This window comes from Acinetobacter sp. 226-1 (assembly GCF_030329325.1).
Taxonomy (GTDB): Bacteria; Pseudomonadota; Gammaproteobacteria; order Pseudomonadales; family Moraxellaceae; genus Acinetobacter; species Acinetobacter sichuanensis.
This window is the reverse complement of the sequence record NZ_JACANU010000015.1, coordinates 1-53,116: the sequence shown is the minus strand read 5'-3', so window position 1 is coordinate 53,116 and position 53,116 is coordinate 1. Positions and strand designations below refer to the sequence as shown.

Annotated in this window: 60 protein-coding genes, 2 tRNA genes and 1 pseudogene; 46 read left to right on the top strand and 17 right to left on the bottom strand. The window is 35.9% G+C overall.

The genetic code is table 11. The annotated features are described in order from the left end of the window. The 30 genes and pseudogenes from HX124_RS15980 to HX124_RS15835 all read left to right on the top strand — a co-directional run. Window positions 1-218: pseudogene (locus HX124_RS15980) on the top strand (hypothetical protein); the annotation flags it as partial. A 744-nt stretch (window positions 219-962) separates the two neighbouring features. Next, window positions 963-1,469, top strand: a complete 507-nt coding sequence (locus tag HX124_RS15975) for a hypothetical protein (RefSeq protein ID WP_286383993.1) — start codon at window positions 963-965, stop codon at window positions 1,467-1,469. A gap of 382 nt (window positions 1,470-1,851) precedes the next feature. After that, complete coding sequence (locus HX124_RS15970) at window positions 1,852-2,289, top strand: PDDEXK family nuclease (protein ID WP_286383994.1); 438 nt, start codon at window positions 1,852-1,854, stop codon at window positions 2,287-2,289. After that, entirely contained in the window at window positions 2,249-2,887 is a 639-nt protein-coding gene (locus HX124_RS15965) for a putative metallopeptidase (RefSeq protein ID WP_286383995.1), read from the top strand. The genes HX124_RS15970 and HX124_RS15965 overlap by 41 nt, the downstream gene beginning before the upstream one ends. Window positions 2,888-2,945: 58 nt before the next feature. Then, window positions 2,946-3,422, top strand: a complete 477-nt coding sequence (locus HX124_RS15960; RefSeq protein WP_107009939.1) for a DUF2280 domain-containing protein — start codon at window positions 2,946-2,948, stop codon at window positions 3,420-3,422. Further along, a complete protein-coding gene (gene terL / locus HX124_RS15955; RefSeq protein WP_107009938.1) occupies window positions 3,400-4,926 on the top strand; it encodes a phage terminase large subunit in 1,527 nt (508 codons plus the stop codon). Before HX124_RS15960 ends, terL begins: the two co-directional genes overlap by 23 nt. Window positions 4,927-4,934: 8 nt before the next feature. After that, window positions 4,935-6,275, top strand: coding sequence for a DUF1073 domain-containing protein (locus HX124_RS15950; protein ID WP_286383997.1), 1,341 nt, complete (start codon window positions 4,935-4,937; stop codon window positions 6,273-6,275). Further along, on the top strand, window positions 6,217-7,029 hold the full coding sequence (locus tag HX124_RS15945; protein ID WP_286383998.1) for a phage minor head protein: 813 nt from the start codon (window positions 6,217-6,219) through the stop codon (window positions 7,027-7,029). Before HX124_RS15950 ends, HX124_RS15945 begins: the two co-directional genes overlap by 59 nt. Before the next feature lie 57 nt (window positions 7,030-7,086). After that, on the top strand, window positions 7,087-7,395 hold the full coding sequence (locus tag HX124_RS15940; RefSeq protein ID WP_286383999.1) for a hypothetical protein: 309 nt from the start codon (window positions 7,087-7,089) through the stop codon (window positions 7,393-7,395). Window positions 7,396-7,584: 189 nt separating this feature from the next. Further along, window positions 7,585-8,787: a DUF2213 domain-containing protein gene (locus tag HX124_RS15935; protein WP_286384000.1), complete on the top strand. Its 1,203-nt coding sequence runs from the start codon at window positions 7,585-7,587 to the stop codon at window positions 8,785-8,787. Window positions 8,788-8,801: 14 nt separating this feature from the next. Next, window positions 8,802-9,272: a structural cement protein Gp24 gene (locus tag HX124_RS15930; RefSeq protein ID WP_286384001.1), complete on the top strand. Its 471-nt coding sequence runs from the start codon at window positions 8,802-8,804 to the stop codon at window positions 9,270-9,272. 3 nt (window positions 9,273-9,275) lie between these two features. Further along, window positions 9,276-10,256: a major capsid family protein gene (locus tag HX124_RS15925; RefSeq protein WP_286384002.1), complete on the top strand. Its 981-nt coding sequence runs from the start codon at window positions 9,276-9,278 to the stop codon at window positions 10,254-10,256. A gap of 13 nt (window positions 10,257-10,269) precedes the next feature. Then, window positions 10,270-10,590: a hypothetical protein gene (locus HX124_RS15920; protein ID WP_286384004.1), complete on the top strand. Its 321-nt coding sequence runs from the start codon at window positions 10,270-10,272 to the stop codon at window positions 10,588-10,590. 10 nt (window positions 10,591-10,600) lie between these two features. Beyond that, the gene (locus tag HX124_RS15915) at window positions 10,601-10,984 is read left to right on the top strand and encodes a DUF4054 domain-containing protein (RefSeq protein WP_286384006.1); all 384 of its coding nucleotides are present in this window, start codon (window positions 10,601-10,603) and stop codon (window positions 10,982-10,984) included. A gap of 9 nt (window positions 10,985-10,993) precedes the next feature. Continuing rightward, entirely contained in the window at window positions 10,994-11,188 is a 195-nt protein-coding gene (locus HX124_RS15910; RefSeq protein WP_286384007.1) for a hypothetical protein, read from the top strand. 7 nt (window positions 11,189-11,195) lie between these two features. Then, window positions 11,196-11,675, top strand: a complete 480-nt coding sequence (locus tag HX124_RS15905; protein WP_107009928.1) for a hypothetical protein — start codon at window positions 11,196-11,198, stop codon at window positions 11,673-11,675. Next, window positions 11,668-12,108: a hypothetical protein gene (locus HX124_RS15900; protein WP_107009927.1), complete on the top strand. Its 441-nt coding sequence runs from the start codon at window positions 11,668-11,670 to the stop codon at window positions 12,106-12,108. Before HX124_RS15905 ends, HX124_RS15900 begins: the two co-directional genes overlap by 8 nt. A 64-nt stretch (window positions 12,109-12,172) precedes the next feature. Beyond that, window positions 12,173-12,940 carry a hypothetical protein gene (locus HX124_RS15895; protein WP_286384009.1) on the top strand — a complete coding sequence of 256 codons (768 nt, stop codon included), beginning with the start codon at window positions 12,173-12,175 and terminating at the stop codon, window positions 12,938-12,940. A 6-nt stretch (window positions 12,941-12,946) separates the two neighbouring features. Continuing rightward, window positions 12,947-13,261 (top strand): hypothetical protein, encoded by a 315-nt coding sequence (locus tag HX124_RS15890; RefSeq protein WP_173910745.1) that lies wholly within the window; start codon window positions 12,947-12,949, stop codon window positions 13,259-13,261. 26 nt (window positions 13,262-13,287) lie between these two features. Continuing rightward, a complete protein-coding gene (locus HX124_RS15885) occupies window positions 13,288-13,512 on the top strand; it encodes a hypothetical protein (protein ID WP_286384043.1) in 225 nt (74 codons plus the stop codon). Between the two features lie 106 nt (window positions 13,513-13,618). Continuing rightward, window positions 13,619-13,777, top strand: coding sequence for a hypothetical protein (locus HX124_RS15880; protein WP_286384012.1), 159 nt, complete (start codon window positions 13,619-13,621; stop codon window positions 13,775-13,777). Window positions 13,778-13,886: 109 nt separating this feature from the next. After that, entirely contained in the window at window positions 13,887-14,387 is a 501-nt protein-coding gene (locus HX124_RS15875) for a zinc ribbon domain-containing protein (RefSeq protein ID WP_286384013.1), read from the top strand. A gap of 149 nt (window positions 14,388-14,536) precedes the next feature. Then, a complete protein-coding gene (locus HX124_RS15870; RefSeq protein ID WP_286384014.1) occupies window positions 14,537-18,598 on the top strand; it encodes a phage tail protein in 4,062 nt (1,353 codons plus the stop codon). Window positions 18,599-18,608: 10 nt separating this feature from the next. Continuing rightward, window positions 18,609-19,259, top strand: coding sequence for a DUF2460 domain-containing protein (locus HX124_RS15865; protein WP_286384015.1), 651 nt, complete (start codon window positions 18,609-18,611; stop codon window positions 19,257-19,259). Next, window positions 19,256-20,113 (top strand): phage/gene transfer agent baseplate hub protein, encoded by an 858-nt coding sequence (locus tag HX124_RS15860; protein ID WP_286384017.1) that lies wholly within the window; start codon window positions 19,256-19,258, stop codon window positions 20,111-20,113. The genes HX124_RS15865 and HX124_RS15860 overlap by 4 nt, the downstream gene beginning before the upstream one ends. After that, window positions 20,110-20,532, top strand: a complete 423-nt coding sequence (locus HX124_RS15855; RefSeq protein ID WP_286384019.1) for an NlpC/P60 family protein — start codon at window positions 20,110-20,112, stop codon at window positions 20,530-20,532. The genes HX124_RS15860 and HX124_RS15855 overlap by 4 nt, the downstream gene beginning before the upstream one ends. Window position 20,533: 1 nt before the next feature. Further along, window positions 20,534-23,023, top strand: a complete 2,490-nt coding sequence (locus HX124_RS15850) for a phage tail protein (RefSeq protein WP_286384021.1) — start codon at window positions 20,534-20,536, stop codon at window positions 23,021-23,023. 42 nt (window positions 23,024-23,065) lie between these two features. Next, window positions 23,066-24,751, top strand: coding sequence for a hypothetical protein (locus HX124_RS15845; RefSeq protein ID WP_286384023.1), 1,686 nt, complete (start codon window positions 23,066-23,068; stop codon window positions 24,749-24,751). After that, complete coding sequence (locus HX124_RS15840) at window positions 24,751-24,912, top strand: hypothetical protein (protein WP_286384024.1); 162 nt, start codon at window positions 24,751-24,753, stop codon at window positions 24,910-24,912. The genes HX124_RS15845 and HX124_RS15840 overlap by 1 nt, the downstream gene beginning before the upstream one ends. A gap of 2 nt (window positions 24,913-24,914) precedes the next feature. Then, window positions 24,915-26,051 carry a hypothetical protein gene (locus tag HX124_RS15835; protein WP_286384025.1) on the top strand — a complete coding sequence of 379 codons (1,137 nt, stop codon included), beginning with the start codon at window positions 24,915-24,917 and terminating at the stop codon, window positions 26,049-26,051. A 22-nt stretch (window positions 26,052-26,073) separates the two neighbouring features. Here the strand turns inward: HX124_RS15835 and HX124_RS15830 are convergent, their stop codons facing one another. Continuing rightward, a complete protein-coding gene (locus tag HX124_RS15830) occupies window positions 26,074-26,940 on the bottom strand; it encodes an acyltransferase family protein (RefSeq protein WP_286384044.1) in 867 nt (288 codons plus the stop codon). Window positions 26,941-27,557: 617 nt separating this feature from the next. Between HX124_RS15830 and HX124_RS15825 the strand changes: the two genes are divergently transcribed. Continuing rightward, on the top strand, window positions 27,558-27,866 hold the full coding sequence (locus HX124_RS15825; protein ID WP_286384027.1) for a hypothetical protein: 309 nt from the start codon (window positions 27,558-27,560) through the stop codon (window positions 27,864-27,866). Further along, window positions 27,850-28,602 carry an NlpC/P60 family protein gene (locus HX124_RS15820; protein ID WP_286384028.1) on the top strand — a complete coding sequence of 251 codons (753 nt, stop codon included), beginning with the start codon at window positions 27,850-27,852 and terminating at the stop codon, window positions 28,600-28,602. Before HX124_RS15825 ends, HX124_RS15820 begins: the two co-directional genes overlap by 17 nt. 32 nt (window positions 28,603-28,634) lie before the next feature. On the opposite strand, the gene HX124_RS15815 is transcribed toward HX124_RS15820, so the two are convergent. Then, entirely contained in the window at window positions 28,635-28,940 is a 306-nt protein-coding gene (locus HX124_RS15815; protein ID WP_286384029.1) for a hypothetical protein, read from the bottom strand. A gap of 35 nt (window positions 28,941-28,975) precedes the next feature. Beyond that, the gene (locus HX124_RS15810; protein WP_286384030.1) at window positions 28,976-29,218 is read right to left on the bottom strand and encodes a hypothetical protein; all 243 of its coding nucleotides are present in this window, start codon (window positions 29,216-29,218) and stop codon (window positions 28,976-28,978) included. Between the two features lie 264 nt (window positions 29,219-29,482). Here HX124_RS15810 and HX124_RS15805 point away from each other — a divergent pair, with 264 nt between their 5' ends. Continuing rightward, window positions 29,483-29,974 carry a hypothetical protein gene (locus tag HX124_RS15805; protein ID WP_286384031.1) on the top strand — a complete coding sequence of 164 codons (492 nt, stop codon included), beginning with the start codon at window positions 29,483-29,485 and terminating at the stop codon, window positions 29,972-29,974. 58 nt (window positions 29,975-30,032) lie between these two features. On the opposite strand, the gene HX124_RS15800 is transcribed toward HX124_RS15805, so the two are convergent. Together HX124_RS15800 and HX124_RS15795 are read right to left on the bottom strand one after the other, a co-directional pair. Further along, window positions 30,033-30,599: a lipocalin family protein gene (locus HX124_RS15800; RefSeq protein ID WP_286384032.1), complete on the bottom strand. Its 567-nt coding sequence runs from the start codon at window positions 30,597-30,599 to the stop codon at window positions 30,033-30,035. A gap of 293 nt (window positions 30,600-30,892) precedes the next feature. Beyond that, a complete protein-coding gene (locus HX124_RS15795) occupies window positions 30,893-31,126 on the bottom strand; it encodes a DUF2171 domain-containing protein (protein ID WP_107009111.1) in 234 nt (77 codons plus the stop codon). Between the two features lie 357 nt (window positions 31,127-31,483). Between HX124_RS15795 and HX124_RS15790 the strand changes: the two genes are divergently transcribed. After that, window positions 31,484-31,927: a hypothetical protein gene (locus tag HX124_RS15790; RefSeq protein WP_286384033.1), complete on the top strand. Its 444-nt coding sequence runs from the start codon at window positions 31,484-31,486 to the stop codon at window positions 31,925-31,927. A gap of 181 nt (window positions 31,928-32,108) precedes the next feature. Here HX124_RS15790 and HX124_RS15785 read toward each other — a convergent pair whose 3' ends face one another. Further along, entirely contained in the window at window positions 32,109-32,393 is a 285-nt protein-coding gene (locus HX124_RS15785; RefSeq protein WP_107009109.1) for a hypothetical protein, read from the bottom strand. Window positions 32,394-32,727: 334 nt separating this feature from the next. Here HX124_RS15785 and HX124_RS15780 point away from each other — a divergent pair, with 334 nt between their 5' ends. The 3 genes from HX124_RS15780 (at window position 32,728) to HX124_RS15770 (ending at window position 34,122) form a co-directional block, all read left to right on the top strand. Next, entirely contained in the window at window positions 32,728-32,937 is a 210-nt protein-coding gene (locus HX124_RS15780) for a hypothetical protein (RefSeq protein WP_107009108.1), read from the top strand. Between the two features lie 255 nt (window positions 32,938-33,192). Continuing rightward, on the top strand, window positions 33,193-33,537 hold the full coding sequence (locus tag HX124_RS15775) for an SMR family transporter (protein WP_107009107.1): 345 nt from the start codon (window positions 33,193-33,195) through the stop codon (window positions 33,535-33,537). A gap of 9 nt (window positions 33,538-33,546) precedes the next feature. Beyond that, entirely contained in the window at window positions 33,547-34,122 is a 576-nt protein-coding gene (locus tag HX124_RS15770) for a TetR/AcrR family transcriptional regulator (protein ID WP_107009106.1), read from the top strand. Here HX124_RS15770 and HX124_RS15765 read toward each other — a convergent pair. After that, window positions 34,119-34,751, bottom strand: a complete 633-nt coding sequence (locus HX124_RS15765) for a riboflavin synthase subunit alpha (protein WP_107009105.1) — start codon at window positions 34,749-34,751, stop codon at window positions 34,119-34,121. The genes HX124_RS15770 and HX124_RS15765 overlap by 4 nt on opposite strands. 167 nt (window positions 34,752-34,918) lie before the next feature. Beyond that, window positions 34,919-36,547 carry a long-chain-fatty-acid--CoA ligase gene (locus tag HX124_RS15760; RefSeq protein ID WP_286384034.1) on the bottom strand — a complete coding sequence of 543 codons (1,629 nt, stop codon included), beginning with the start codon at window positions 36,545-36,547 and terminating at the stop codon, window positions 34,919-34,921. Between the two features lie 618 nt (window positions 36,548-37,165). Here HX124_RS15760 and HX124_RS15755 point away from each other — a divergent pair. Then, window positions 37,166-37,378, top strand: a complete 213-nt coding sequence (locus HX124_RS15755; protein WP_286377823.1) for a hypothetical protein — start codon at window positions 37,166-37,168, stop codon at window positions 37,376-37,378. 103 nt (window positions 37,379-37,481) lie between these two features. On the opposite strand, the gene bioB is transcribed toward HX124_RS15755, so the two are convergent. After that, a complete protein-coding gene (gene bioB / locus HX124_RS15750) occupies window positions 37,482-38,474 on the bottom strand; it encodes a biotin synthase BioB (RefSeq protein ID WP_107009102.1) in 993 nt (330 codons plus the stop codon). 293 nt (window positions 38,475-38,767) lie between these two features. Beyond that, window positions 38,768-39,871: a tRNA epoxyqueuosine(34) reductase QueG gene (gene queG, locus HX124_RS15745; RefSeq protein WP_286384045.1), complete on the bottom strand. Its 1,104-nt coding sequence runs from the start codon at window positions 39,869-39,871 to the stop codon at window positions 38,768-38,770. 20 nt (window positions 39,872-39,891) lie between these two features. Here queG and HX124_RS15740 point away from each other — a divergent pair, with 20 nt between their 5' ends. Both HX124_RS15740 and HX124_RS15735 read left to right on the top strand, forming a co-directional pair. Next, complete coding sequence (locus HX124_RS15740) at window positions 39,892-41,379, top strand: NAD(P)H-hydrate dehydratase (protein WP_286384035.1); 1,488 nt, start codon at window positions 39,892-39,894, stop codon at window positions 41,377-41,379. Between the two features lie 92 nt (window positions 41,380-41,471). Then, the gene (locus tag HX124_RS15735) at window positions 41,472-41,807 is read left to right on the top strand and encodes a hypothetical protein (RefSeq protein ID WP_286377821.1); all 336 of its coding nucleotides are present in this window, start codon (window positions 41,472-41,474) and stop codon (window positions 41,805-41,807) included. Window positions 41,808-41,824: 17 nt separating this feature from the next. On the opposite strand, the gene ruvC is transcribed toward HX124_RS15735, so the two are convergent. Next, window positions 41,825-42,367: a crossover junction endodeoxyribonuclease RuvC gene (ruvC, locus tag HX124_RS15730; protein ID WP_107009099.1), complete on the bottom strand. Its 543-nt coding sequence runs from the start codon at window positions 42,365-42,367 to the stop codon at window positions 41,825-41,827. Between the two features lie 922 nt (window positions 42,368-43,289). Beyond that, a tRNA-Ile gene (locus tag HX124_RS15725) sits at window positions 43,290-43,366 on the bottom strand. 160 nt (window positions 43,367-43,526) lie between these two features. Here HX124_RS15725 and HX124_RS15720 point away from each other — a divergent pair. The 3 genes from HX124_RS15720 to HX124_RS15710 all read left to right on the top strand — a co-directional run bounded on the left by HX124_RS15720 (window position 43,527) and on the right by HX124_RS15710 (window position 46,616). Next, window positions 43,527-44,927, top strand: coding sequence for a tyrosine-type recombinase/integrase (locus HX124_RS15720; protein WP_286384036.1), 1,401 nt, complete (start codon window positions 43,527-43,529; stop codon window positions 44,925-44,927). A 654-nt stretch (window positions 44,928-45,581) separates the two neighbouring features. Continuing rightward, window positions 45,582-45,658, top strand: a tRNA-Met gene (locus HX124_RS15715). Between the two features lie 736 nt (window positions 45,659-46,394). Continuing rightward, the gene (locus tag HX124_RS15710) at window positions 46,395-46,616 is read left to right on the top strand and encodes a transposase (RefSeq protein WP_286384037.1); all 222 of its coding nucleotides are present in this window, start codon (window positions 46,395-46,397) and stop codon (window positions 46,614-46,616) included. A gap of 267 nt (window positions 46,617-46,883) precedes the next feature. On the opposite strand, the gene HX124_RS15705 is transcribed toward HX124_RS15710, so the two are convergent. Next, a complete protein-coding gene (locus HX124_RS15705) occupies window positions 46,884-47,444 on the bottom strand; it encodes a lipocalin family protein (protein WP_286384038.1) in 561 nt (186 codons plus the stop codon). Window positions 47,445-47,800: 356 nt separating this feature from the next. Between HX124_RS15705 and HX124_RS15700 the strand changes: the two genes are divergently transcribed. Both HX124_RS15700 and HX124_RS15695 read left to right on the top strand, forming a co-directional pair. Next, entirely contained in the window at window positions 47,801-48,340 is a 540-nt protein-coding gene (locus HX124_RS15700; protein ID WP_286384039.1) for a hypothetical protein, read from the top strand. Between the two features lie 329 nt (window positions 48,341-48,669). After that, a complete protein-coding gene (locus tag HX124_RS15695; protein WP_286384040.1) occupies window positions 48,670-49,038 on the top strand; it encodes a 5-carboxymethyl-2-hydroxymuconate Delta-isomerase in 369 nt (122 codons plus the stop codon). Window positions 49,039-49,198: 160 nt separating this feature from the next. Here HX124_RS15695 and HX124_RS15690 read toward each other — a convergent pair whose 3' ends face one another. From HX124_RS15690 to HX124_RS15680, 3 genes are all read right to left on the bottom strand, one after another. Next, complete coding sequence (locus tag HX124_RS15690) at window positions 49,199-50,278, bottom strand: porin (RefSeq protein WP_286384041.1); 1,080 nt, start codon at window positions 50,276-50,278, stop codon at window positions 49,199-49,201. Between the two features lie 258 nt (window positions 50,279-50,536). Beyond that, window positions 50,537-50,950: an HIT family protein gene (locus HX124_RS15685; protein ID WP_107010127.1), complete on the bottom strand. Its 414-nt coding sequence runs from the start codon at window positions 50,948-50,950 to the stop codon at window positions 50,537-50,539. Between the two features lie 53 nt (window positions 50,951-51,003). After that, window positions 51,004-51,273: a YARHG domain-containing protein gene (locus HX124_RS15680; RefSeq protein ID WP_373431889.1), complete on the bottom strand. Its 270-nt coding sequence runs from the start codon at window positions 51,271-51,273 to the stop codon at window positions 51,004-51,006. A 298-nt stretch (window positions 51,274-51,571) separates the two neighbouring features. Here HX124_RS15680 and HX124_RS15675 point away from each other — a divergent pair, with 298 nt between their 5' ends. Beyond that, window positions 51,572-52,723, top strand: a complete 1,152-nt coding sequence (locus tag HX124_RS15675; protein ID WP_286384042.1) for a tyrosine-type recombinase/integrase — start codon at window positions 51,572-51,574, stop codon at window positions 52,721-52,723. Here HX124_RS15675 and HX124_RS15670 read toward each other — a convergent pair. Beyond that, window positions 52,707-52,979 (bottom strand): pyocin activator PrtN family protein, encoded by a 273-nt coding sequence (locus HX124_RS15670; protein ID WP_228199096.1) that lies wholly within the window; start codon window positions 52,977-52,979, stop codon window positions 52,707-52,709. The two genes, HX124_RS15675 and HX124_RS15670, sit on opposite strands and share 17 nt — an antisense overlap. Window positions 52,980-53,116: the final 137 nt, after the last annotated feature.

Below are 53,116 nucleotides of genomic sequence, written 5' to 3'. Positions count from 1 at the left end.
ATATTGAATGTAGCAAGTGTGAGGGTAAAAAAGAGAACTCTTATAATCAGTCTGAGCGTCATCGTATTTCAGGGTTATCTATAGATCGTAAAGCGTACTTAAGAACTTATGATAAGTATGAGCAATATGCTTTGGTGAAACTCGGTGATTGGCGGGTTGATTTGGAGGCACATTTACGTGGTTTTTTCTTCAAAGTTGCAGAAGAATACGATTTGTAATTGCATAGTCCCAAAATTCAGGGTATATTTTTCTACACTGGTTGTATTACGGCTTTCCGGGACCACAACAATTATTTGATTTACATACCTGCTTCCCATAGCGGGTATTTTTTTGTTTAGTGGGATTTAGCATGTGTAACAACTTGATATAAAATAGCAAAAAAATAGTTTGTTATTTCTTTCTAATTTTTGTATAAAAAAGTACAGCAAAATGAAAGGGGAAATTGAATGCTTAATAATTCTATAAATTTCTTGTTTTTTGTTTTTATGTACCTAGCGCTTACAACATTGGTATACATGATTGGAAATTTACCAATGTAATAGGTTAAATTAATCTATATAAAAGCTCATCGTAAGATGGGCTATTTTGTTGTCTATGAAAAGACAACCTATTCCTACTGGGGTGCCGACCAGTAGAACATGCCTTCGAGTAAAAACCTAGAATAGGGAGTGGCGCCCCGAACTAAAGAGGATTGAAAGCAAGTAAAGCAAACCGTGCATGTTAGGTTGGGGTGATTGTGAGTAGCGGTAGATCAGTTGCCGAGCTGATCAATATCGAAATTAAAGGTAGGGTTTCGTTTCGTATGGAGCCCTTTTTAATGCGCTATTAGCTCAGTGGATAGAGCATCCGCTTTCTAAGTAAATGGTCACAGGTTCGAATTCTGTACAGTGCACTATAAAACTAATGTTATATTTAATTATTTAATTTTGTTATATTAAAATTTTTATAATGATTTTAAAGATATGAAAAAATCTACTATTGGGTGGGCGTTTGCAGGGGTGGTCGGTTTGGGTGCTTTATTTGGTGGTAATGATACATCTAATACAAGTCAAACTACAAAAGAGTCAGTAATAGAGGAGCGATTTGTTAATACTGCAATTCTTAATGTTAGGGATAAGCCTAATGGAAAAATATTGAGTAAAAAACAACGAGGTAATTCAGTTTCAATTTACGAAATTAAGAATGGTTGGGCGAGAATCGCAGAAAATAGCTTGGACCCAGAATGGGTTTTCTTTACATCATTATGTAAAGGTGAAGACTGTTATGTTGTTAAACCTGAAATCAAACAGCAAAATTTTGTTCATCAGAAAAATGCTAATTCAATACCATCAGTATCTAACAATAGTGCATCCTATAGCAACTCATACGACAGTGATTGCTCGTGTGCTGTTGTAGATTATTGTGTTGGCCCTCGTGGTGGGCATTATTGCATCACAAGTGGCGGTAATAAACGATATTTACCAAAATGATAATTAGAAATAATTTAGTTTGAATTTTTAAGATTTAACTACAAGGCTTATTGATGTGATTGCACTAGTTTAATTAGATCGAATTCGATACCTTTAAAATTTTTATATCAACAATTATTGATATAAAATGTGAATATATATTTTCCCATTAATGTTAATATTACCTTGCAAAACAACAACCTGAATCAGCGCAAAAGATCAGGGGAAAGCCCTTCAGTAATGGAGGGCTTCTTTTTGAGTAAAATTTACAAAAAAATTACTTGGCATAAAGTTAAATTCAAGTAATATTGAATTGCATAAGTAATTCCCCATATTGCTTATGTGTGTAACTTTTATACCTACGATCTCCGCAAAATTGTAGGTTTTTTTATGGGTAAAATTTATGGAAACTTCCGAATACACCGCACTCACCAAGAAGCAACCATTAAAACCAAAATCCAAAACTCGACCATTACCCAAAGCAACACAAAAATATTTAGAAGCTGAAGAAACCTTATTCCAAGAATTAGAAGAAAATAACATTGGTTATCGAAGAAAATTTCAATTCGAACCCACCAAAAATTGGCGATTCGATTTCTATATTGTGAAACTCAATCTTCTGATTGAAATTGTGGGCAGCTCATGGTCGGTAGGTCGTGGTGGTAAGAAGATTGCAAACGCATTTAATAAATATGAACTCGCTGAAAACATGGGTTATACGATTGAACGATTTGATCCGCATGCAGTTGAGTCAGGTTATGTGATTCGTTGGATTAAGGGGAAATTGGAGAGATTAGAGGATGAAACAGATCAGACCATTTCCACCAACAGAACTGCTTGATCAAGCTGAGGAAGAAGAAACCATTCGCTTGGCACCTGCAGCAGATCTAAAAGATTGGGTTGTTAAAAACTTTCTTACCATTGGCGGCGCGTTACATAATCCAGATCATGACCACATTGCTGAGCTACTTCATGACAATGACGAGTTCTTAGCTTTTGCTTGGGCATCATCTGCGGCTCAATCTAAAAAACGTATGGTGTTAGGTCAATGTGAAAAAGTGATGTTTAACGTTGGTGGTTGGAAGAAAGCACGACAAGAACAACAGATGCGGGACTGGTATGGTTTTGTACCCACTTATTTAATTACGATTGATGCGAGTTATTGTGAAAAGAGCAATGACCGTAACTTTTGCGCGTTACTGGATCATGAGCTTTATCACATTGGTGTAGAACGCGATGAAGATGGTGAAATGCTGTATAGCGATATGACAGGTTTACCTAAACATTATTTGGCAGGTCACGACGTTGAAGAGTTCTTTGGTGTTGTTAGACGTTGGGGTGCCAATGAATCAGTTAAGCGTTTAGTCGAAATCACAAAGAATGCGCCGTTTGTTCCTGATGTTGATATTTCCAAGTGTTGTGGGACGTGTGTGATTTGAGCTGAAAGGCTCTTTTTTTTGGTTATTTACGTTGACGTACGTTGACAGGTGGATATTTATGGCAGCCCTCAGAAAAGAGGTGAAACTCTTTATTGTTCGGTCACTTGCGCAGTTTAATACCCCCGAAGAAACAGCAAAGCTCGTCAACGAAGAATATAAAAATCTAAATGTTTCTCGACAACAGTGTGAGCGTTACGATCCAACCAAAAGAGCAGGTAAAGATTTAAGCGAAGAGTTTAAAAAAGAATTTGAAATAACGCGTTCAGAGTTTTTAGGTAAACCCGAACATATTCCAATCGCAAATCTAGTTGTTCGACTGCAGCGTTACGAAAATATGTTTTTAGCTACAAAGAACAATGTTCTTCGATTAAAAATTCAAGAACAAGCAGCTAAAGATATAGGTGGTCAATACACCAACCGAACAGAAGTGACGGGTGAAAATGGTGGACCTATTCAAAATGAGAATGTGACCTATGTGACAGCAACCAAAGAAGATGTAAGGCGGGCGATTGATGAACTCGAGAGTGAATACTGATCCCGTAAAATTGGAAGTTGAGCGCACCAAATGTGAAGATGAGCACTTGTTCTTTACACGTCGTTTCTTTAAGCCTCGCATGGGTTTTAAATTCTCAGTCAATTGGCATCATGAATATATTGCTGACAAGATTGATGAAGTGATTGCAGGAAAAATAAAAAACCTTGTAATTAATGTTCCACCTGGTAGTGGTAAGACTGAGCTTTTAACTAATCTGATTGCAAGAGGAATCGCACGAAATACACGTTCACGTTTTTTATATTTATCATTTTCTCAATCGCTCGTTGAAGATGTATCTGCCACAGCACGAAATATCGTGAAGTCAGAAGATTTCCAAAATTTGTGGCCAATCAAAATTTCCACAAGTACAGATGCAAAAGCGAGTTGGAAAACGACGGTAGATGGTTATGAGGCAGGACATGTTTATTCAGCATCAATGGGTGGTCAGGTTACAGGACGCCGTGCAGGTACATTAGCTAATAATGGATTTACTGGAGCGATTATACTTGATGACCCTTTAAAGCCTGAGGATGCATTTAGTAAAACTGCACGCAATAAAGCGAATCGTAAGATTTTAAATACAGTGAACTCGCGTAAAGCTAAATCATCGACACCGATTATTCTGATTATGCAGCGTTTACATGTTGAAGACCCAACCAATTTTGTGATGACGGGTAATGTACCAGGAGAATGGGAACAAATCAGTATCCCTGCGCTGATTGATGATGCTTATATTGAAGCGCTTCCTCAACATATTCAATCGAAAATCCCGCGTAATATTGAACGTGATGAAAAGGGGCGGCAAAGTTATTGGCCATTAAAAGAATCATTACAGTCATTATTACAACTAGAACAGGGTGGACAGGATAAAGATGGGGCGGCTGTTTCTCGCTATACATTTAGTAGTCAATATCAACAGAGACCTAAAAAGCTTGGTGGTGACCTGGTTAAAGCTGAGTGGTTTGGGCGTTATCTTAAATTACCAGTACTGAAATGGCGGGCAATATGGGTTGATACAGCGCAGAAAACCAAAGAGCATAATGATTATTCAGTCTTTTTGTGTGGTGGTCTTGGATATGATGGCAAGTTGTACATTATTGATGTGAAACGTGGGAAGTGGGAAGCACCTGAGTTGATCAAAGAAGCCAAGCTATTCATCAACAAACATAAAGAATCCAACACAGAAATTGGAAAGCTTAGATATATGGCTATTGAGGATAAAGCCTCAGGGACCACATTGATTCAAACTATTTCAAGGCAAACTACATTGCCAATTAGAGCTATCCAACGAAGCATAGATAAGCTAACACGCACAATGGATGTGGTTTTTTATGTTGAAGATCGTATGGTGGTTTTACCTGCATCAGCTCCATGGTTGTTGAACTATGTTGAAGAGGTTGAAGGGTTAACTGCTGATATGACGCATGATCATGATGACCAATGGGACCCAACAATTGATGCAATAAATGACACTGTGGCAAGAAAACCAACAGTATTTGATTAGGAAAAATTATGGCTGAAAATACCAAGCCCGATGCAATAGGCGATGCAGGGGCATATACCAACTTTGCCTCTAATATTGGTACCGCACGAGATAAAGCATCACATGGGCAATTTGTACGCCATGATATTCCAGATGATCAACTCGAAGCGGTTTATCAAAATTGGTTAGCAAAACGTATCGTCAATCGTCCTTCCTCAGACATGCTTCGAGCAGGTTGGTTCTTTGAAAATATTCAAGGGAGTAATCTGAAAAAACTCGAAGAAGCATGTAAGTATTATCACTTAAATCAAGTATTACTTTCGAGTTTGATCCTGTCACGTTTGTATGGAAAGGTCTATGTATTGATTGGTTCAGCAGATGGGCAAAATCTAGATCAGCCTTTTGAGATCAATAAACTTGGTGTAGGGCGCTTAGAGTTTTTTACGGTGATTAAGAAGAAGTACTTAACGGAAGATACTCGCAGCTATTTACCACCTTCAGCGTGTTGTGGATTACTCAAACAGCCTGAATTTTATAAGTTACGGTTTAATGATGGTACACCTGAAAAGCGTATTCATCATAGTCGCCTGATTAAGATTTGCCATGCTGATGTCGTCAGTGAAGAACCTCAGAGCATTTTGCAGGAGGTGTATGAAGATCTCTTAGATCATGCCAGTGTGAAGCGTAGTACAGCGAGTTTGGTACATGAATCCAAAATTGACATTATTCGAACGCCAAGTTTGGTTGAAAAAATCACAGAGGATATGAAGACTGTTGTTGAGCGCTTTATGAGTGTGGGATTTTTAAAAAGCTTAAACGGTATGATTGTTCTGGATAAGGATGAGGAATATGACTCTAAAACGTATACATTTGGTGGTTTACCTGATTTGATGCGCGAGTTCTCCATTCAGACTGCAGGTGCAGCCGATATTCCTTATACCATTTTATTTGGTCAGTCTCCTGCAGGGATGAATGCCACAGGGGAACATGATACCCGTAATTATTACGATTCAATTGCCACAAAACAGGAATGGATGCTGAAACCTATTTTGATGAAGTTTCTGGCATTAATTTGTCAGTCGACATTCGGTAAGCAGTTCCCTGATTTAAATGTGGTGTTTAATCCATTGTGGCAGCTTGATGCCAAGATTCGCTCAGAAGTGGAAAAGGCAAATGCGGAACGCGATGAAAAGTATTTGAATATGGGCATTATCACTGAACCCCAGATTGCACGGCAGTTACAGATTGATGGTGTGTACTCTGTGATTGATGATGATCACATTAAAGAATTGGAACTTATGGTGGATACAGATGACAGCGAAGATCATTCAACTGTTAAAACCCCAACTACAACAGATCCGGAAGCGTAAGAAAGGACGTAAACCTAAGCTAAAACCCATTAAAGTCAATCGGAAAACTGAGCTGTATTACACTCGCCAATTACTTGCCATAGCGCGTTATTGCCAAGATCAAACCAAGGATATGGTTTTGCCGACTGTAGGTGAAAACATTGGCGATAGTTGGTTTAGTGATATGTTTGGCAGGCTGCGTGCTCGATTTGATAATTATATTGCTGAGGTATCAAAGCCCTTAGCAACCAAGATTGTCATTGATGTTATGCATGAGGTAGATAGTCAGATTGCTAATCATACCAAGTCTGCGATTGGCGTGGATCTGACACCGCTGTATCAAGCTTCAGATATTCAAAGTACGGTTGATTATAATATTGATGCAAACGTAGCGTTGATTAAGTCTATTCCTCAGCAATACGCACAGAAGTTAGAAGCTTTGGTTTTAAATGCCTTACAGACAGGGCAGACCAATGCGGAACTCGCTCAAGAAATTCATAAGCTTGGTCACAGTACAGAGTCTAGAGCGCGTTTAATTGCTGCGGATCAGATGGGTAAAATCAATTCGAATATCAATAAACAACGTCAGTTGGATTTGGGTGTTGAGTCTTATACGTGGCAGACCGCCAAAGATGAGCGAGTTCGAGCAGATCATCGGCATAAGCAAGGTAAAACTTTTCGTTGGGATGAACCGCCAAGTGGTGGACATCCTGGTGAGCCTATTCGATGCCGGTGTGTGGCGTTGCCTAATTATGATGATATTTGGGTTGAATAAAATGTATTAACTGAATAGTCTTATAATTGGATATGATTAAAAAATGAGATTATAGGTATGAAACAACAAGGATTGATAAACTTTTTCTATCAAAATGAAGACTTCATTAAATGTCCTGTATGTGGTGATCCTTATACACATCAAGGTAAGGTTGAAATATTTGAAAGATGTGAGGATGAAACACAAGGTAATCATGTCCAAGTATTAGATGATAACATTCAAGTAGATAGGGATTTATCAAGAAATCCAAGCCCAAGAAGACAAGGTGTTTCAATTCATTTTAAGTGTGAATCAGGAAGCCATTCTTTTATAGTTGATATATATCAGCATAAGGGGCAAACATTTTTTGAAATAAAAAGTAACTAAAACATTTTTAATTTAAACCCACCATACGGTGGGTTTTTTATTGAGCCCAATTTATGAAATCTAAGCCCAAATATATACCAACCCCATCACTACAAAAAGTACCTGATTCACCAAGCTTTGAACCATATTTATTCCTAATTTTTATTTGCTTGCTTGGAATGTTTCTGCTCTTAGGAATCTTATAACATTATGAAAATCCTATACCAACTCAAAATTGGTGATTTTGCACCAAGTGAATCTTCACGCTCATTTACCAAAGAAGGGTATTTGAAGTGCGTCAATGTTCGCTTAGCGAAAGCACCACAAGTACGGCAGTACTACGCCTATGAATTCCCATCATTAGAGGGATTTACAGCAGATCAAATCATTAACGTCTACACACCTGCAGATGAACTCTTTAAACCTGAATCGGTAGCGAGTTTTTCGGGTGTAGATGCTACAGACTATCACCCACCAAAGAATGAAATCAATGCTTCTAACTGGAAGGACTATCACATTGGCTATTGTGAGAACGTGCGCCAAGAGGGTGATTATTTGGTGGGTGATTTGCTGATTAAAGACAAGATCAGTATCGATCTCATTCAAAGTAATGAGCGCATTGAAATGTCGCTCGGTTATGCGGCACTCCTTGTTTTAGAAAATGGTACCGCACCTGATGGTACGCCGTACCAAGCAAAGTTTATTAATTTTATTGGCAATCATGTGGCACTGGTGAAATACGGTCGCTGTGGTGGTGATTGTCGGATCGGTGACCAAAACCCAACCCCACAAGAGGAAAACTTCATGGAAGTTATTGTAAATGGTATGCGTTTTGACATTGGTGATAACAAACCATTGGCAGATGCTTTGAAAATCCAACAAACCCAAATTGAAAACTTAAAAGCCGCAAAGCTTAAAGTCGGCGATAAGCAATTTTCAATTGGCGATGAAATGGCAGCAGTTCAGGCAGTTGTAGATACATTACAAACTGAAAACACACAGTTAAAACAGCAAGTGGGTGATTTAGAAAAAAATCAAATGACCCCTGAAAAGTTAGAACACGCTGCAGCAGAACGCGCAACAGTGATTGCTGATGCTAAAGCACTTGTACCTAATGTTAAAACAGAGGGTTGTACCTGTGAGCAGATTAAGCGTGATGTGATTAGCGCCAAAGCAGGTGACACGCTTGTGACTGCTGTATTGGGTGGTGTATCGGTAGGTGATGCCAAGCCTGATCAGATTGACACTGTATTTCGTGCTTTATCTGCGGTGAAAGGTGTAGCGCCTACTAACTCGGTCAATACGCTATTAAATCAGTTCCAGCATCAACCCGCCAATGTTGGGGATCAAAACCCTGATACCAATCAACAAAAGCCAAGCAGCAAGCAAGATGCTTGGAAACAATCATTCTAATAGGGGAATCGAGCATGTCTTTAACACCTCAAGCAATTCCAGGTATGCGTGCGCGTTTGCACATGCCTGAAGAAATTTTATCGTTACCTGTTTCGGGTAGCACAGTACTCAATGATGGTGATGTGGTGGTGCAATCTACAGATGGTAAAACTGTATCGGCTGTAGTAGATGCGACCAATACCAAATTTGGTGTGGTGGTATTTCAGCATATTGGCAAGTCGGGGAAAAATGCGAAAGGTCTTGAAGCCTACCAAGCCAAAGACTGCGCACCGATCATGCAGATTGGTTCGGTATGGGTAAAACCGAATGCGCCTGTTACAGATATTAATACCAAGGTGTATGTGCGTACTGCAAATGCAACAGTAGATGCACCTTTAGGATCTCTTTCATCGGCTGCTTTGGATTCAACTGAATTACCCAATGCAGCATGGGAAACCATCACAGGTGCAGATGGTATGGCAATTCTTCGTTTACGTGGAGCGTAATAGATGTCTAAACAATTAGAACAAATGAAAATCCGTTTAACGGCGGTAGCACATGGGGTGCAAGCAGCAGTCGGTGATGCCTTTAACTTAGATACATTTGCTAAGTTACTCATCAAGCTTGAATCGATTGATGAAATGTCACCACAATTGGCAGAAGCACAAGCTTATGCAAAATACCTACCGCTTGAGTCACTGACAGGTGCGGTAGTAGGCTCGGCAAGTGTGTTACAGCGTAAACGCGGCGTGGGTCGTGGTAAACGTCATTCGGGTTTAGGTAATGATGTGCCTTTAGCTGAGGTGATTTATGACGAAGTAAAATTGACTGTCCAAGTTGGTGTGATTGGTTATGAAACCACGATCTTTGAAACTGCTGCAGCATTACGTGCAGGGATTTCATTGGCGACAGATAAAATCACTGCAGCGCGTTTGGCATATGAAAACCATATGAGTGATGTAGCATGGTTTGGTGAATCTGATACAGGTTTACTAGGTTTTTATAATCAAACAGGCGTGGAAGTGATTGCATCTACTGTGGATTATGCAACAGCGACCATTGAAGCTATTTTGGCTGATATTAACAAAGCCATCAAAGGTGCAACCAACGCATCGAAGTTTGATGCCAGTGTGCAGCCTGATACTTTTGTGATGCCTGAAAATAAGTTCACGATTTTAGCAAGTCGTATCGTGCCTGATTCGGCAGGTAAAACTTTCCTTGAATATATTAAGGAAAAGAACACCTTTGCAATGCAGGGTAAAACCATGACCTTTACTTCTGAAAGCTACTTGGAAGGTAAAGGTGTGGGTGGTACAGACCGCAGTATTATTTACCGCCGTGATCCAAACTGTATTACTTTCCGTTGTAATGATCTTGAGTTTTTAGCAGCACAGCCAATCAACTACGCAATTCGCACACCAGGTCACTATATGTATGAAGGTGTATATTTGAAGCGTGTTGATTCATTACGTTATTACGATGTGGAATAAGGAAAAATAAACCATGGCAAAAATTACATACAGCGGCTTACAAGCCGCTTTTTCTTTTGATGGGATTCAGATTGGCAAAGGTCAAACTATTGAGCTGACTGGTGCTGAGTTGACCAAGTTGCAAAAAGGAAAAGTCTTTAAGGTTTTGCTTGAATTGGGTGATCTTTCAGTGGATGACACGCAGGACAGTAAAACTACAGGTCGTAAAGGTTCAAGCAAGTCAGATCCTGAACTCGATAAAGTACGTGCTGAGTTAAAAGCTTTGGGTGTGACTTATGCGGATGATGAAACATTAGAGCAGCTGCAAGCTAAACTCGCTCAAGCTCAAGAATAATAGGTGATGCATGGACTTACAGACTTTCCGAGAAAAATTTAAATCAGATTCTCAACTCTACAATGCAAGTGAGCCAGAAATACAAGATGCTTTGGAAGAAGCGGAACTTGTGGTATCGGTCGTGGAATTTGGGCAGTTAAAAGCACGCGCTGTAGGTCTTTATGCGGCACATATTTTAAAAGTTCAAAAAGCTAATCCAAATGGTACCGCCATTTCAAATGCAAGCAATATGTCGATTGCAGGACAAAGCATTGGTTTTTCGCGTTCTGCAAAAGAAACGTTCTACGACCAAAGCATTTATGGCCAACGTTATTTGGCATTAAAAAATTCTATTCCAATCGATAACCAAGGCATCAACCCTAATAATCTGCGTGCTGGTGCCTTTGTTGTTTAGGAGAAAATCATGTCATTTAAATATCAAGCACCACTACATTTTAAAAGTACAAGCATTCAAATAGCTGGGCAGATGTACTTTCTCGATACACGAAATATCATTGAGTCAGATCAAGATATTTATTACATCTTGCAGCCAATGGGTTTTACACGTTATGTGGAAGAGCCTAAAAAAGTCACAGCAGTTGCTACCACTAAAAGCTAGGTGATGTATGGTTGATTCGGTTGATGTACAAATTCATCTAAATGAAGAAAATAATCGGATTAAGAAAGAAATCCGTAAGACCATCACAGCATTGACCTTAAAACTACAGCGAACTATTCAGGAAGATATGCTCAGTGGACAACGACTCAATGTCCAATCAGATCGTTTACGTGGTTCATTGGTTTCACGTATTTCTGAGTCAGCAGAAATGTTTGAAGGGATTGTATCTGCAGGTGGTGCTCATGTGAAATATGCCTTTATTCATGAGTTTGGCTTGGCTGCTGCCGTAAACATCAAAAGTCATTTGCGTCATATTAAACAGGCATTTGGTAAACCTATTACACCTAAGGATGTATTGGTAAAAGCACACAGTCGAACTGTTAATTTTAAGGAACGCCGTTTTATGCGGGATTCTTTAGATGAAATTGGTAAAACCGTGCCAAAGAATATTGAGAAAGCGATTGAGCGAGGATTGAAAAATGAATAGTGAAGCTATTTACCAAGCTTTGTTTGATCAGCTCAGCAATATCCAAGGCATGGTGACAGTCAGCCGCAGATTACGTCATTTTAATCATGTGGGTAATGAAAAACGTCCTGCGTTATTTATTACTCAGGGCAATCAGGATGAAAATGCAGTTAAAGGTTTAAATGCCAAGATTGAACTCGCTGCAGAAGTTTATTTGTATATCTATGAAGCTGATCCTGAAAAAGCTATAGGAATGCAGATCAATCATTACCTTGATGCTATTCGAGAAGCAATGAAGCCTGAATATCCTGAAATGTGTGAATACCAAACCTTAGGCGGTTTAGTTGAGCATTGTTGGATTGATGGCACGATTGAAGTTTTTGAAGGTGTGGATGGGATGATTGATGGACAAGGTATTGCGATTGTCCCAATTCGAATCTTAACCACCAACTAATAATTTAATTCAAATTATGACCACCTCTTTAGGTGGTTTTTTCATTTTATAGAGGTCTAAATCAATGGCTCAATATTTATTTGGTGCAGGTAAGTTGCTTGCCACGCCAATTGTAGATGTTTATGGTCAACCGATTACTAATCCTACACCTGTTGAGATTGGTGTTATGCAGTCAGTATCCGTTGATCTATCTTATGACTTAAAAGAGCTTTACGGTCGTGGGCAGTTTGCTGTAGATGCTGCACGTGGTAAGGGTTCAATTAAGTGCAAAGCAACGATTGGTCGTATCAGTGGTGCGTTACTGAACTCGATTTTCTTTGGTGGTGTTGTTGCTGAAGGTGGAATGGATGTTGTTACCCAAACCATTAATGGTGAAAAAATCCAAACAGGTGGAACGTTAACGCCTGTTGTACCGAATGCAGGTACTTTTGTGAAAGATTTGGGTGTAACGGATGCTAAGGCAATTCCATTAAAGCGAGTTGCATCTGCACCGGTAACAGGTCAATACAGTGTAGATCAGGCAACGGGTGAATATACGTTTGCTGTGGCTGATGTCGGTAAAGTGGTATTTATCAGCTTTAAATATTCTGCAACGGTTGCAGGTGCTAAGTCAGGTTTAGTCAATAACTTGGATATGGGTTATACCCCTGAATTCTCAGTTAACTTACAGCGTGAATATAAAGGTAAATTTATGGGCATGGAGTTCTTCCGTTGCACCAGTAATAAGCTCGGCTTTAGCTCAAAACAAGATGATTATGATCTGCCAGAGTTCGAGTTTCAGCCGATGGCTGATGATCTTAACCGTGTCTTTAGTTGGAATACTTCGGAGTAATGATTCATGTTATTTAATCAAGTTGAAAACCCACGTGGTACGACAGTTGTCATTGATGGGCAGTCTTTTGTTTTTGCACCGTTGTCTTTGGGGGCGGTTGAAAAGCTTTTACCTGCACTACAAGAATTTAAACCACATGATGTAGGGCTTGTGATTGATGTTGCACATAAATCATTGAAGCGTAATTATCCTGATATTAGTCGTGATGATGTTTCAGATATGATTTATATGGACCAACTCGAAGAAGTGATGGGCGCAGTCATGTCAGTTTCAGGTTTGAAAAATAAGCAAGATTCAAATGGCGGTGAATCGGGGGAATAAACTGGGAGGAAATTTATACTCATTTGGTGCTGACCACAGGTAAGGATTATGACTATGTACGTGATCAGATGGATCTGCCGAGGTTATATGCACTCAATGAGTATCAGCTTAAATTTCCTCCCGCTGATATTGGTGTACAGCGACTTTGTCGTATTTTAGAGGCATTTATGGGAATTGAAGAAAATCAACAACAGGAAGAATCTGAAGAAGATGATTTGGAAGAGATGTTGAGCGCGTTCCCACAGGGGTAACTTCGGTTGCCATTAATTAAATATTTAAAAAGCAAAAACCCAAGATTCGCAGTCTTGGGTTTTTTGTTTCCAGTCGAACAAGAGAGAACAAGAGGAAAAGAAAATTATGGTTGAAATTATAACAGTTGTTTTACAAAAAGTAGAGGTCGTAATGGAAAAATATGGTTATTGGAAAGTAACTGGCGCTATATTGATGGGTATTTTTATTTGGCAATTTTCAAACATTGTTAGTGCAGTTACTGGGTTAATGGTAGTGATGAAGTAATTCTATGTAAGTGTGAACCAATCACTTCAGGGTAACTTTGGTTGCCCTGATTGATTTTTGTGTAACAGTTGGTTAAAGTTTGTATCACTTGATAACAATGAGTCTAAAAATGGCTTTAATTAACTGTAAAGAGTGTGGGGCACAAGTAAGCACACAAGCTAAAAATTGTCCAGGCTGTGGGGCTAAGGTTAAAAAGCCTACATCAATAATTACTTGGGTCTTTTTAGGTTTGATAATCTTTGGAATCATTGGAGCAATGATTGGTGAAGATAAATCAAATTCATCAGTATCTGGAGAACCAATATTATCTCCAAAGGAACAAGCGCTTAAAGATTTAGATTTTAAGTTTGATTGGAGCAAAGGTGGATTTGACAGCATTATGATGATTGATATGACAGTCAAAAATAATGGCTCTAAAGATATCAAGGATTTTACTGTTGAATGTGAGCATTCATCGAATAGTGGAACTAAAATTGATAGTAATAAGCGAGAAGTTTTTGAAATTATCAAGGCTGGTGAAACAAGAAAATTCAAAGAATTCAATATGGGTTTTATTCATTCACAAGCTACTTCATCTAGCTGTGGAATTACAAACTTAGTTGTTATGTGATAAGAAGACACTCTATAAGGGTGATTTTTAAATTTGCATTTTATGATCCTTGTAATTTGAGTTTTCAAGAAAGATGTGCTGCGAACTGCAAGTGTGAATAATTTAGAGACCACTCGAAAGAGTGGTTTTTTATTGCCTGAGGAAAAGTAATGGCGAACGAAGTTGAAGTAAAAATCACAGCCTCAACTGAGGCATTAAGTCAGGGCATGAATCAGGCAACTGATAAAGTTCAAGCTGCAGCAGTCGATATTAATCGTATTGCAGATACCATTAAAAATGCATTTGATGGTGTACGTGATTCACTTAAGAATATTGATATCAGTTTGAATATTGATATGAGTGATATGCAGCAACGTTTAAATAGTGCTGTAGATACGATTCGAACGCGCATCAATGGTATTGCCGATGATGCAAAGGTAAAACTAAAACTAGATACCACATCTTTAAGTAGCGAACTCGGACAAGCAGAAAGTTTAATTCAAACGCGTTTAGCATCTTTGCCAATTCAAAATATCCGTTTAGATATTGATACACATGAGATTCAGCAAAAGTTTAATCAACTTGGTGCACAAATCATTAAGGTTAAACCCAAATTAGATAATCCATCCTTAACGACTGAAATTGCTTTGATTAAAAATAGGCTGAATGCTGCTTTTGCTGCAGGGATTAAAGTCAAAGTTATTCCAAGTCTGTTACAGGCAGATATTTCAAACTTAAAAACAAAACTGCAAGGACTGACCAATAAAACTTATAAAGTCAAACTTGGTATAGATCTCACCTATCTGAATCATCAGATCAATCTTGCGCGTTCCATGTTAAGCAATCTGAGTACTGGCTTAGCTATCAATATTGATGCTACGAGCAACTTACTCCGTGCATCACTTGATCGCGTAAAAGTGGCTTTGGATCTGCTGCGCCATCAACTTAGTACTGGGAGTGGCGGTGGAGGAGGTGGCCCATCAGGTGGTGGATCAGGTCCTAGTGGAGGTGGTGGTATTTTGACGAGTTTTGCAGGGAACTTTCTTGCAAATATGACAAGTCAAATCATATCGCAATTAGGTGCACTAACCGCAGAAGTGGTTCGTAACGCACGTGAAATTGAAAATATGTCACGCCTTGCTAACGCAACCACACAAGAATTTCAGGAATGGGCATTTGCTTCATCTTCTGTTGGTGTAAGTCAAGAAAAACTCGGTGACATCATGAAAGATGTGAACGATAAGTTTGGTGACTTTATGCAAACAGGTGGCGGGGAAATGGCGGATTTCTTCGAAAAAATTGCACCTAAGGTTGGAGTAACAGCCAAAGAGTTTCAGGGATTATCAGGTCCTCAAATTCTTGAAAAATATTATCAAACTTTGCAAAAAGCTAATGTATCGCAAGCAGAAATGACGTTCTACATGGAGTCAATTGCCAATGATGCAACTTTGCTTGCACCGTTGCTTGCCAATAATGGCGAGAAACTCAAGGAGATGTCTAAACAAGCGCATGAACTTGGTGTCATTCTTGATGATGAAGCGATTCAAGCAACTAAAGAGTTTCAAGGTGCATTGGGTTTGATTGGTTCAACAATTAAAGGTGTTGTTGCAAATTTGGTTGCTGATCTTGCACCTGGTTTAAAAACCATGGCGAATAATTTTTTACGCTATATGTCTGAGTCAAAAGATTCAATTGATGATGCGGTTGGGGCAATCATTACCATTTTTAGTAGTCTCTCTGAAATTGTGGAATCAACAGTAGGCGTGATTGGTGATATTTGGACAGACCTCACGCAAGATATTGGCGATGGATCACTGCAGCAGATAACTTTTATGGACTTGGTTTCAGGTGCAATCAAGGGATTTGCAGCAGCTGCAGTAGGTTTAAAAGTAGGTATTCAATCTGCCTTTGCAATCATACGCGCAGTGATTGTTGCTGTATGTCAGGCAATTTCTATTGCATTTACAGGCGTTTTAAATGGCTTTGGTGCATTAAAAGAAACGATTCAATTTGGCTTGGACTATTTGGGTACCAAGTTTAGAACTTTTGGCAATATTGTCAGTCGTATTTTGAGTTTTGATTTTTCTGGTGCGAAAGCAGCTTATGAGCAAGGCTTTAGGGATTTAAGCGATATTACTGATCGTTACTCATCAAAAATGAGTACTCGCATGGATTGGTTAAAGTCTGATTGGAATAGTGGTGTAACAAAGTCAGTTGATGCAGGAGTAAATGCTTGGAATAAAATAGGCCAAGTTACTGAAGATGGTAATAAACAATTTACCAATTTATTCTTAAAAAAACCGACTGAAGTCAAGCCACCTGCACCCATTAAACCACCACCAAATACCTTTAACTCAAATAAGGGGATTGGCACAGGTACAAAGGATGATGATAAAAAGGCGAGTGATAAAGCAAAAAGTGATTCTGAAAAAGCTGTAAGCAATCGCTTGATCGGCATTTCTGGAAATACCGGTATTGGCACGGGTGCTCACTTAGATGTTCGTTATTCTGGGAGAAATGCACCCGTCAGTGCAGAACATTTAGCACGTTTGCAGGCAGGTGGTAAACCTCTTTCAGCCTATAAAATGACATCAGGCTATGGTCCTAGAGAAGCGCCGACAGCAGGTGCTTCAACTTTCCACAAAGGCATGGATTTTTCAATGCCTGTGGGAACACCTATTACGACTAATCACAGTGTTAAAAATGTTCAGACATTTAACAGTGGAAAAGGTGGTTACGTTTCTAAAGTTACTTTTGCGGATGGTGTTGTGTTGAGTCTACTGCACCAATCCCCAGATGTTATGAATAAGGTTTCAAAAGGCGCTACAGCGGGCTCAGCGAACAAAAGTAAAACTGGTGGTGAAAATGATGATTATTTTAAATTTCAAGAGGAGCAAAATCGTCAAGCTGAACAGGCTGAAAAAGAAAGACTTGAGTTGAAGTACAAATATGCCACTGAGCAAGAGAAGGTGGAGCAGGACTTAGCAAGAGCGATTCAGCGTATCAATGACTCAACAGCTTCAACTGATGATAAAAAGGCTTATCGAGTTAAAGCTGAGCAAGAGGCGCAAGCGCAAATGGTTGAAATCAACCTGAGGGCATTAGAGCAGAAGCAGGCGATTGATGAGCAAGAAATTCAGTTTAAATTAGATACAGCACAGCGGATATTTGAGATTGAAAAATCAAATATTCAGGCTGCATTTGATGCAGGTCGAATTTCAAATGTTGAAAAGCTAAAACTCGAAAAGCAACTCGAAGATCAGATGTATTTAATTAAGCGAGAGGGTTTATTAAAACGTCTAGATTTAGAAGCAGAAAAAGCTAATTTAACAGGTAAAGATAGTGGCGTAGCATCAGCAAACAATGCCATTGTGGATTTAGACCATCAAAAAACGATCTCTGATATTCAGGCACCAAATTTAATGAATGATGCCCAAATGGCTGACTTTGAGAAAAAGTTTGGTGGTTTGACTTCACGCATGTCAAGTTTATGGGATCAGGGTATTCAAGCCATGATGAATGGTACATTGACTTGGAAAAATGCCATGAATGCAATTTATTCTGAATTAGCAGCTGAGTTCATTCAAAACATGATCACAGCACCAATGAAAAAATATGTAGCAAGTATGGCACCGCGTTTGGCTGTGAAATTAGGTTTAATTAAGGCGGAAACTGCTGCTGAGGTTTCAGGGCAAGCAGCACAAACAACAGCGGTTGTTGCAGGTGAAGGCGTTAAGACTGCCGCAACTTCTACTGGTGTACTCACTCGTTTGGGAATCAAACTCGCAGGAACTTTAAAGTCCATCATGATGTCAGCATGGGAGGCGATGGCGGCAGCTTGGGCTGCAATGTCAGCAATTCCTATTATTGGTCCTGCATTAGGTGTGGCTGCAGGTATTGCTGCTTTTGCTGGAGTTTCGGCAATTGTGGGTAAAGTGGCTTCTGCTCGAGGAGGTTATGACATTCCTGCAGGTGTAAATCCTATGACTCAGTTACATGAGGAAGAAATGGTTTTACCTAAACAGCATGCCAATACGATCCGTGCATTAGGTAAATCAGTGATGAGTGATGGTTCTATGGCACAGCAACCCGCTTATGCAGGTGATATGGGAGCGATGCCACAGGTCAATATTCAAGCATGGGATTCTAAAGATATAAAACGCTTTATGAAAAAACATGGTCGTGAATTGGCGGGCGGTCTAAAAGGGTATGGGCGTAATTTTGGCAAATAAGGAGTAGTGCGTGTCTGATGAATTATTTCCTGAATTACCAGGATTGGAATGGGAGCTGACAAAGACTCCCATTTTTAATACCAAAATTATGACCTCAATCAATGGTCGTGAGCTTAGAGCGAGTTATCAAGCAATTCCAAAATATAACATCACTATGTCCTTTGCTTTCTTGCGAGAGAGCAAAGGGCGAAATGAGTTACAGCAACTAGAAGGCTTCTTTACCGAGCGCCGTGGTGCTTTTGATTCATTTCTCTACAAGATGCCAGATGACAATCAGTTTGAATGTACTTTTGTTGGGGATGGAAGCACAACAACCTACCAAATCTTCAAAAAAATGCATTCTCTACATATGCCAGTGAGCAACACGATGCAGATGACTCAACCGATTAATCCTAACATGTGGAATCAAGTTGAAACCAAAAATATGTGGGATAGCAACACTGAAAAGCCCATGTGGAATAACGAAATGGCGGGTATTAGTAAGGATGGGAAATATATGCTGAATACACCGTTGGCAGTCGGTGAGGTGGTCACAGTCAAAGGCACATTCTTTTATCGTTGTCGTTTTGCTGATGATGAACAACAGTATTCCAATTTTATGGCCAAACTGTGGAAAGCACAAAAAATTGAATTGGTTGGCTCTTTAGGAGTAAAGGTATGAGACAAGCATCAGCACAATTAATTGCCTTATTGGATCAAGATCAATTCCTAATGGCAGACCTTTATACGATTACCACAGTACAAGGTGATGTATACCGCTACACCAATTATGATTATGACTTAATTGTAGCCAACCAAGTTTTTAAAGCCGATGGACCTATAATTAGCCGTGAGGGAATCAGTTTATCACTAGGGATTGAGGTCGATAATCTATCTGTCAGCATTAATACTATAAATGATCAGCATTTTAATGATGTGCGTGTGGTTCAGGCTTTTCACAATGGTCAAATGGATGGTGCGCGTTTTAAGTTAGAACGGATCTTTATGGATATGCATACGCCTACAGATACAAGTGCAGGCACCTTAAAATTATTTGAAGGTCGAATTATTGAACCTGAGCTTGATCGAAATGTGATTGATTTTAATGTGGCATCAGATATTGATGATCTTCATATTCAAATGCCACGTAACCTATACCAACCAAGTTGTTCCAATACTTTATTCGATTATGGTTGTGGTTTGCTGCGTGATAATTTTGCTATAAGCACAACGATCGAGGTAAACAGTAGTACTTCACAAATTGTATGTACTTTGACACAACCACAAGGTTGGTTTACGCAAGGCGTAGTGGAATTTTTAGAGGGTGGGAATAAAGGTTTGAAGCGCACGATTCGTTTACATGAATCAGGAGCATTAATTTTGACTTTACCTTTACTTGAACAACCCAAAGCAGGTCAGCAAATCAAAGTGTATCCTGGATGCGATAAACGTTTAGATACATGCACTAATCGCTTTAATAATCGTAATCGTTTTGCAGGGAAACCATTTATTCCTGTGCCGGAGACTGCTGTATGAAAAATCTAGCAGCAGTTGAAGAAGCTAAGACTTGGTTGGGTACACCATACCATCACCAAGGGCGAGTAAAAGGTGTCGGGGTAGATTGTGGTACCTTAATCTGTGAAGTGTATGAAAAAGTGGGCTTAATGGATCATTTGGATCCACGACCTTATCCCCCTGATTGGCACATGCATCAATTGGGGCAACGATACTTAGAGCATGTGAAGGGTGTATGTTTTGAAGTGGATGAACCACAGCCGGGAGATATTGTTTTATATCACTTTGGAAAGTGCATCAGTCATGGTGCCATCGTTGTGGAATGGCCAACGGTGATCCACTCATATATCCATCAGGGTGTCATTATCCAAGATGGTACCAAAGGAAGTTTAGCCCGGCGAATTGCTGGGTTTTTTCGTATGAAGAGGCTAAAAGAATAATATGGGTGGATTATTTGGTGGTGGTACCACAAGTACAACTGAAACGCGTATTAACTCCATGCGTGTTCAGCAATCTGCGTATGGTCTTTGTCAACCATTGGTATATGGTAAAAATCGAGTGACTGCCAATATGTTTTGGTATGGTGATTTTGCTGCAACACCACATACCACTGTGACTAAATCAGGGGGGAAAGGTGGTAGCTCTAAAACTCGCAATACAACATTTACCTACAATGCTTCATTGATGCTTGGGCTATGTGAAAATAAGATCCGAGATATTGGGATTGTATGGCGAGACAAAGATCAGATTATCAATAAAACTGAAAATGGTGTAACCAAAAGCCCTATTGATCAGTTAGGTTTTGAATTATTTGATGGTAATGATAATCCACGTTGGGGATATATACAGACCAAGCATCCAGATCAGGCATTACACTATCCTTTTCTTGGTTATGTTGCCTGTGCGAATTATGATTTAGGGAATAGCGCAAGTCTTTCCAATCATACTTTTGAAGTCATTAGTGATATTACACTGTCAGATACAGTGCATGATGCCAATCCTGCGGATGTGATTGAGGATTTTATTACACATCCACGTTACGGTGCGGCACCTATTTTAAATATGGCTGATTTGGCGGAATTTAGAACCTATTGCCGAGCAGCAAATTTATTAATTAGTCCTGCATTTACAGAACAAGCTGAAGCGTATGAAACGATCAATACGATTGTTGAGGCGGTGAATTGTGCAGTGGTACCCAGTCCAGATGGTTTAAAAATTAAAACCTATGGTGATGCTGCCTTGACTGGACATGGAGTTACATTCACACCTGATCTAACTCCTGTTTATCATTTAACAGATGATGATTTTATTGGTGAAGATGAGCCTATTAGAGTGCGCCGTAGTCGTGATACGGATGCTTTTAATCATACGCAAATTGAATATACCAACCGTTATAACCAATACAATACGGAAACAGTGGAAGCCAAAGACCAAGCGAATATTGAAATGTTTGGTTTACGTACAGAAGATGCGGTAAAACTTGATTTCTTTTGTGAGCCCAAAATTGCTCGGCATGCCTGTCAGCTACGTTTACAGCGATTGTTGTATGTACGAAATGAATATGAGTTTCAGCTTGGTTGGAAGTACTGCCGACTAGAACCCATGGATATTGTGACGATTACAGACATCTCTTTAGGGTTGGATCAATTTCCTGTACGAATTACACGGATTGAAGAAGACGATGAGGGCTTACTCACCGTTACAGCAAATGAGTTGTCCGTTGGATCTTACTCAGCGATTGAGTATGACCTACAAGCATCTAATGGTTATCAGGGAGGAAATGAAGAACCAGGACATGTGAATGCACCTGTCATTTTTGAACCACCTCTAGATTTGACCAATGGGATCAATCAAGTGTGGATCGCCGTATCAGGTGGGGTTAATTTTGGTGGTTGTAATGTCTGGGCGAGTTTAGACAACACTACTTATGACATGATTGGGACCATTTATGGTTCAGCGCGTTATGGTCAATTGGTTGCAGCTATTGATACAGATGACACGGCATTGCAAGTCCAGCTTAACACACCCAGTCAAATGTTCAGTGGGACTTTGGAAGATGCTGAAGCGGATGCGACATTATGTTTGTTGGGTAGCGAATATTTGAACTATCAAGTGGCAACACTCAATGGATCAGGTCTGTATACATTAGATGATGTACTACGTGGACGGTTTAATGATGCTCAAGTACATATTGCAGGTGAGCCATTTGTCCGTATTGATAAAGCTATTTTTGAACATAGTTTTAATAAAAATCTTATTGGTAAACAGATCCATTTGAAATTTACCAGTTTTAATGGCTTACAGCAGCAAGAGCAAACCTTGGATGAAGTGACTGCTTATAGCTACACATTGGTGGGTGGAAAGCCTACAGGTGTAAAAGGGCTCTCATTACAGTCGCCATTTATTGGTACGAGTTTTAAAGTGCAGTGGCAAACTGTTGTGGGTGCTTCAGGCTATGTTGTGCAAGTACTTTCAAATGGTATTTTGCTACGTGAAGTTCAAACAACCAATACAGACTATAGTTATTCTCTTGAGGAAGCGAAATCTGATGGTTTGGGGCGTTCCTATACAATTCGGGTGGCTAGTGTTAGTGGTAGCAATGTGAGTTCATTCGCAGAGTTGAATATCAGTAATCCAGTTCCTGCAAAACTTTTAAATGTATATACCACAGCAACTAAAGATACATTAACTGTAAGTTGGAATCCAAGTGAAGCACCTGATTTAAAAGATTATGCAGTTTGGATGAGTCAAATGGAAAACTTTGATCCGAGTTCGATTGCACCAACGTGGGTTGGATCAGACCTATCTCATACCTTTGAAAAGCTTACATCTACAACGATTTACTACGTGCGAGTTGCTGCACGTGATGTGTGGAAAGATACAGTTTGGAATTATTCAGATCAGTATGTTCAAAGTACCTCTGAAACTTAAATTTGATTAACAACATGAGCACCCATTTCGGGTGCTTTTTTTATGGATGAGATTTTTATGCCATTACCAGATAAGAGTGCACTGATTGGTGCAAATGTTACAGAGCAGGGGTTTAAAACTGCTTTAGGTGATTTTATTGATAATGCCTCATCTAAAGATGATGTCAGTACAGCAAAGCAAGAGGCTGTGCAGGAAGCTGCTACTGAAGCAGATGTGATTGCAAGTAAGAAGTTGAATCAAGCGAAAGAGTTTGTTGTTGAACAAGTTGATAATGTAAAAAACGAAGTAGATGTTGCATTAAATGTAGTGAAAAAACATATTTATGCAGATATTGCTGGAACTGCATTACATATATTTGTTGACTCAAATGATGAAATTGTCGCTTACATTGATAAAGATTCGATGCTTTTTATCGCTGGTCTTGATCAACCAGTTCAACTTGAAGTTGCAACGCTTTCTAATCATGTTGATACATTAAAGGATACGACTTTTCATTATTCTGATGCTGAAAGTGCATTTATCTTTAGTGATAAAGACGGTGAGATTTTCTTAAAAATTGGCTTGGATGGAAAAGTATATTTTGTCGGCTTAGATACTGATCTTGTGAGTTATTTAAAAAATAATTCAGGCTCAATAAAAGATACATCTGTAGCGCTTACACGTTCATATCGTGACACATTCACGAGTGAAACGCAGACACTTTTAAATAATTTACTGTATGCAGAAACAGGCGCAAAAGCTCCAGTGCCATTGCATTTGTTCAAACATAATTTTAGAACAAACAAGACGTGGATTAATGATATTAATCAAATCACTTTTGCAAATTCGACACGTTTAGAAATTGATAGTCCGTATCGTACAAATGATGGCGTGTGTCATCCGAACATTTTAGAGTTTTGGAATGGATTTCTTGGTTATCGTTATATTGTCTGCATGACACCATATTTTAACACAAACGAAGCTGAAGAAAATCCGTGCATTTACGGCTCTAATGATTTGATTAATTTCGATCTATTAGATGGTTTTGAACAACCACTCGACCCACGCCCGATGCCGAGCTTTAGCAACGGTCACAATTCAGATAACGTGTTGACATACGATCCGAGATCGGGTGAATTAATTTGCATTTGGCGACAAACGCTTAGAAATCCGAACAACGATGGTGTGCGTACAGATTGCCTTTGGATGCGGAAAACAAAAGATGGCAAAACGTGGACAGCGAAAGAACGTATCTTTCTTAACACAAATCACCCAGAGTCGAATGCTGCTGGCTCACCTGCAATTTTATACGATGTGAAAAGTGGCTATTGGTATATGTATTTGACTCGCTTAGCGCCTAGCTCTACAGATTTGCGCTTATTCCGAGCAAAGAAATTAAACGAAGATGCTTGGGAGTATGTGACACAAATTACAACCCCGTTCGTGCCGTGGCATCAAGAAGTTAAGTTTGTTGGCGATAAAGTTGTAATGCTTGTCTACTGCTATCCACCCGATAACACATTGTATTTCGGAATAGCTGATAACTTTATAGATTTCACGTGGTCAGCAAACAAATACGGTGAAACGAGTTGCTATAAATCGTCATTCGTTCCTGAAATCAACGATCAAAATCAACTTTCTTTAAAAATTCTTTATTCAACTGACGCACAACCTGAAAATTTGTCAGAAAAATGGAGAATGTATATGCATCAAACTAATTTTATGAATGTTGAGATGGAGTTACATTAATGAGAACACACCAGGATGATTTTGAAGAGATAATAAAAGACATTATCAATGCTGATGCATTTAAGAAAGATGAAACTAACGTGTATCTCGATGAGGAAATTGAAAAAACTTTTCAAAAATTCATTGAGTTTATTTTAAATATGCAAAGAGATGGAGTATAAAAATGTCTGTAATTATTAAATCAGATAAGATTGCGACTGCAAGCTTGGGCAATATAAATGGCATCAAAGGCGCTAAAGACTGGTCTATTTTTTTGGATTTTGAAAATGAGGTTTATTCAACAAAATCAAATGATGTGATCAAAAAAGATTATTTACTATCTGATGTTGTTGAAGCGAGTCGTCAAAATTTAAACGGTGCGCCGATTTCAATCAATAAAAGTGGTATTGAGCGAGCAATTACATCAACAACAGAAGTGCGTACAGCCTTATTAAAAAATGGACGTTTCGGTTTGCTCTCAGAAGATGAAAACGATAATTTCTTTTTAAACAGTTCTGCTCCAGCTACCCAAACCGTGACACTTCCCGCTGCCGCTTCTCGAATTGCGGTGTCATGCGAAGGGGCAGGCAGCTTGACTGTGAATGGCGATATTTCAGAAAAAGGAACGATTGTCACAAAAGATAAACCGTATCTTTTTACAAGAACAAGCACATCGGCTGCATGCAATTTAAATATAACTGTAAATGGCAGTTTAACGCACGCTCAAGTTGAAGTTGCAGTTGGTGAACATACAGCAAGCTCAAAAATTAAAACAGGCGGGGCAATTGTAAAAAGACCGCGCGAGTATGTGAAAGTAAAGCAATCGCTTTTTGATTCAATAATTGCAAACAAAAACGGATTTACTATTCTTGCTCAGACTCTTGCATATAATCCAACTATTAATTCTGCAAACAGTTATGCTTCACAGCTTGTCTTGGAGGGTGGAACTGCTTTTAAATTAATGAAGCAGTGTGGGCTGTCAAATCAGCAATATATGGGTTATTTAAAAAACTTCATTGACTCAACAGCAACAAACAACAGCGCGGTTTTTAAAGGAACGTTTAGCGCAGAAAATAGATTTCATGCTCATACTTTCGCGCTTGCTTTCGGCGAAGGTAAAGCACTTGGAGCATACAGTGGAATGAGTGAAGCTCAATTAGTTGTTTCAGATCCGCTGAATATTACGAATATTATGTTCGGGACAGGCTATGCAAGTCCAATCGGTCAAAACGGTTTGCGCGGAATTATTACAAAACTTGTTGTGTATGATCGTGTACTGTCACAAGAAGAAATTACTGAACTTTCGAAATCATGGGGTTAAAAAAAAGCCCATAAGGGCTTTTTTATTTTATTAATTTTTTCTCAATCATTTTTCCTACTTTGATTGATAAATCATCTATATAGTTACTGTAAGGAATGGAAACCAATATTGAAACTAATATTGTCAAGATACTAGCTATTAATGAACTTATTAAAAAACCCAAATCTTCTAATAAAAAATTATAAAGAGGCATTGCAAACAAATAAATTACCAACAAGTGAAGAAGATAAATTGAAAATGATAATTTACCTAAAAAAACAAGCGGCTTTTTATCCAGAAGATTAGATACTTGTTCATTCATTAATATACTGTAAACAATGAAAGGGGCAGAAGCTATCGTTATTAAAATATATGATTTTTCACCTAATACTTTGTAAATCCACTGGTATGAATAACTTGTATTATGAATACCTGCAAGATAAAGCCCTATTGACAACATAAGGGTTGCTGTTAATAGATTAATTTTTTTACCATACAAATAAAAAATAACACCAATAATGAAACAACTGATGCCCAGTCCAAAATTTATTGAAAAAACAGCAGCAGAAATAGCAATAGAAAACATTGCAAATAAGAATGCTAGTATTTTTTGTTTTGTGTATAAGTAAATGATAGAAAAAACTATGAATGAGCCGAACAATTCAACTTGCATTGTCCACAAGACCCAATTGTAGTTAGATTTTCCTAAAATAAAAGAGCGAATAGTACCATCGTAAATTGCATCTAAAAAAGGTCCAGACTGTGTTCCGAGTCGAGCAACCCAGGCAGAGGCATTTGTCATGTTTAAATCTAGTTGAAATGCTGACCAGAATAAAAGCACAGCGATTAATGCAGGTATAGCTAAGCGTGGATATCGCTTAACAGACATTGAAAATATTTTTTTCTCAATATCTTTGTTTTTATTTAAAATTGCATAACTTAAGACAAAGCCGCTTAGTACAAAAAAACATAAACAGCGGCATTTCCAGCAAAGAAAAATGCAAGTGGTGAGTTGTGTATAAACTGGAGAAAATCAAAACTCGGTAATCCGGATTGCTTGTCATTGTGCAGTTGTGGATAGAAAACTAATGAAAGATGTGAAAAGACAACAGCTAAACACGCAAGTCCTCGTATGCTTTCTGCAGAATTTATTTTTGACATAAACTTAAGTAAGTTATTTTAAAGAGGTTGTTATGATACTTTGATAAAAAGCTAAATCAATCATAAATTAATATTTACGTTTTAAAATATGATAGATTTTGCAGAGATTAAAAATAAGTCGAGAAATCACATGATTCAATGGATTATATTCTATATATTACTTTTGATAGCAATAGTCTCACTGATCGTAGGTATCTTCTTTGATACATACTTTGTAGCGATAGGTATATTATTATTGATAGCATCATATCTAAGTTTTAGTTTTTTTAAACTTGCATTTCAAAAAGATGATTAAGTTAAAGTTAGTAGCTTTAGTGATCCAAGCCCCAATCGGGGCTTTTTTATTACCAAAAATAGGAGAAACCAATGTCAGAAACCACAACCGCAGTTGCAGAAACATCAGCAGCAATTGCGGGGAAAGTAACAACAGTAACAGGTACAGGGGTGACATTAGTGTCATGGGCAGCAGCATTGGATTGGGGTTTTTTAATTGGTGTAGGTATTGGTTTAGCAGGCTTAATTATTAGCTTCATGAACTTCTTATCAAATCGCCAATTTCAAAAACGTAAAGACAAGCGTGAACAAGAGCTGCATGAAATTGAAATGTGTGAAGCTAAATACAAACAACGAATGAAGAATTCAAAAAGTGAGTTAAAACATGAAATTAATCAATGAAAGTGCATGGCAATACTTAAGCGTGAAGCTCCCAATGTTGGGAGCTTTTTTTATGCTTGTATTAATTCCGCTCTTAGAATGGGCATTAGATTTCCAACTCATTCCAAAAGAGCATGAAGGCATCATTATTGGAATTGTAATTCCATTGCTTGGCTTGATCGGCAAGAAGATCTATCAACCAGAGTTACATGCACCGCAGCTAAATGGCATTAATAGCCTTTTAGCTACCCCACAAGCAACCAATGATTTGGCGTGGATGGTTGAAGCGAAAAAACATATTGGCTTGCGTGAAATTGTGGGTAAACAACATAACAAAACTATCTTAGGATGGATCAAAGGACTTGGTGGTTGGTTCACTGATGATGAAACGCCGTGGTGTGGAACTTTCGTAGCTCATTGCTTAAAGACTGCAGGTGTGAAATATCCAAAACATTGGTACCGCGCCTTAGATTATGTGAACTACGGATCCAAACTCGCAAAGCCTGCCTATGGATGTGTTGCAATTAAAACTCGCAAGGGTGGTGGTCATGTTTGTTTTGTTGTTGGTCGTGATCAAAAAACTAAAAAATTAGTCTGCTTAGGTGGTAACCAAAGTAATGCTGTTTCTTATGCATTATATTCCGATGGTGAATTTCAAGAGTTTCGTTGGTATGGGAAAACAAGCCGACCTGCTGAGTCTCGTTATAATTTGGAACTTTTGGATGGGGTGAGTGCAACAAAGGTTAGTGAGGTTTGAAATAAATAGACCCTCAATTGAGGGTCTATTTATTATTCAGTATTGACACATTTGAATTGAATTTCAGTTTTGGGAAAATTACCCAAAATAAATGGCGGTTTAGCCTCAATAGTTTCTAAAACTTTAACGGCTTTACTTGTCTTTTGGCATTCAGTGTAAGCTTCTCTCATTGCTTCTGCTTTAAGTGTCCCCATTCCTGTAAATCCTGTTGCTGCTTGTCTAGAGACCAGATATGTATTGTTTCCCATTGGTATGACCCCAGAATTCGCAGCACAGCCAGAAAATAAAAATGTAAATATTATGAAAGAACAAATTTTTATACTTTTTTTATTAAACATAAATGTCACTCCTAAATAGAATTGAAATATTTTAGTCACCCAATGGTTCCAAGAACAGGAATCATTCTTGGCCCCATATTTCTGGCCTTTGACACGATCTCAACCAATTCATCATAAGTCAGATTAAAAGAATCTGCGCTATCAAAAATATATACCATATTTTTACCCTCATACTCTGGAGGAGTAGGAGGGGCAAAACGCTTAGGTATTAGTTGTTGCGTTAATTGCTTATCCGTTAAACGAGGAATACTTTTAACATTTCCATCAAACTTTTTCATACCTATCCCCAGATATTAAGACATACAAAATAATATCGTTTTAAAATAAGAATTAAACCTCTAAAATCATATGCTATGACATAGTTTGTCGTGGTTATTTAACAATAGATGTGCTTTTAAAATAATCACTTAACATTGAATAAACTGTCAAAATTGTTAAAATGCCTTTCTTTTTCTGTTCTCATTTTGCATTTATTTTGCATTTATTTTGCAGGTGTAAATATAAGGTGTTTAAAAACAGTATCTTACTTAAGGATTTTCTTAATGCTCTCTATCTATTTAACAGATGTTCAAAAAAATGTTCAATTTAAAGATTATCCAGGTGAACATCCTGTTAAATTTATTTTAGGTTTTAAAAAGATTTTTCCGAGTGTTATGGAGTTGTTGTTGCCTGTTCTTCCACAAGATGAAAATTTAGAAAATATGACTTGGGAATCAACAACACAAGATTTTGAGACATTTAAATTATTATTAAGCGGTTGGGGGGTGATTGAATTACGTTTACAAGCGATTCGTCAATTTAAAGATAAAAACTATGCGGATCAGTTGGTAAAAACAGCTCAAGCAAAACGTAAAGCGTTCTTGCAAAGTCAAAAACAACTTAAAACAGTAGATTTGGATTATCTTTTTATGCATGAGATTCATGCTTTGATTGATGCTGAATTGGTGGAGCTTGGTGAGAAATTCTATTTACCTATTTTACGTGATCTTTGGAAAAATAAAATAAATAATCAAGTATTAAATGCTAAGTTTTGATGTCTTCACAGATCATAAAAATGCCAATATAAAGTTGGCATTTTTTATTACATTACAATTACTCTTTTGATTTATGTACTGTATAAGTCAGATCAGACAAATCAAAACCTAAACTTTTAGCATAATTTAAATATTCATCCAGTACGGTCTGCTCAATCTTTGGTGAGCGACTTAATATCCATAGGTATTTTTTATTTGGACTACCGACTAAAACGACTTGATAATTTTGATCAATTTTTAAAATCCAATAATCACTACGAGCTACAGGTAACCAACGAATCGCATTCGGTAGAAAGCTTACGGTAAGTTTCGTGTTTTCTGGGGCATTTTTTACAAAAACTTCACCAATTGATTGCTGTAAATTATGATTTTGATCCCAGCATTGATTATCTACTTTAAGATTGCCTTGTTCATTTAAAGAATAATGTGCTGTCACATTATAATCACACTTTTTCTGAAAAAATAAGGGCTTACGGGCTATTTCATGCCATGTTCCTAAATATTTTGTTAAATCTACTTGTTGTGCTGTAGGTATTTTTTCAGCACCGATATTGGCTAAGGTCACGGCTGCTAATAAAATCAGACCACTAATAAATAATATTTTCTTTGTTCTTGATTTCAACATAGGGCTACCTTTTGAGTTGTAACATGTCTGTTAAGATATAATTTATTAATATCAATAATTTATAGCATAGATTAAGATGATCATACATGGATGGAGATGAAGTGAGTAATATTTATTACTCACATGATTTTTAATATAATTTGGATTTAAACTTGATGATTAACAATTTGTTATACAAGTCAAAGTAGAAAGCTTATTAATGGATTGATATCATTAGGTATTGAATACATTCATTGAGATTAAAAAAGGATAGCTTTGCGATGAAAGCTATCAACTAGCATTTAAAAGAATATTTAGATTTGAACCCAATTATCTTTCACTTCTTGTGAGTCTTTATTGAGTATCACTTTATTATCAGTGACTTGGCTTACCCATGATGTTGGAATCAAATGATGATACCCATCACCATGTTTAGTTAATTTAATTTGATCATTGCCATGTAAATGATCAACCTCACCAACTTTAGTTCCACAAGATGCAATAACATCAGCATGATTATTGATACTTTCAACATTAATCGTAGTCATTAGAACAATTCCTATTTCAAATGTGATTGAGTCTTTACCGTATAGTAAAATATTTTTTAAATCTTAATTTGTAATAAAAGGGATACAAAGCGGTTCTTAATCTTACTAAAGGTTTGAATATATTTACACTGTTGTATTTGGAAATGTTTTTTTATTTGCTTTAGGTCTTGTAATGATAAAATAGTGAGAGATATTTTGAATTTTTATTAAAAAATGCTGTTCAATGTTTTATTGAGTATTTTTATGATAAAAATAAAAGACGGTATATAAATTATGTTTTGATTTCTGTAAATAAGCCGTTTTTTATTTTATATTTCAATGTAAAATTGGGCACTTAGATAAAAATGAGACTGAAAAATGCAAGTGCTTTTAAAAAAAATAGCGCTAGGTGTAACCACTTTATTTTGTTACAGCACATTGAGTTATGCCCAACCCCCTCAAAATGCACAAGATCTATTAAAAATGATCACTTTACCTGTACTAAAAACAGAAAAAAGTGAAGATAATATTACCAGTTACTATTATAAAGACTCTAAAAACAATGATTTAGTTATTGGAATTGCAAAAGAGTTTATTGATGTGAGTTGGTCATTTAAAAAATCTCCAAATGAAGCTTCAGAAACAAATCAACAGATTAAAACAATAAGTAAAAAACTTTTAGGAGAGGAATGGCAAAGTTTATATTCGGCGATCACAGAAGGTGGAACAGTTGACTATTTATCACAAGATGATGGTACTGTGATTACAGATGCAACTTGTTCAGCAACACAATGTGGCTATCAAGTTCGTCTTGAGCAATAACGGCTCACTTCATTATACTTTGTTATGAATTTGATTTTATAAAGAAATTTTGAATAAGTCGCTAAGCCTTCTTTTTCTACAATTTGACTACTGATGTAGAAAAAGAAGGAAATAACCTGAAAAATGACTTTTGAACATTTTGCCTTATCCATCCTTCATTTTTAAAAGAGGGGGGGAAGGGTTAAGAAATAGCAACTAAAGTATTGTATTGCATGTCTTCTAACCAATCATTGATATCAAGATGATTGGCAATTGAAAACTCATTATTGACTTTAAATACCAATAATGAATCATGAATACTCATAACATTAGCCAGATGTTGTCTGATAATTACAGCATCATACTTGGTATTGATCAGCCATGTTGATTGGTTAACACGAATTGAATGATCATAATCTTCAATCGTTTTATTTACTTCATCAAAATGATCTGGGTAGAGAGAGTTTAAAATAATTAAATAGTTCATGTGAATAACCTCCATAAAAGAGATTTAAAATTAAATATCTTTTATTAATAATGTGACTTGCATCACTTAATATTTACTCTAACATTAAATTTTTTTGACAAAATCAGAAAGTGTCTAACAATTTTGTTTGGATTGATTGTCTTTGGTTGTTTTAGTTTAATTACTTTACATCTGAGTTACATTTTATTTTATATATATTTGAATGTAGCAGGGATAAAAGTTTTTCATCAGTGTTAAATTGAAGTAAAATTCATGCTTAAATTATTTAAATAATAAGCTCATCTAAAGATGGGCTTTTTTATTATTTCTCCCTGTAAGATGTTGAGGTACTGTAATGTTGGTTAAAATTGAAGATGGTTTTTATTTAAACTCATCGCATATTATTGCAATACATGTTTCTAAAAGTATGATAAATCAAAATTTCTTAATCGAAATTGAATATACGCCTAATCATCAGACAGCAACAGGGTCTTATCAAAAATCTTTTATGAGTAAATTAGATGCGGATGCCTTTTTGCAAAAATTGCATCAACAGATTTTATAATTGATCAATAATGTATTTTATTATGGATTGAAATTATGAGAAAAGGACTTCAATTTTTGTGTAAAGTTGGTTCAAATTACTTTTATTTCATGGTTAGTTTTTTTAATTTAATGTGAATAATACTGTAATAGCTAAATTAAAAAATAGATTTCATTTTTACATTTATAAACATAAAAAGTCATGTTAAATAAGACAAATAATTTATCTCTATATAAGATACCAACCAGATGGTATGTTTATGTATGCGAGAAAAAGATGAGTCCATTATTAAATGCTTATGCATTGTTGGCTTTAGCAATTGTTTCAGAAGTTATTGGCTCAACCTTTATTGTTAAATCAGAAGGTTTCAGCAAATTGCTACCGTCGCTTGCAGTGATTGTTTTATATAGCATCGCTTTTTATTTATTATCTCAAGTTGTTAAAGTTATTCCTTTAGGAATCACTTATGCAATTTGGGCTGGCGTTGGGATCGTGTTGACTGCTTTTATTGGTTTCTTTGTCTTTAAGCAAACTCTTGATTTAGCGGCAATATTGGGCATAGCCTTGATTATTTCAGGGGTTGTTGTTATTAATTTATTTTCTTCAACAGCGGGGCATTGATAAAATAAAATGAGTAACTTACATCAGCGGAAAAAACAGCCTGAAAAAGTCCGTCAATTAATTTTAGAAAACACAATGCGCCTCGCAGCGGAAAATGGTCTTAGTGGTGTCTCCATTCAAGCTGTTGCAACTTTATCCGATGTGAGCAAAGGTGGCGTATTTCATCATTTTGCAAATAAACAAATTTTAATTACGGCAATGATTGAAACTGCAATGCAAAAAATAGATCAAGAAATTGAAAAATATGTAGCAGTTGAGCATGACCAATATGGTTGTTTTACAAGAGCTTATATTGAATTAACATTAACAAGTGAAAATTTTGGGATCGGATCATTATGGTCAGCATTATGCATGACTTTTATTTCAGATCATACTTTTTGTCAGCAATGGAATCAGTGGTTAGAGCAGCGTTTAGTCAAACATCAAATCACTGATCAAAGTATGCATTTACAGCTATTACGTTATGCTGCGGATGGTGCTTGGTTGATCGAAGGTTTTAAACCTAACAATCAACACAAGCTTATCGAAATTAAAAAAGAATTAATTCAACAAACTTATCATGCACCATCTCAGTTAAAAAATTAAACTGCATTTAGCCCACGCTGAGCATAAATATTTTCAAGTGTATCAACCAAAGTACGTGTTGTTTGGTCAATTTCAAAATTTAAATAGTCGCCAATATTGAGTTGCCCAAATTTAGTTAAACGAATTGTTTCAGGAATTAAGTCTACAGAAATTTGCTGTTGGGCTTGATTGACCTGATTGATTGTAAGACTACAGCCATGTAAACCAATAAAGCCTTTTAAGAAGAAATATTTAATTTTTTCTTTTGGAATTTCAATATCTAAATGTAAAGTTTGTCCATTTTTAATGATGTTTGTAACTTGGGCTGTACCTTCAATATGCCCATATAAATTATGTCCGCCATTTTCCATACCAATTTTAAATGAACGTTCAATATTGACTAAATCATCTGCTTTTAAAAAGCCTAATGTTGTTAATGAGAGCGTTACATCTGAAATGTCAAAACTAACCAGTTTTTTATCTGGATGAATGGCTGTAACAGTTAGGCATGTTCCATCAATTGCAACGCTTGCACCAATAAAAACATCATCTAAAAAGCCTTGGCTATTATTGACTAGAATGGTGATATAACCATCATGTTGTTCAATACTTTGAATTTTTTCAGTACCAAGAACAATACCTGTATACATTTTACACTCATCTTAATTTTGAAAAATTATCTTTATTAATAACATAAATCAGGAGTGTTGCAGATAATTATTTATGATTAAAAGTTCAAACATCGGCAATAAAAAAGCCACGATGAACGTGGCTTTATAGCGTAGTTATGACTTGCTATTTTTAATAAAAAAATATTTTAGCTTTCTAAAAGTACAGAACCATACTGTTCACGTAAGTCTTTTTTCAGCATTTTACCTGTACCTGTTAATGGAATTGCATCAACGAAAATAACCTTGTCTGGAATTTGCCATTTAGCAATTTTATCTGAATAGTAGTTTAATACATCTTCTTCAGTGACTTCAGCACCTTGTTGTTTGATTGCAATCACAATAGGACGTTCATCCCACTTTGGATGAGTTGCAGCAATGACGGCTGCCATCGCAATATTTGGATGACTCATTGCAATATTTTCAAGTTCTACAGACGAGATCCATTCCCCACCTGATTTAATGAGGTCTTTAGCACGGTCACTGAGTAGGAGGTAGCCGTCTTCATTGACTGAAGCAATATCGCCTGTATCAAACCAACCATCTGCTGTCGTCGCACTGTTAGATTTTCCATAATAAGACTCAATAATCCAATGACCTTTTACTTGTAAGTTACCCGTGGTATGACCGTCACGTGCAACTTCATGAGTGCCATTTTCTTCATCTGTAATACGAATATCGACACCAAAAGGTGGGCGACCTTGTGACAGACGAACTTTTAATTGTTCTTCTGAAGACAATTGTTGATGTTTGGCTTTCAACTGATTACTGGTGCCAAGAGGGCTCATTTCAGTCATACCCCATGCGTGAATAGTTTCACAGTGATATAAATCTCTGAATGCTTTCATCATTGCAGGTGGGCAAGCTGAACCACCCACAACGTTACGATTGAGACTGTTTAAGCTACTACCCAATTGTTTTGCTGCGGCAAGTAAGCCTTGCCAAATGGTTGGAACACCTAAGGCGATATTCACTTTATACTGGTCAATCATTTGTACTAGACTTGCACCGTCTAAGCCTGGACCAGGAAGAACAAAAGTACAACCGACCATTGCAGCAGCATAAGGTGTCCCCCAAGCGTTCACATGAAACATTGGCACTACAGGCAACATCACATGATTTGCTGAAAGATTTAAAGAGTCAGGTAAACAAATAGCATAAGTATGTAGAATCGTTGAACGGTGGCTATATAAAGCACCTTTCGGGTTGCCTGTTGTACCTGATGTATAGCAAAGAGAACTTGCTGTATTTTCGTCAAAGTTTGGCCAATCAAACTCAGCAGAGTTTTCTGCAATAAGTGCATCGTAAAATTTTACTTCAGGTAGTGCAGTCGCTACATCTTGGTCAAAAGCACCTAAGCAAATAAAATGCTCAACAGTTGGGGTATGTGCTTTAACGGCACTAATTAAAGGTAAAAAAGTTTTATCGAATAAAACAACTTTGTCTTGAGCATCATTAATAATGAAAACAAGCTGTTCTGGAAATAGGCGAGGGTTAATGGTGTGGCAAATCATGCCACTACCTGAAATGGCATACCAAGATTCTAAATGACGATGGTTATTCCATGCAATTGTTGCAATACGGTCGCCATGTGCTGTTCCTAAACTTGCTAAAGCATTCGCAAAACGTTTTGAATTTTCAGCAACATGTGTCCAATCAGTTGTTGTTATTGTGCCATCTGTATTTTTAGAAATGATTGCTGTATCACCATGATAACGCGCTGCATGCTCAATTAAATTACTAATCAGCAGCGGCTGAAGCATCATATTTCCTTGCATATACTATCCTTTATTTTGTTGTAAATTGGTTGGTCTTTAGATAATCCGTTCTATTTAAAAAGCATCAAATAGAAAAAATACTTCTTCATCCTAGCGAAAAATAAGCTGAAAGCAATCAAAAAATTAACATTTTTTTTGTAACGAAAATAAAGGTATTTAATTTTAAAAACAAAGATTTATGAAATTATCATTATTTGAAAATGTTGTAGCAATATATAGACTAAAGTCTAATTTTTATAATGTAAATATAACTTGAAATAGTTCACAAATATGCTAAATATATGAGACACCTTTATAAAAATATATGTTTTAGGATAAAACATGAAAAGGTTCAACAATGGGAGGTTATGAATGTTTCAAAAGATCAAAAAGATTTTGTGTGTACACCAATTTGAATATGAGATTAATGAATACTCTGTTGTGACTAAAGAATGTCGTAAATGTGGTATTTCTCATTAATTTTATATGAAAATACAAGCGGAATATCATCACATTATGTGCAATGTAGTGTGATGATATTGAAAAAATAATATAAATCTATCGCAATATTTTTATTTAGTTTTTATCTTTTTATTTCAGTTAAAATAAGTGATTCTCATATTTTGAATTTTTATTGAAATGTCTAAAAACTTTTCTCTAGATAGCTACGTTGTTGATCAAAGCTTAGCTGATACTTTAACGTGGCTATGCCATCATCAAGATTGCTTTGATTCTTTTCAATATGATGCTTTTACTCAAGAATTAATTGTCAACCATGCCAATGGCAAAGATATTATCCGAGAAGGGATGTACTTAAATGCAAAATATGGCATTTTGATTACTTCATTATAAAGTCTGATGAATTTGTACGATTCATATTTTTCTATACATAAAAAAAGCGATAAGTTAAATATCGCTTTTTCATTAAAAATATGACTTTTTGACTTAACTTTATTTAGCTTGCCATTGCATCCACAGAGAGTTCGGCTGCTGTAGGTTTGGCTTTTTCAGCTTTTAAACCAAGTTTATTGAAAAGTTGTTTGTCTTTGCCTTCGCCTGCATTTGGCGTGGTTAATAATTTTTCACCACTAAATAATGAGTTTGCACCTGCCATGAAGGCTAAAGCTTGATCTGAATCCGTTAAAGCTTCACGTCCTGCTGACAAGCGAATATAGCTTTTTGGCATGATAATACGTGCCACTGCAATGGTACGAATCCATTCTGTGACATCCAATTTCTCTACATCTGCTAATGGCGTACCATCAATAGGAACAAGCATATTGATTGGCACAGATTCAGGATGTGTAGGTAAAGTCGCAAGCTCTTGCAATAAACCAATACGGTCATTACGGTTTTCACCTAAACCAACAATACCACCACTACACACTTTCATACCTGCACTACGCACATGATCGAGCGTGTTTAAACGGTCATCAAAAGTACGTGTGCTAATGATGTGTGAATAATATTCACGTGAAGTGTCTAAATTGTGGTTGTAGTAATCTAAACCTGCTTCATGTAAACGCTCAGCTTGAGATTGGTTGAGCATGCCTAAAGTCATACAGGTTTCAAGACCTAAGGCTTTGACTTCACGTACCATTTCGAGCACATAAGGCATATCGCGTTCATGCGGATTACGCCAAGCAGCGCCCATACAAAAACGTGATGAACCAGAAGCTAATGCTTCTTTTGCTTCACTAATAACTTTATCTACAGCAATACGTTTTTCAGCTTCAAGCTTAGAGTCATAATGTACTGATTGTGAGCAATATTTACAATCTTCAGGACATTTACCTGTTTTGATTGAAAGTAGTGTACTGACCTGAATCGTGTTTGCCTCAAAATGATCACGGTGAATCTGTTGAGCTTTAAACACCAAGTCTAGAAAAGGTTGTTCATATAAGGCTTGGATCTCGTCACGTGTCCAATCATTTCGTACTAAAGGCATAGGTCAAATCCCTGAAAATCTCGCTATCTGTATTTATCATACACAAATCATGCCAAAGCCAAAGGGCAAAAACGTCCAAATTGTAATTGGCATATTGACTTAAGATTATCATATAAATTCAAAATAAAAATAGTAATTTACTTACAAAGTTGACTGTTTTTTACGTCATTTACTCGCATAAATGAGTTTGAAACTTTTGCTAACTTCAGTGTATTCGTCATTAAAAAAAACAAATATCAGTAACTTGGTAAAGAACGTGCTTTTAAAATGAGGCTGAAAAATAAATAAATTTTTTAGATATTTTCCTTAGATTTTCTCAGTTGTTCGGCAATCGCCCAGTCAACATGGATTTGCACAATCTCATCATGAGTAGATTTTTGTTGCTCTAAAGCTTGTAAAATTTGGGGTGAAAATGGTGCATTACCTAAACCAATCGCAATATTTCGCATAAAACTTTGATATCCTGTGCGCCGAATTGGACTGCCTTCTGTGCAAGTTAAAAAAGTTGCTTCATCCCAGTGCCATAAGTCTAAAAGTGAAACTTGATCTAACCCATGTCTCGGGTTGAAATCTTCAATACTGGTTTTTTTTGCAAAGCTATTCCATGGACAGATCAGTTGACAATCATCACAGCCAAAAACTCGGTTACCAATGCCTCGTCTTAATTCTTCAGGAATGACACCTTTATATTCAATTGTTAAATACGCAATACATTTTCGAGCATCCAACATATAGGGTTCAACAATTGCTTGCGTTGGGCAAATATCAATACATGCTGTACATGAACCGCAATGTTTGGTCGTAGGTCCATCAAAAGGCAAATCTAGGGAAGTAAATAATTCACCTAAAACAAAAAATGAGCCTGATTTTTTATGAATGAGTAAAGTATGTTTACCTGTCCAGCCCATTCCTGCATTTTCAGCCAGTGCTTTTTCAAAAACAGGCGCAGAGTCAGCAAAAGGACGCGATTCAAAATCACCAATTTTTTCTTTAATTAAATTTGCTAGCGTTTTTAGTCGTCCACGCATGACTTTATGATAATCACGCCCCCGAGCATAACGTGCAATAATGGCAGAATTGGGTGCATCAGGTACATAACGCGGCTTTGGCGTTTCGACCAAATAGTTCATACGCACACAAATGATACTTTTTGTGTTAGGGACTAATAAAGTTGGATCAGCACGTTTTTCTAAATTTTCTTCTAAAAATTTCATATCACCATGATAACCACGTTTTAAATATTCTTTAAATCGTGCTAATTCTGCTTGAGCATCAGGTTTGGCAATGACACAATCAGCAAAGCCAAGTTGCAAAGCTTGTTCCTTGATCCACATTTTAAGTTGTTGCGGATCAATCTGTTGTAATGCAATAGAAGTTGAAGATAAAGAAGCTGACATAGAAGATATAGGGAAGAATAATGCACGTTCAAGTTTATCACAGCCATGAAATTCAAGCATGGGAAGCGCGTTGGTTTGATCAGCAAAATAGTTCTTTTGGCTTGATGCAGCAAGTCGCATGGTTAATCACACAGCGTTTATTGACTTTATTTTCTCAACAGCTTTCCCAAAATCAGCTTAAAATTCAGAACATAGCCATTTGGTGTGGAGCAGGAAATAATGCTGGAGATGGTTATTGTTTGGCAAAATATTTACAACAATTGGGTTATCAGGTCACCGTTTTTGCTGCACCTTTGGGTCATTCTGAAGACTTAGATCAAGCAATGCAATTGGCAAAAAATAATCAAGTGAATATTCAACAAGGTTTTGAACAGCATCAGCAGTTTGATTGTCATATTGATGCTTTGTTTGGTATTGGTTTAAATCGAGTATTAAATAAAGAGTGGCAAGCTGTTATTGAAAAATTTAATCAGCAAACAGGTTTGAAAATTGCCATAGATGTACCGAGCGGTTTACATGCAAATACAGGACAAAGCTTACCCATTGCAGTAAAAGCGGATTGGACTTATAGCATGTTGGGGTTAAAAGCAGGATTATTAACAGGACAAGGTCGAGAATATGCAGGAAAAATTGATGTTATTTCTGCGATTCCACCAGATGCCGAGTTGCAAAGTTTAGCGCAACTCGCTACAACGAAAATTTGTTTACCACCACGTAAAGCATTTGGTCATAAAGGGAGTTATGGGCACGTTTTAGTTGTTGGTGGGCATGCTGAAATGGGTGGAGCAGTGATGATGGCAGCCGAGTCAGCATTTAGTGCGGGTGCAGGTAAAGTCACAGTGGTTTGTCATCAAAAACATCATGCTGCAATTTTGGCACGATCTCCCAATATCATGTTACGTGATATCAATGAATTAAGTGATGAAACCATTCAGAACTTATTAGATCAAGTTGATGCGATCAGCTTAGGAATGGGATTAGGACGTGATGTTTGGGCAGAGCAACAATTTTTGAAATGGTTTTCTAAAATAAATTTAACCACACATTTACATGTTGTTTTAGATGCTGATGCGCTATGGTTTTTAGCCCTTCATCCAATCAAAGTGAATGCGCAGACCTATTTAACCCCTCATTCTGGCGAAGCTGCAAAGTTATTAAATTGTTCAGTATCTGAAATAGAGACCGATCGAATTGCTGCGATTTATCAGTTAAAAGAAAAATATGCAGGGCAATGGGTGTTAAAAGGTTCAGGTAGTTTGACACTTGAACAGCAGCTTTTATGGATTTGTTCAGCAGGAAATGCAGGCATGGGAACAGGTGGAATGGGGGATGTGCTTGCAGGAATGATTGCGAGTTTAAAAGCCCAATTTTCAGATCAAATTAGCTTACATGATATTGTGACTTTGCATGCCTTAGCTGGTGATCATTTAGCACAACAAGGTCAACGTGGTTTACAGGCACATCATATGAGTGAGGCAGTTTATTATGTGGTAAATTATGCGGCATAATGTATTGATAAAATTTTATATTCTTACAATTCATGAAAGCTCTAGGCATGATTATCTTAAAAATCAACAGAAATATATTTGAGTGAAATAAAATGGCAGAAAAGTATTTGGTTGTCGCAATAGTTTTTGCGGCATGTATTCTCATGATTATTTATACTCAACGAGATCATTCAAAATCTAAAAAAAAGTTGAGTTTAAAAGAAAAAATTCAGCAGGAGTTTCCGCAATATAAAGTGATTGAACGTAATGAGAATATCGTGATTTGTAAGGAAATTGAAAATAGTCGAGTTGATGAAGAATTAATGTTGATTCGAATAGATCCAAATCAACAAAAAAACTTGAGAACAATCGGTAAAATGTTGATTGCGACTTATAGCAAAGCACCTTCGATTCGAGAAATAAAAAAAGATGGTGCGCCATATTTATAATGTGTAAATTCTGTATCTTATCGTCTACGACTATTGCGACTACGTCCACGTGCCATACCACCTAAAGCATTGAGCACAGCGAGTTTGCTCATGCTACCTGAGGCGTGTGCGTGACAGATTGCTGCTGCTAAAGCATCGGCAGCATCAGCTTGTGGATGAATGGAAAGATTTAATAACTTCATGACCATCATTTGAACTTGTTCTTTATCTGCAGCCCCATAACCAACGACAGATTGCTTGATTTGTCGTGCAGTATACTCTGCAACTTGTAAGTCTAGATTAACTAAAGCTGCAATTGCTGCACCACGTGCTTGTCCTAGTTTTAAAGCGGAATCTGGATTTTGTGCCATAAAAACTTGTTCAACAGCAGCTTCTGTAGGACCGTGGAACTTTACAATACGATCAATACCAGCAAAAATTCGCTTTAAACGTTCAGGCATTTCTGTAGTTTCAGTGCGAATTGTGCCTGCATCTACAAATTTTAGTTTTTGACCATCTTTTTCAATAATTCCATAACCTGTTAATCGTGAACCTGGATCAATTCCAATAATAAGCGACATATATTTAATATTTAAAAGTGAATTATTGCTGAATTATATGATTTTCTAAGACAAAAATGTATGTATTTTTAATTTATAGTTTTAATAGTATTTATTTAATCTAAATTTAAACCTTAAAAATGATATAGAGCATTATGATGAATTAAAATATAGACGTAATTTAAAGTCTAGGTCATTGTTACGTTAATAAGAATTTTTCTTGGTTTAATGTAAATAAATGTAACTAATGTTATTGATAATTATTTTTTATTTATATTTTATTTAGAATAGAGTGTTTAAGTTATTAATATTTAATGTTTAATATTTTATTTATAAAGTGATTGTTTTTAAGGGTAGTTTAAGAAAGAGCTGAATGCTTCATTATATTATTGTATAATTTGTGTGTTCATTTTGTGTTGATTATTGTTGTTTTTATGAATATTGTGAAATTTTTAGCAAGTTTTAATACTGTAAATACATATTTAGTTTTAGCAACTTTGGGGTTGGCAATATTATGTAGTTATTTTTATTTAAATCCTTAGTCGCTGAAAATAAAATTTAAAACCTATATTTATATAGGTTTTTTTATAAGTATAAAGATTAATTCATTATTTAAAAATGAAGTACGAGCAATAATCATTGTAGTGTGATTTATTTTGATTGATCAATAAGAGATTCTTATATAGAGAAAATCTATCTTTATTTGATAAGAGTATAAGTTTCGCTACCTAGAATATCCTACAGTAAAATTCTCTAATTTTGAGTACACCGCATAAATTATGATGAACAAGTTTTTGCAATAAAGCTCTGGAGAGTTAAGTAGTCTATGAAATGGTAATGTTATTGATTTTTTATATAGATAGACTTTGTTGACATAGTGCTTACATAAATTTAGATATTAAAAAACCACTTAGGATTAATGCACCTAAGTGGTTGTTTTATTTGGTGGGCCCGCCCAGACTTGAACTGGGGACCAACGGATTATGAGTCCGCTGCTCTAACCAACTGAGCTACAGGCCCTTTATCAAGTGAAATGATTTGATATCAATTACTTGGAATGTTTGCAATACTAACCAAAATTTCAGAGAATATCAAGTGTTTTCTTCAAGTAGACGCATAGTAGACCAGAGAAAATATTATGATATATTGGTTGTTATTGCGACAAATTGCGATTTTATATATGTCATCACAAAGAGTAAAGCTAACAAAGTCATTTATTGATCAATTAGAGCTTAAGCCTGCAATATATAGGGATAGTGAACTGATTGGCTTTGCTGTACGTGTGAATAATAATTATAAAACATATATTGTTGAAAAAAAGGTATTAGGAAAGGCGATTCGTTCTACTCTTGGGCTAGATGGAAATATCACCTTAGCTCAAGCAAGAGAATTGGCTCGTGAACAACTTTTTCTCATGTCGCAAGGTATTAACCCCAATAATGAAAAAAAGAAAAAACTATCGAAGGAAAAAAATTGTACCAATTCAGAAAAACAAAAACCAACAGTAAAAGAGGCATTCGATAAGTATTTTGATCTTAAATCCCTAAAACCGAGGTCAATTAAAGATTACACAATTGTGCGTGATAAATATCTTGAAGATTGGAAAAACATTAAGCTTGATGAAGTTTCAAGAAAAATGATTCAAGAAAAACATGAAAATTTATCAAAAAACTCAAAGGCGCAAGCTGATATGGCAATGCGAGTATTGCGAGCTATCTATAATTTTTCTGTAGAATATTATCTTGATGATAATGGGCATCCAATTTTACCGACTGATAATCCAGTAAAAACGCTCAATGCAAAAAAGGCTTGGAATAAAATTAAAAGAAGAAAAGGGTATATACGTAAAGACCAAATACACGATTGGGTTCACACAGTACTGTCAACTGAATGGGTAGGTCAAAATTATTATAATCATAATGCTTATACCAATCAGGATTTTTTACTCATCGTACTGTTAACAGGCTTTCGCCGTGAAGAAACAGAAAGTCTAAAATGGCAAGATGTTGACTTAAAATACGGAACAGTAACCTCTGTAGATCCTAAAAATGGTGAGCCAATTACTTTACCAATGGGACCTATTTTAAAACATATTATGCAGGCTAGATTTGAACGATCTGGTGGCAAGCCTTATGTTTTTCAGGCAAGACAAGGTGATGGTCATGTGACCAATCGTAGTAAGGCACGATATAAGATCACTGAATTAAGTGGTATCGAATTTACATACCATGATTTACGACGTACTTTTTCTAGTATCGCCAATAGTATTAATATTAGCCCAGATAAAATTAAAAAGCTCATTAATCATTCACTTGATGAGATAGATATCACAGATGCTCATACTCAAGTGTCTTTTGAAGATTTACATTTAGCAATGATGAAAATAGAGCAAGCAGTTTTTACAGATCAACACTTTGACATGATTAAAAATAGAAAATTTAAAGCGCCTACGAGGCACCACGATTATCTAGAAAAAGCGACGTCTTTGAAGTTGGAAGAAAATAGTTTAAGTGCGATTTCAAAAGTTGATCAGCTTAAAGTTTTAATGAATCCATTAGAAAATCATACTAAACAAAAATAAGGAATTTATAAGTACTTTTTATTTATTGTTAATATTCAATAGTAATGATTTGATATAGAAACTTATACAAAATACTTTAATGAAATTGGAAGATTATCAAGCTTATTTAGATTTAATTTATTTTAATTTTTTAAAAATCAACTGGATATATAACTTCAATTGTATGCTTGTAAAAGCAACAATATTTGATACTCATTAAAAAGGTGGGTTTTATTAAATAATTAAAAGGGTATAGTGGACTGTTAATTAAGTGCGTTATTTTATCTATGTCTGAAACTTATAAATATCTTCATACCCAAATGGGTACATTTGGTTCCCTTCCAACGCATAAGGTTTTTGTAAGTAGTGTTGGAAGAAAAAAAAGTTAATTTTTGCTGATGATACTTTTGTTTATAGTATTGTTTCTGATTGGGCTTTAAATCATTCAGGTTTGGATTCAAGAAAACCGACATGGGGAGAAGAGCCTAAAATATTTTTAGAAAATGAAAAGATGAGATTAAACTCATATAAAGCCTCACATCCAAATTTTATAACTCAGGGAGATATTGGTTAGTTTTTTTAAAATATTTTTTATATGATTTTTATCATAAAATTTTTTATTTTAAATAAAGTTTGCTTTGTTGGTGTTTAGGGCGTATAAAGTCATTTCGTTGATGCGGGATGGAGCAGTCTGGTAGCTCGTCGGGCTCATAACCCGAAGGTCGTTGGTTCAAATCCAGCTCCCGCTACCACGAAGAATTTTAAAGTTCATATATCTATTATTTAATACAGCATAGTAGATATTTTTTATCGATTTATATACTTGTACCCCTATTATAGTACAAGTATTTTTTATTCAAAGTTTTATATACCCTTGCGCTTCTTAAGGCTTGGGTATTTTTTTATATAAAATAAAGCTTTTCAATATAAATTAAAAATAAAACTTTTAAATCGTGCATTTTAAATATTTAGATGTTATTGTGAGATTGATCGAATCCGTAAGCAAAACGGTGGTGTTTGAGTTGTTAATGGAATGGCGTATTCCTTATAAATAGATTTAAGTTCAAACAATTGACGCAGAGCATGAGATTGCAGCATGCCGATCCAAAAAGCCCATAGTGATAAACTGTGGGTTTTTATATTGATCTTAATCATTTAATTAGATTTTATTATGATCAAATAAAATTATTTATTTTCTCATTAAAATTTATGAAAATGGTAGGCTAAGCTTATTATTAAAAATGATACTGAGTTGTTTTTTAGTTATTTGCTTATACCTATTATTGGGCGTAGTATGTCTATATTAAGTGAATATCATTAGAATTGAAGGTTGGCTTCAACTCTATTTCGCAATTTATATGCTGATGTAAATATCATAAGTGTGAGATAAGACAGATCGTCTTATTTTTGTTAGTTCTACAAATAGCTTTAGTTAGTCTTAATATTTAATACTTCTCTGTTTACAAAAGCTCAAAGTGAGTTTTTAAATTGAATAAAGTAAATGGCTGGACAATAGCCACCGCCTTAAATGGTGATAAGATACGTGTGAAGATAGTTCCTTTGCAAATGTCGCAAAATAGTCGTGAAGGAACTATTTTAGTTGAGGTTGGAAAGGAAATACAATTAGAATCAGGAGAGAATCGTCGATTTAATATTGATGGGCATTCTTTTTATTTAGGAATGAATCAGCTTTATCGAGTTTCTATATAGAAAGTTATAGAGAATATAGATTTTTATGTGCTTATTTCTATTGATGTATAATATCTAGTAGTTTTTAAATAATTTAATTCTATGAGTTATTATATTTAAACTTATTGATTTTGATATGTTTTGATTGATTATGTAAAGTAATTTAGTAGTCTAGTTTTAAAGATAATAAACTATTAAATTAACTTATTGGGTAGAAGAAGATGCTACCCAATATTATTTTTTATAGTATTTTTATATATAGTCAATATATTTAGTTTTTAAAGATATTTATGGTTTTTGTTTAGTGTAAATAATATCTGATAAATCAAAACCCAGTGTTTTAGCATAATCTAGATATTCATCTAATATTTGCTGATCAATGTTTGGATCACGACTTAGTACCCATAAATATTTTTTATTAGGACTACCCACTAGAGCAGTTTGATAGTTTTCATCCAATTTCAAAATCCAATAATCACCACGACCAACAGGTAGCCATCGAATGATTTTAGGTAAGAAACTTACTTTGAGTTGACTGTTTTTTGGAGCATTTTTTACGAAAGCTTCACCAATTGATTGGTTTAATTTTCCACTTTTACTCAAGCATTTATTATCAACTACAATATTTCCTTTCTCATTTAATGAGTAATTTGCAGTTACATTATAATCACATACTCTTTGGAAATATAAAGGTTTTCTAGCAACTTCATGCCATTGTCCAGAATATTTGTATAGATCTACTCGTTGTACTGTAGGAATATCATCAGTATTTGCATTAACTAAAGTTGCTACGCCTAATAAAACAAGACCACCAATAAGGGTAATTTTTTTAAAGTTCGATTTGAACATAATTTTCTCTTAAAGTAGAGTAGATAAGGTGTAGAACTTTAAATTTAGTTTAAGAAAGCTTAAAACCTTGTAACTTTTTATTGTTAAAATATTAATATTTGTGTGGGTGAAGGTTATGCTATGTAAATTTAAAATAAGAGATTTCAAATAGATTAAATAGAAAGCTATATTTTATTAATTTAAATGCTATTTTTTAAATACATAAAATAATATATAAGGTTTAAAAAATATAAAGCTTTTTACACTGGAAATACATCATAAAAATAATGTGCGCAATATAGTAGAGACTACTTTTTAAAATACACAGATGCTGTATTTAAAAAGAAAATCAATATAATTTTAAGAGGAATAAGAAGATGACTAACCCAAATAGACCTGAAATTGATCGTGAAGTAGTTAAAGATTTACCAAAAGAACAAAGAGATGATTTAAATGCCGATCCTATTACAGGTGAACCAGGAGCTCATCCTGTTGGTACAGGTCTTGGAGCGGCTGGTGGTGCAGCAGCTGGTGCGGCAGTAGGTGCTGTTGGTGGTCCAATTGGCGCTGTTGTAGGTGGTGTAGTCGGCGCTGTCGTGGGTGGTTTAGCTGGTAAAGGTGCAGCAGAAGCAGTCAATCCAACAGAAGAAGAAGCTTATTGGCGTAGTACAGCAAATAATACTTCTTATTATGCAGACACCTTAAATACTTATAATGATCTAGATTACGACAAAGATTATCGCTCAGCTTATCATCTAGGTTATACAGGTCGTAGTGAATATCCTGCTGAAACGCGCTTTGAAGATGCGGAACATGACTTAAAGTTGAAGTGGGAACAGGTGAAGGGTACTTCACGTTTAACTTGGGAAGAAGCGAAACATGCTGTACGAGATGCTTGGAATCGTGTAACTCATTAAATAATAAGTTAAAAATACAGTATTTTAGCGACTGCTGTTCCAATAATACAATAAGAAGAATCTCAACAGGGATTCTTCTTGTTTAAATTATTTTTAGGTAAAAAAAAGCAGCTTCAAATATTTTCTTAAATAAATTTATATCAACAAATAGGTCATTAATACGATGCTATATTGAACAGCGTTATTTATTTTTTAATGAAAAATAACATAAAAAACTATATTTAAATCAATGTTGAAAATATTTTTATGTGAATTTTATTTTATATTTCCTTTATCAGCGTCATGATATAATCTGAACCAAAACTTATTTTTATCAAGGTTTTATTGTTATGCCACAAATGATTGTTGAATATTCAGACAATATTGATCAACTTGATTATCAAGATTTAATGTTAAAATTGAATCATGCTTTGTTTGATACAGGTTTGGTCGATCATCCTTTTAATATCAAAACACGTATTCGTGCAAATCAGGATTTTTTAATTGGTTTTGGTGATAACAATCAAGCATATATTCATGTGCGTTTAGGAATGATGACTGGGCGTACGTTAGAACAACGTCAATTCATCTCAGCGCAATTACTTGAATGTCTGAAAAATTTTGAAAATTATCAAGCTGTTCATTTAGAAGTACAATTATGTGTAGAAATTGCTGAAATGCCAAAAGAAGTGTATGGAAAAACCAGTATTTTGAAATAAAATTGATACCATTTAAAAGTAAAAGGGATTTAAGTTTTTAAATCTCTTTTATTAAAAATAATAACCATTGATTAATAGAGAAAAAAATATTGTCCAAAATGGAAATATAAAAAGGAATATGATTGCTCATATTCCTTTTATTTTTGTGGTTTGATTATGATTAGAAATTATATTCCATACCTACGCCAACCACAGTTTTCTTATCTTCAGCTTTCCAATCTTGTTTTTGCTGTGCTAAGACACCATAGAAACGCGTTTGTTTGTTAAAGTTATAGTCAACACCTACACCATATTGATCAATTTTACGGTCTGCCATGCTATCAGCTGTCGTTTCAGCAGATTGATATTGTGCTTTTAATGTCACAGGAGTATCTGGAATAGTATAACCCGCAGTAATTGCCCATGCTTGTTCTTCAGCAGAAGCAGCTTCAGGCTTGAGTTTTGCCGCAGCTAATGCAGCAGCAGAAGGTGAGTCTGAAAGTTCAGCATGTTGCCATAATGCACCGAAGACTAAACCTTTAGCCCCTAAAGCACCTAAATCTAAAGAACCCGTAACACGATAAGCATCAGATTCAACATCTTTTAAGCTGAGTGCCGCATAGTCACCTGGAACTGCAAAGTTACCCGCAATTGCAGCAGCTAAGCCGATGTCTTTATTTTCGTAAGTAATTGACGTCGATACACCACTAAAGCTGTCATTTTCTTTTGTTGTATATTCGGTTGAATTATGTTCGCCTACAAGCGCCATAAGGTTAAATTGTAAACCTGGAATAATAAGGTTTTTATCTGTTTCAAAACCAACAATGTTTTTTAGACGTTCTTCACCATGCATCATTTTGGTAATGTCTAGGTTTGTATCATCATTGAAAATATCTTGATATTTACCAGCAGCAGTTTTGAAATAAGAATCGTAGTTACCTGCTTTTACTGTACCAATGTTTTTAAATTTAAGACCTAAGAAACGGTTACGAGCGCTCCAATCTGTATCTGAACCTGATCCATCAGTTGAAACAGCCCATTCTGCTTGATATACAGCAGAAATATTATCAGTTAATGCTTCTTCACCCTTAACACCAATACGAGAAGCATTTGAATTTAATTGAGTTTCATCGTTGTCTGCAAAATCGTAATTTTGAACTTGATTTAACGAAACATTGAGCTTACCGTACAATGTTGGCGCTGCTTGCGCTGCGCTTAAGCCGAATGATGCAACTGCGGCAGCGAGTAGCACTTTTTTCATTGAGATTTCTCCAAATCGATTCTGTCGGGCATGAGCCTGTCACTTTTTTATATTGAGTAAGCAAGAAACAAATTTTTACGAGACTTACTCACTTGGATGCAGTATCTGCAAACTTTGTTACAAATGGGTGAAGACCAGATGACATTTTGATGACGAAAAACCAAATCAATCAAAAAAATTACTAAAATAGACAATGAATACAAATAAAAAAAGAGGCAATAGATGCCTCTTATTTTCTCTATTAAGAGCTGCCAAAAATTAAAGAGCGGCTTTAATTTTTTCAGCTAATGTTTTAATTTTTTCTTGATCACCTAATTGTGCTGCGTGTTTACCAAGTTCATGTACTGAGCTTGGAATTAAGTGAAAATGTACATGTGGCACAGTTTGACCTGCTGCAGTACCTGATAATTGCATTAAGACAATACCTTCAGCACCAAGTGCTTTTTCTATTGCTTTGGCAATTTTTTGTACAATCTGAATGGTATATGCGGCAGCATCAGGGGGTAAATCAAGTAAGGTGACTGCTGGGGTTTTGGGGATGACTAAAGTATGACCATCGGCTTGAGGCATAATATCCATAAATGCAAGAACATATTCGTCTTCATAAACTTTGATTGCTGGAAGTTCATTACGTAAAATTCGTGCAAATATATTTTGATCATCGTAAGTCATCTTTTACTCCTTGCTAAATGACTGTTTTAACGTATTAATTATTACTATAACAGCTATTTACAATTTAGTTCTTTTTGACGAGCTGCTATTTGATCAAGCTTTTGCTGTTCTTTATCTGAAAACTTAGGTTTTGAGGTAAAGCAATTATCATTACCAAATTTAGCTTTAGCTTCAGGATCTTTAAAACAAAAACCTTTCGATGCATAAATGACATTATAGTCATCTTGGAGTTTTTTACATTCTTGTGCAGGATCTGCTGCAAAAGTAGATGAACCGATCAGCATTGCTGTTAAGCTAAGTGTTGCAACATAAAGTTTTTTCATGAGTTAACCTCAATTGGACATATTGGATTGTCACTTATCATTTAGATTATAGGGGACAATCTTTCATTTTCAATGATGAAAAATTATTCGAGTGTAATTTTACTCCATAATTCATTCATATAGTATGTAATACTATTATATATCAATAACTTGTTAATTTAACCTTGAAAAAACAAATATTTATAGAAGTTCGCGTTTTGCCTTATTCTGCTTCGTTTTGCTTTATTTTGCTTTTTTTGTCGATTTATTTACGCCTTGATTTACGCCATAGTGAATTTAGTTAATTGAGGTGTAAAACATGGGTACCGTCACATCACGACAGCTTACAGATGGCACAATCAAATATCGTGCTGAGATCCGTATCAATCGTAAGGGATTACCTGCTTATAAAGAAAGCAAAACATTTGCATCAAAGAAGGTTGCAAAAACTTGGCTAGTTAAAAGAGAAGCTGAGATTGAAGAAAATCCAGAGATTTTATTAAAAAAAGATATCACGATCATCGACTATACTTTGCATCAGGCAATAGATAAGTATTTGGAAGAAGTGGAAAGTGTATATTGTCGATCTAAGATACTTGCACTAAAACGATTAAGAAAGTTTCCAATTTCAAAATGTAAAATTCAAAATATTAGTTCTGATCATCTGTCTCATCATATTAAATTACGTAGAGCGGGTAGCGAAGATTTAGGATACAAACCAAATAAGCCAACAGCGATCCAAACAGAAATTCTCAATATGCGTAGTGTATTGGTACATGCTGCTGTCATGTGGAATGTCGAAGTTGATCTAAATACCTTTGATCGTGTTACTGCGCAAATGCGTAAAACAAGACAACTGGCACTCGGAGGATCTCGTGACAGACTACCCACACCAAAAGAATTATTAAAATTAACCAAATACTTTATAGAGAGATGGAACCGACGTGCAAAAGGTAGTGCTTACCCAATGCATTTAATTATGTGGTTTGCAATTTTTTCATGTAGACGAATATCAGAAATTTGTCGTTTAAAGCTCAGTGATTATGATGAGTTTAATCAGTCTTGGCTTGTGAAAGATTTAAAAAATCCAAGAGGATCTAAAGGCAATAATAAGGAATTTAATGTGCTAGAGCCTTGTAAGGCGATTATTGATTTAGCAATGAAACCTGAATATAGGAATCGCATGTTAGAGCTAAATTATAGTGACCAACTCTTGTTTCCAGTCAACATTAATACTTTGGCAAAAGAATTTAGAGAAGCTTGTAAATTACTGAATATTGAAAATCTTAAATTCCATGATTTAAGACATGAGGGGTGTACACGACTTGCTGAGCAAGGTTTTACAATCCCTCAATTACAACAGGTGAGTCTACATGAGTCTTGGAAATGTTTGCAGATCTATGTTTCCGTAAAGAAAAGAAAGGACATCCTACAAATTGAAGATGTGCTACACCTTATCGGTGAAGTGTAGCGTAATCTTTTTTAGCGATCTCATATTTTTGATTGAAAAGTACTGCAAGTTCACGAATATGTACAAAGTAAGGTGACTTTTGACTTCCATCTAGTCTAAAACAGGAAAAGGGAAATTCCTGTTTACTAGCGCGTTCGTAGATTACTTTTTTTGTCAGGTGAGGGTAGTACTCTTTACATACATCGTCTAGCTGTATGACAAGTGTTTTATATTTTAAAAATAAATAGTCTTCAATCGTAAAATTCTGAGTCATCATTAAATCATCTCCAAGGTAGGTAATAACCTACCAACTCCATACGCTAAAATTAATAAATATAAATCCATTCACGACTAATAAAATTTCAAGGAAAAACAGAGTCCATTCCATTTGCTTACCTTATTTACTGATCATCC

Coding starts and splice junctions, on each gene's coding strand:
- HX124_RS15975 (WP_286383993.1), top strand. CDS start 963: ATGAAAAAATCTACTATTGGGTGGGCGTTTGCAGGGGTGGTCGGTTTG.
- HX124_RS15970 (WP_286383994.1), top strand. CDS start 1,852: ATGGAAACTTCCGAATACACCGCACTCACCAAGAAGCAACCATTAAAA.
- HX124_RS15965 (WP_286383995.1), top strand. CDS start 2,249: ATGAAACAGATCAGACCATTTCCACCAACAGAACTGCTTGATCAAGCT.
- HX124_RS15960 (WP_107009939.1), top strand. CDS start 2,946: ATGGCAGCCCTCAGAAAAGAGGTGAAACTCTTTATTGTTCGGTCACTT.
- terL (WP_107009938.1), top strand. CDS start 3,400: ATGAACTCGAGAGTGAATACTGATCCCGTAAAATTGGAAGTTGAGCGC.
- HX124_RS15950 (WP_286383997.1), top strand. CDS start 4,935: ATGGCTGAAAATACCAAGCCCGATGCAATAGGCGATGCAGGGGCATAT.
- HX124_RS15945 (WP_286383998.1), top strand. CDS start 6,217: ATGACAGCGAAGATCATTCAACTGTTAAAACCCCAACTACAACAGATC.
- HX124_RS15940 (WP_286383999.1), top strand. CDS start 7,087: ATGAAACAACAAGGATTGATAAACTTTTTCTATCAAAATGAAGACTTC.
- HX124_RS15935 (WP_286384000.1), top strand. CDS start 7,585: ATGAAAATCCTATACCAACTCAAAATTGGTGATTTTGCACCAAGTGAA.
- HX124_RS15930 (WP_286384001.1), top strand. CDS start 8,802: ATGTCTTTAACACCTCAAGCAATTCCAGGTATGCGTGCGCGTTTGCAC.
- HX124_RS15925 (WP_286384002.1), top strand. CDS start 9,276: ATGTCTAAACAATTAGAACAAATGAAAATCCGTTTAACGGCGGTAGCA.
- HX124_RS15920 (WP_286384004.1), top strand. CDS start 10,270: ATGGCAAAAATTACATACAGCGGCTTACAAGCCGCTTTTTCTTTTGAT.
- HX124_RS15915 (WP_286384006.1), top strand. CDS start 10,601: ATGGACTTACAGACTTTCCGAGAAAAATTTAAATCAGATTCTCAACTC.
- HX124_RS15910 (WP_286384007.1), top strand. CDS start 10,994: ATGTCATTTAAATATCAAGCACCACTACATTTTAAAAGTACAAGCATT.
- HX124_RS15905 (WP_107009928.1), top strand. CDS start 11,196: ATGGTTGATTCGGTTGATGTACAAATTCATCTAAATGAAGAAAATAAT.
- HX124_RS15900 (WP_107009927.1), top strand. CDS start 11,668: ATGAATAGTGAAGCTATTTACCAAGCTTTGTTTGATCAGCTCAGCAAT.
- HX124_RS15895 (WP_286384009.1), top strand. CDS start 12,173: ATGGCTCAATATTTATTTGGTGCAGGTAAGTTGCTTGCCACGCCAATT.
- HX124_RS15890 (WP_173910745.1), top strand. CDS start 12,947: ATGTTATTTAATCAAGTTGAAAACCCACGTGGTACGACAGTTGTCATT.
- HX124_RS15880 (WP_286384012.1), top strand. CDS start 13,619: ATGGTTGAAATTATAACAGTTGTTTTACAAAAAGTAGAGGTCGTAATG.
- HX124_RS15875 (WP_286384013.1), top strand. CDS start 13,887: ATGGCTTTAATTAACTGTAAAGAGTGTGGGGCACAAGTAAGCACACAA.
- HX124_RS15870 (WP_286384014.1), top strand. CDS start 14,537: ATGGCGAACGAAGTTGAAGTAAAAATCACAGCCTCAACTGAGGCATTA.
- HX124_RS15860 (WP_286384017.1), top strand. CDS start 19,256: ATGAGACAAGCATCAGCACAATTAATTGCCTTATTGGATCAAGATCAA.
- HX124_RS15855 (WP_286384019.1), top strand. CDS start 20,110: ATGAAAAATCTAGCAGCAGTTGAAGAAGCTAAGACTTGGTTGGGTACA.
- HX124_RS15850 (WP_286384021.1), top strand. CDS start 20,534: ATGGGTGGATTATTTGGTGGTGGTACCACAAGTACAACTGAAACGCGT.
- HX124_RS15845 (WP_286384023.1), top strand. CDS start 23,066: ATGGATGAGATTTTTATGCCATTACCAGATAAGAGTGCACTGATTGGT.
- HX124_RS15840 (WP_286384024.1), top strand. CDS start 24,751: ATGAGAACACACCAGGATGATTTTGAAGAGATAATAAAAGACATTATC.
- HX124_RS15835 (WP_286384025.1), top strand. CDS start 24,915: ATGTCTGTAATTATTAAATCAGATAAGATTGCGACTGCAAGCTTGGGC.
- HX124_RS15825 (WP_286384027.1), top strand. CDS start 27,558: ATGTCAGAAACCACAACCGCAGTTGCAGAAACATCAGCAGCAATTGCG.
- HX124_RS15820 (WP_286384028.1), top strand. CDS start 27,850: ATGAAATTAATCAATGAAAGTGCATGGCAATACTTAAGCGTGAAGCTC.
- HX124_RS15815 (WP_286384029.1), bottom strand. CDS start 28,940: ATGTTTAATAAAAAAAGTATAAAAATTTGTTCTTTCATAATATTTACA.
- HX124_RS15810 (WP_286384030.1), bottom strand. CDS start 29,218: ATGAAAAAGTTTGATGGAAATGTTAAAAGTATTCCTCGTTTAACGGAT.
- HX124_RS15805 (WP_286384031.1), top strand. CDS start 29,483: ATGCTCTCTATCTATTTAACAGATGTTCAAAAAAATGTTCAATTTAAA.
- HX124_RS15800 (WP_286384032.1), bottom strand. CDS start 30,599: ATGTTGAAATCAAGAACAAAGAAAATATTATTTATTAGTGGTCTGATT.
- HX124_RS15795 (WP_107009111.1), bottom strand. CDS start 31,126: ATGACTACGATTAATGTTGAAAGTATCAATAATCATGCTGATGTTATT.
- HX124_RS15790 (WP_286384033.1), top strand. CDS start 31,484: ATGCAAGTGCTTTTAAAAAAAATAGCGCTAGGTGTAACCACTTTATTT.
- HX124_RS15785 (WP_107009109.1), bottom strand. CDS start 32,393: ATGAACTATTTAATTATTTTAAACTCTCTCTACCCAGATCATTTTGAT.
- HX124_RS15780 (WP_107009108.1), top strand. CDS start 32,728: ATGTTGGTTAAAATTGAAGATGGTTTTTATTTAAACTCATCGCATATT.
- HX124_RS15775 (WP_107009107.1), top strand. CDS start 33,193: ATGAGTCCATTATTAAATGCTTATGCATTGTTGGCTTTAGCAATTGTT.
- HX124_RS15770 (WP_107009106.1), top strand. CDS start 33,547: ATGAGTAACTTACATCAGCGGAAAAAACAGCCTGAAAAAGTCCGTCAA.
- HX124_RS15765 (WP_107009105.1), bottom strand. CDS start 34,751: ATGTATACAGGTATTGTTCTTGGTACTGAAAAAATTCAAAGTATTGAA.
- HX124_RS15760 (WP_286384034.1), bottom strand. CDS start 36,547: ATGCAAGGAAATATGATGCTTCAGCCGCTGCTGATTAGTAATTTAATT.
- HX124_RS15755 (WP_286377823.1), top strand. CDS start 37,166: ATGTCTAAAAACTTTTCTCTAGATAGCTACGTTGTTGATCAAAGCTTA.
- bioB (WP_107009102.1), bottom strand. CDS start 38,474: ATGCCTTTAGTACGAAATGATTGGACACGTGACGAGATCCAAGCCTTA.
- queG (WP_286384045.1), bottom strand. CDS start 39,871: ATGTCAGCTTCTTTATCTTCAACTTCTATTGCATTACAACAGATTGAT.
- HX124_RS15740 (WP_286384035.1), top strand. CDS start 39,892: ATGCACGTTCAAGTTTATCACAGCCATGAAATTCAAGCATGGGAAGCG.
- HX124_RS15735 (WP_286377821.1), top strand. CDS start 41,472: ATGGCAGAAAAGTATTTGGTTGTCGCAATAGTTTTTGCGGCATGTATT.
- ruvC (WP_107009099.1), bottom strand. CDS start 42,367: ATGTCGCTTATTATTGGAATTGATCCAGGTTCACGATTAACAGGTTAT.
- HX124_RS15720 (WP_286384036.1), top strand. CDS start 43,527: ATGTCATCACAAAGAGTAAAGCTAACAAAGTCATTTATTGATCAATTA.
- HX124_RS15705 (WP_286384038.1), bottom strand. CDS start 47,444: ATGTTCAAATCGAACTTTAAAAAAATTACCCTTATTGGTGGTCTTGTT.
- HX124_RS15700 (WP_286384039.1), top strand. CDS start 47,801: ATGACTAACCCAAATAGACCTGAAATTGATCGTGAAGTAGTTAAAGAT.
- HX124_RS15695 (WP_286384040.1), top strand. CDS start 48,670: ATGCCACAAATGATTGTTGAATATTCAGACAATATTGATCAACTTGAT.
- HX124_RS15690 (WP_286384041.1), bottom strand. CDS start 50,278: ATGAAAAAAGTGCTACTCGCTGCCGCAGTTGCATCATTCGGCTTAAGC.
- HX124_RS15685 (WP_107010127.1), bottom strand. CDS start 50,950: ATGACTTACGATGATCAAAATATATTTGCACGAATTTTACGTAATGAA.
- HX124_RS15680 (WP_373431889.1), bottom strand. CDS start 51,273: ATGAAAAAACTTTATGTTGCAACACTTAGCTTAACAGCAATGCTGATC.
- HX124_RS15675 (WP_286384042.1), top strand. CDS start 51,572: ATGGGTACCGTCACATCACGACAGCTTACAGATGGCACAATCAAATAT.
- HX124_RS15670 (WP_228199096.1), bottom strand. CDS start 52,979: ATGATGACTCAGAATTTTACGATTGAAGACTATTTATTTTTAAAATAT.